38 protein-coding genes (2 of these 38 running past the window's edge) are annotated in these 57,671 nt (G+C 67.8%); 10 read left to right on the top strand and 28 right to left on the bottom strand.

What is annotated here, in order from left to right:
• The 7 genes in view from AB0M15_RS30180 to AB0M15_RS30150 are tightly spaced (at most 33 nt apart) and all read right to left on the bottom strand, a layout consistent with a single transcriptional unit that may run on beyond the window.
• Nucleotides 1-139 carry the 5' portion of a hypothetical protein gene (locus AB0M15_RS30180; RefSeq protein ID WP_363825218.1) on the bottom strand. 104 nt of this gene lie to the left of the window's left edge, so 139 of the gene's 243 nt are visible here — the first part of the coding sequence; the start codon lies at nucleotides 137-139; the stop codon falls past the left edge of the window.
• 33 nt (nucleotides 140-172) lie between these two features.
• Entirely contained in the window at nucleotides 173-5,041 is a 4,869-nt protein-coding gene (locus AB0M15_RS30175) for a choice-of-anchor D domain-containing protein (RefSeq protein WP_363825215.1), read from the bottom strand.
• Complete coding sequence (locus AB0M15_RS30170; protein WP_363825212.1) at nucleotides 5,038-8,961, bottom strand: hypothetical protein; 3,924 nt, start codon at nucleotides 8,959-8,961, stop codon at nucleotides 5,038-5,040. The genes AB0M15_RS30175 and AB0M15_RS30170 overlap by 4 nt, the downstream gene beginning before the upstream one ends.
• The gene (locus AB0M15_RS30165; RefSeq protein ID WP_363825209.1) at nucleotides 8,961-9,983 is read right to left on the bottom strand and encodes a hypothetical protein; all 1,023 of its coding nucleotides are present in this window, start codon (nucleotides 9,981-9,983) and stop codon (nucleotides 8,961-8,963) included. Before AB0M15_RS30165 ends, AB0M15_RS30170 begins: the two co-directional genes overlap by 1 nt.
• Nucleotides 9,980-11,743, bottom strand: a complete 1,764-nt coding sequence (locus AB0M15_RS30160) for a hypothetical protein (protein ID WP_363825206.1) — start codon at nucleotides 11,741-11,743, stop codon at nucleotides 9,980-9,982. Before AB0M15_RS30160 ends, AB0M15_RS30165 begins: the two co-directional genes overlap by 4 nt.
• Nucleotides 11,736-21,746: an alpha/beta hydrolase gene (locus AB0M15_RS30155; protein WP_363825203.1), complete on the bottom strand. Its 10,011-nt coding sequence runs from the start codon at nucleotides 21,744-21,746 to the stop codon at nucleotides 11,736-11,738. The genes AB0M15_RS30160 and AB0M15_RS30155 overlap by 8 nt, the downstream gene beginning before the upstream one ends.
• On the bottom strand, nucleotides 21,743-22,291 hold the full coding sequence (locus tag AB0M15_RS30150; protein ID WP_363825200.1) for a hypothetical protein: 549 nt from the start codon (nucleotides 22,289-22,291) through the stop codon (nucleotides 21,743-21,745). Before AB0M15_RS30150 ends, AB0M15_RS30155 begins: the two co-directional genes overlap by 4 nt.
• Nucleotides 22,292-22,586: 295 nt before the next feature.
• Between AB0M15_RS30150 and AB0M15_RS30145 the strand changes: the two genes are divergently transcribed.
• A complete protein-coding gene (locus AB0M15_RS30145) occupies nucleotides 22,587-24,689 on the top strand; it encodes a catalase (RefSeq protein ID WP_363825197.1) in 2,103 nt (700 codons plus the stop codon).
• 54 nt (nucleotides 24,690-24,743) lie between these two features.
• Here the strand turns inward: AB0M15_RS30145 and AB0M15_RS30140 are convergent, their stop codons facing one another.
• From AB0M15_RS30140 to AB0M15_RS30130, 3 genes are all read right to left on the bottom strand, one after another.
• Nucleotides 24,744-25,154 (bottom strand): SRPBCC family protein, encoded by a 411-nt coding sequence (locus tag AB0M15_RS30140; RefSeq protein WP_363825194.1) that lies wholly within the window; start codon nucleotides 25,152-25,154, stop codon nucleotides 24,744-24,746.
• Between the two features lie 27 nt (nucleotides 25,155-25,181).
• The gene (locus AB0M15_RS30135) at nucleotides 25,182-25,646 is read right to left on the bottom strand and encodes an SRPBCC family protein (RefSeq protein ID WP_363825191.1); all 465 of its coding nucleotides are present in this window, start codon (nucleotides 25,644-25,646) and stop codon (nucleotides 25,182-25,184) included.
• A 355-nt stretch (nucleotides 25,647-26,001) separates the two neighbouring features.
• The gene (locus AB0M15_RS30130; protein ID WP_363825188.1) at nucleotides 26,002-27,894 is read right to left on the bottom strand and encodes an alpha-L-fucosidase; all 1,893 of its coding nucleotides are present in this window, start codon (nucleotides 27,892-27,894) and stop codon (nucleotides 26,002-26,004) included.
• Nucleotides 27,895-28,000: 106 nt separating this feature from the next.
• On the opposite strand from AB0M15_RS30130, the gene AB0M15_RS30125 reads away from it, so the two are divergent.
• The 6 genes from AB0M15_RS30125 to AB0M15_RS30100 all read left to right on the top strand — a co-directional run bounded on the left by AB0M15_RS30125 (nucleotide 28,001) and on the right by AB0M15_RS30100 (nucleotide 36,893).
• Nucleotides 28,001-28,693 carry a GntR family transcriptional regulator gene (locus AB0M15_RS30125; RefSeq protein ID WP_363825185.1) on the top strand — a complete coding sequence of 231 codons (693 nt, stop codon included), beginning with the start codon at nucleotides 28,001-28,003 and terminating at the stop codon, nucleotides 28,691-28,693.
• Between the two features lie 79 nt (nucleotides 28,694-28,772).
• Nucleotides 28,773-31,406, top strand: a complete 2,634-nt coding sequence (locus AB0M15_RS30120) for a glycoside hydrolase family 97 catalytic domain-containing protein (RefSeq protein WP_363825182.1) — start codon at nucleotides 28,773-28,775, stop codon at nucleotides 31,404-31,406.
• A gap of 73 nt (nucleotides 31,407-31,479) precedes the next feature.
• A complete protein-coding gene (locus tag AB0M15_RS30115) occupies nucleotides 31,480-33,945 on the top strand; it encodes a glycoside hydrolase family 97 catalytic domain-containing protein (RefSeq protein ID WP_363825179.1) in 2,466 nt (821 codons plus the stop codon).
• Complete coding sequence (locus tag AB0M15_RS30110) at nucleotides 33,942-35,207, top strand: sugar ABC transporter substrate-binding protein (protein ID WP_363825175.1); 1,266 nt, start codon at nucleotides 33,942-33,944, stop codon at nucleotides 35,205-35,207. Before AB0M15_RS30115 ends, AB0M15_RS30110 begins: the two co-directional genes overlap by 4 nt.
• Entirely contained in the window at nucleotides 35,204-36,079 is an 876-nt protein-coding gene (locus tag AB0M15_RS30105; protein WP_363825172.1) for a sugar ABC transporter permease, read from the top strand. The genes AB0M15_RS30110 and AB0M15_RS30105 overlap by 4 nt, the downstream gene beginning before the upstream one ends.
• Nucleotides 36,072-36,893 carry a carbohydrate ABC transporter permease gene (locus AB0M15_RS30100; protein WP_363825169.1) on the top strand — a complete coding sequence of 274 codons (822 nt, stop codon included), beginning with the start codon at nucleotides 36,072-36,074 and terminating at the stop codon, nucleotides 36,891-36,893. Before AB0M15_RS30105 ends, AB0M15_RS30100 begins: the two co-directional genes overlap by 8 nt.
• A 4-nt stretch (nucleotides 36,894-36,897) precedes the next feature.
• Here the strand turns inward: AB0M15_RS30100 and AB0M15_RS30095 are convergent, their stop codons facing one another.
• On the bottom strand, nucleotides 36,898-37,680 hold the full coding sequence (locus tag AB0M15_RS30095) for an AraC family transcriptional regulator (protein ID WP_363825166.1): 783 nt from the start codon (nucleotides 37,678-37,680) through the stop codon (nucleotides 36,898-36,900).
• Nucleotides 37,681-37,818: 138 nt separating this feature from the next.
• Nucleotides 37,819-38,289, bottom strand: coding sequence for a hypothetical protein (locus AB0M15_RS30090; RefSeq protein WP_363825163.1), 471 nt, complete (start codon nucleotides 38,287-38,289; stop codon nucleotides 37,819-37,821).
• Nucleotides 38,290-38,503: 214 nt separating this feature from the next.
• On the opposite strand from AB0M15_RS30090, the gene AB0M15_RS30085 reads away from it, so the two are divergent.
• Nucleotides 38,504-38,803, top strand: a complete 300-nt coding sequence (locus AB0M15_RS30085; RefSeq protein WP_363825160.1) for a DUF167 domain-containing protein — start codon at nucleotides 38,504-38,506, stop codon at nucleotides 38,801-38,803.
• Here the strand turns inward: AB0M15_RS30085 and AB0M15_RS30080 are convergent.
• Together AB0M15_RS30080 and AB0M15_RS30075 are read right to left on the bottom strand one after the other, a co-directional pair.
• Nucleotides 38,790-39,488, bottom strand: coding sequence for a GAF and ANTAR domain-containing protein (locus AB0M15_RS30080; RefSeq protein WP_363825157.1), 699 nt, complete (start codon nucleotides 39,486-39,488; stop codon nucleotides 38,790-38,792). The genes AB0M15_RS30085 and AB0M15_RS30080 overlap by 14 nt on opposite strands.
• A 46-nt stretch (nucleotides 39,489-39,534) precedes the next feature.
• The gene (locus AB0M15_RS30075; protein ID WP_363825153.1) at nucleotides 39,535-40,329 is read right to left on the bottom strand and encodes a sigma-70 family RNA polymerase sigma factor; all 795 of its coding nucleotides are present in this window, start codon (nucleotides 40,327-40,329) and stop codon (nucleotides 39,535-39,537) included.
• Nucleotides 40,330-40,533: 204 nt separating this feature from the next.
• Between AB0M15_RS30075 and AB0M15_RS30070 the strand changes: the two genes are divergently transcribed.
• On the top strand, nucleotides 40,534-41,091 hold the full coding sequence (locus AB0M15_RS30070) for a hemerythrin domain-containing protein (RefSeq protein WP_363825150.1): 558 nt from the start codon (nucleotides 40,534-40,536) through the stop codon (nucleotides 41,089-41,091).
• A gap of 20 nt (nucleotides 41,092-41,111) precedes the next feature.
• Here the strand turns inward: AB0M15_RS30070 and AB0M15_RS30065 are convergent, their stop codons facing one another.
• From AB0M15_RS30065 to AB0M15_RS30055, 3 genes are all read right to left on the bottom strand, one after another.
• On the bottom strand, nucleotides 41,112-42,086 hold the full coding sequence (locus tag AB0M15_RS30065) for a hypothetical protein (protein WP_363825147.1): 975 nt from the start codon (nucleotides 42,084-42,086) through the stop codon (nucleotides 41,112-41,114).
• A gap of 29 nt (nucleotides 42,087-42,115) precedes the next feature.
• Nucleotides 42,116-42,709 (bottom strand): hypothetical protein, encoded by a 594-nt coding sequence (locus AB0M15_RS30060; RefSeq protein WP_363825144.1) that lies wholly within the window; start codon nucleotides 42,707-42,709, stop codon nucleotides 42,116-42,118.
• A 63-nt stretch (nucleotides 42,710-42,772) separates the two neighbouring features.
• Nucleotides 42,773-44,026: an alpha/beta fold hydrolase gene (locus AB0M15_RS30055; protein WP_363825141.1), complete on the bottom strand. Its 1,254-nt coding sequence runs from the start codon at nucleotides 44,024-44,026 to the stop codon at nucleotides 42,773-42,775.
• Nucleotides 44,027-44,083: 57 nt separating this feature from the next.
• Here AB0M15_RS30055 and AB0M15_RS30050 point away from each other — a divergent pair, with 57 nt between their 5' ends.
• Nucleotides 44,084-44,434, top strand: a complete 351-nt coding sequence (locus AB0M15_RS30050) for a hypothetical protein (RefSeq protein WP_363825138.1) — start codon at nucleotides 44,084-44,086, stop codon at nucleotides 44,432-44,434.
• 369 nt (nucleotides 44,435-44,803) lie between these two features.
• On the opposite strand, the gene AB0M15_RS30045 is transcribed toward AB0M15_RS30050, so the two are convergent.
• From AB0M15_RS30045 to AB0M15_RS29995, 11 genes are all read right to left on the bottom strand, one after another.
• Nucleotides 44,804-46,021 carry an acyl-CoA dehydrogenase family protein gene (locus AB0M15_RS30045; RefSeq protein ID WP_363825135.1) on the bottom strand — a complete coding sequence of 406 codons (1,218 nt, stop codon included), beginning with the start codon at nucleotides 46,019-46,021 and terminating at the stop codon, nucleotides 44,804-44,806.
• A complete protein-coding gene (locus tag AB0M15_RS30040) occupies nucleotides 46,021-47,346 on the bottom strand; it encodes an acyl-CoA dehydrogenase family protein (protein ID WP_363825132.1) in 1,326 nt (441 codons plus the stop codon). The genes AB0M15_RS30045 and AB0M15_RS30040 overlap by 1 nt, the downstream gene beginning before the upstream one ends.
• A 169-nt stretch (nucleotides 47,347-47,515) precedes the next feature.
• Entirely contained in the window at nucleotides 47,516-48,766 is a 1,251-nt protein-coding gene (locus AB0M15_RS30035) for a sigma-70 family RNA polymerase sigma factor (RefSeq protein ID WP_363825129.1), read from the bottom strand.
• Complete coding sequence (locus tag AB0M15_RS30030; RefSeq protein ID WP_363825126.1) at nucleotides 48,766-50,358, bottom strand: NAD(P)/FAD-dependent oxidoreductase; 1,593 nt, start codon at nucleotides 50,356-50,358, stop codon at nucleotides 48,766-48,768. The genes AB0M15_RS30035 and AB0M15_RS30030 overlap by 1 nt, the downstream gene beginning before the upstream one ends.
• 10 nt (nucleotides 50,359-50,368) lie before the next feature.
• The gene (locus tag AB0M15_RS30025; protein WP_363825123.1) at nucleotides 50,369-51,037 is read right to left on the bottom strand and encodes a CGNR zinc finger domain-containing protein; all 669 of its coding nucleotides are present in this window, start codon (nucleotides 51,035-51,037) and stop codon (nucleotides 50,369-50,371) included.
• Complete coding sequence (locus AB0M15_RS30020; protein ID WP_363825120.1) at nucleotides 51,034-51,882, bottom strand: MBL fold metallo-hydrolase; 849 nt, start codon at nucleotides 51,880-51,882, stop codon at nucleotides 51,034-51,036. Before AB0M15_RS30020 ends, AB0M15_RS30025 begins: the two co-directional genes overlap by 4 nt.
• Before the next feature lie 36 nt (nucleotides 51,883-51,918).
• Complete coding sequence (locus AB0M15_RS30015; protein WP_363825117.1) at nucleotides 51,919-52,740, bottom strand: CoA ester lyase; 822 nt, start codon at nucleotides 52,738-52,740, stop codon at nucleotides 51,919-51,921.
• Nucleotides 52,741-53,928: a CoA transferase gene (locus AB0M15_RS30010; protein ID WP_363825113.1), complete on the bottom strand. Its 1,188-nt coding sequence runs from the start codon at nucleotides 53,926-53,928 to the stop codon at nucleotides 52,741-52,743. It abuts the gene before it with no gap.
• 4 nt (nucleotides 53,929-53,932) lie between these two features.
• Nucleotides 53,933-55,921, bottom strand: coding sequence for an SUMF1/EgtB/PvdO family nonheme iron enzyme (locus tag AB0M15_RS30005; RefSeq protein ID WP_363825106.1), 1,989 nt, complete (start codon nucleotides 55,919-55,921; stop codon nucleotides 53,933-53,935).
• Complete coding sequence (locus AB0M15_RS30000) at nucleotides 55,918-56,802, bottom strand: ribokinase (RefSeq protein ID WP_363825104.1); 885 nt, start codon at nucleotides 56,800-56,802, stop codon at nucleotides 55,918-55,920. The genes AB0M15_RS30005 and AB0M15_RS30000 overlap by 4 nt, the downstream gene beginning before the upstream one ends.
• Nucleotides 56,795-57,671, bottom strand: the 3' portion of a protein-coding gene (locus tag AB0M15_RS29995; protein ID WP_363825101.1) for an ADP-ribosylglycohydrolase family protein. Its footprint extends 602 nt past the window's final position; the window shows 877 of its 1,479 coding nt (coding positions 603-1,479); its start codon lies off the right edge, out of view; its stop codon occupies nucleotides 56,795-56,797. Before AB0M15_RS29995 ends, AB0M15_RS30000 begins: the two co-directional genes overlap by 8 nt.

Here is a 57,671-nt window from a genome sequence, read left to right as displayed (position 1 = left end):
TCCCGCCGTCGGGATCCCAGCCGGTGAGGAGTTCGATCCATTCGCGGCTGATCAGCGTGACCATCGCCAGCACCAGCGACGCGACCGAGAAGCCGGACTGGAGCCAGAAGCGAGTACGTACCGCGGGCGACGAAGACATCAGGCAAGCTCCTTCGATGAGTACGAACAGGTTTTAAGCGACCACCTCGGGTGGGTCGGACAGGCCGAGCGTGTTCAGGAGGACCGCGACCATGCCGGCGGCCGTGGTGGTGCCCTCGGCGAGCAGATTCACCACCGCGCCCTGGCCGTTGCCGCGGACGATCACCGCCCCGCGCACCACGCCGTTGGCATTTGGGTCGAAGCGCACTGTCACCGACGTGGCGTCCCCCGGCGCGATCACCAACGGCAGGGCCGGCAACCCCGGCAGCGAGAATCGGTTGCTGCCAGCAACATCAAGCTGCACGGTGTCGATGGTCAGCGGCGCACTTCCGAGATTCCGGATCTCCAGCGGCAGGTCTCCCGGCGCCCCGGTCCGTACCAGACCGAACTCCAGGAACGCCCGCACACTCAGCCGCGGCCGCCCGGCGGCGATCCCGAACCCCGTCGCCCGCAAGGTGATCGCACTGTGCTCGGGATCATCGGAACGCACGATCAACTGCGTCCCCCGATCCCCCGCCGCGCCCGGCGTGAACGAGACTTCCACCGCCCGATGCTCACCACTCGCGAGCGCCAATGGGAAGTTCAGCGGCCCGGCAGGCACCGCCTGTACTGCGAAATCGCCGGCCACACCGAAGATCTCGGTCACGGTCACCCCGGCGCTCCCGATGCTGTGCAGGACGATCCGTCGCCGGGTCGTCGTCGCGACCTGCTGTTCGCCAAACCCCAGATCAGCCTCGACCAGGAGACTCGGCCCGGCCGGTACTTCGAACTCCCACGCACTACGCCCATACGTGCCGACCCGAATCACCTGCGGCCGGACCGCGGGATCGACCGTGTTGTCGAGTTCCAGCGCCTGGCACGACACGTTCGGAAGGTTCGGCCCCACTCGCTCCCAGACTGACGCGGCACCAAGGCGCAGTACGCCGATGTCCGACGCAACCAGCAACCTCGACGGCCCGCCGGTCACCCGCTCCCAGCCGAGTCCCATCACCGGAATGTCCGGCAGGTTCCCCAGCGGCGCGTTGAACACCCCGCCGACCTCATGCCACGGCGCGACCCCGCCAACGGTGATTCCACCGGCCGTAGTCAGAAACACATGCCGCGTACGCCGCTCCGTCGCAGTCTCGCTGTACCCCGCGACCACCACGGCCACCGTCGTACCGGCCGCAACGGCTGGATCCGAACGGATAGCAGCGATCGGTCCCCGGGCACCGATGTTGTTGACGTAGTTGTTCGCCGCCCCCAGGAAGGAGTTCCCGGCGTTGTTGCTGAAGCGCACGGTCCCCGCCCTGAACGGCACCTGGCTCCCGGCTATGCCGACCCAGAGCTGATTGGCCGCCGGCGCATGCAGCGCGGAGATCGGGTCGGTGAAGGTGGCCACGTTGACGAAGGTGATGCCACCGTTCGTACTGCGGAACAGCTGGTTGTCGAACGAGACGAAGACCGTCGTGGAGACCGCCCCGGCCACCGGCACCAAGGCGACCCGCTGCCGGTTCGTACCCCCGAGAGGCAACCCGCGACCGATCGTCTGCCCACTTGCTCGCGGCACCGCCCCCGACACCCCGTTTCCGGCGACCCCGACCAGCTCGAAGCTGTTCGCGTCCAGCACCCGGATCGCCTGCCCTACAACGTTTGCGGCGAGGTTGCCTGTCACCCCGGTAACTGTCACGTTGTCCCCGGACACGAAGCCATGACCTTGCGCGGTGACCACGATCGGCGTCGTGTTCTCCGCCCGGAACACCGGAACCGTGCCGGCCACCGCGGGCCCTCGAAGCCGACCCGTTCCGACCACGTACGCAGGCTGAGCCGAACCGTCCGAGCCGTTGAGCGATAGCCGGGTCGGCGAGATCACGGTCACCGTCCAGCTCGGAGTCGCCACCGAGTTGTTGGCGGCGACATTTCCGGCGACGCCGTCGATCCGCACCTTCTGCCCGGTCGCGCAGCCGTGCGGGACGGCCGTCTCGATCTCGATCGGCGCCGCGAGCGTCGCAGCGGTGATGTTCAGCTCGGTCAGGTACCGGTCGCCTGCCGCCTGTGGGCCGGCGCCGAACGCCGCCACCACGGTCCCGTTCTTCCCGTTGAGGGTGAACTCGCGCGGGTTCAGCACGGTGACCACGTTGCCGCCGTTGGCGATCCCACCGCCACCGGTGACGTTGGAGATGAACACACCATCGCCCGTACGGAACGTATGCCCCGAAGTGACCACCCGGACCGGATTCTCGTTGTGGATCGAGATGATCTGGTGCCTGGCCGGGATCGGGAAACCGCTGTCGATGAAGGTCCGCCCACCGTTGGTCGACCGGATGAAGCGGCCGCCGTCGAAGCCGTAGACGATGTCGGGGTTGAACGAGTCCACCGCGACATCCCCGCCGTCACCGTCGATACCGGCCGTCCACGCGCCGATCGCATCGCCTCGCCGGTGCCCCGCCGTACCGGTGTCCTGCATGCCGGCGAAGACGACTTCGTTGGTACCGACGCCGCGGCCGATGTCCATCCCGCGCAGCAGTGAGGTCGCGATGCCTTCGTTCAGCTGATCGAAGGTCATCGTGCCGCCGATCCCGTTGACCGGGCCGACGCTGCCGGTCCGGTTGATCCCGCCGTCCGTGCCCAGGTACACCGGCGTGGGCGAGACCGGCGCGACGCCGGACCAATCCCACCGGGTCGGGGGCGCGAAGGTGAGTTCGTGGTGGTCCCAGTGCGCGAGCGTCGTACTCGGCGAGCTGCCGAAGCCGGCGATCGCATCCATCCCGCCACGGGTGGCCGGCGTCACCGCCGGGAAGGTGCCGCCGCTGTCGATCGACCGCCACAGTTGCTGGAACCCCGCGTAGACGACCTGCGGATGCTGAGGATCGACCCCGAGCGTCAGGTTGTAGACGATGTTCGCCACACCGTCGGCAGCGGCGCGCGCGTTCAACGCCGGGCGCGGCGCCCAGGTCGCGCCGAAGTCGTCGCTGCGGAACAGCCCGACGAAGGTGCTGGAGCCGATGAACTCGTTGTCCTGCACGGATGCGTACAAGGTTCGGGTCCGCGGCAGGAGCGACTGGGCGAACACGACCCGGCCGAATCCCAGTCCAGCGGGCACGCCGCCGCCATGCGCGAGCAGATTGTCGGACTGCATCAGCTCGCCGGTCGAGGTGATCGTCAGCCGGAACAGCCCGCGATCGGGGTTGGTCGACGTGGTGCGGAAGGTCCGGCCGCCGCTGGCGAAGTACACCGTGTTGAACGCGTCCGCCGGTCCGACGACAGTCGCGCCCACTCCCCCGTACGCCGCGTTCATCGTGATGCCCGCGATCCGGAAGTGATCGTTGTCGACCCGGATCGCCCGGCCGGAGTTGTTGGGCGCATTGATCCCCGGCAACCCCAGAACGGTGACCAGGTCGCCGTCGAAGCCATGACCCACGACGGTGACGTTGATCCCTCCCCCGCCGTTCGCCGCAGCGGTGATCGGCACGGCAGGCGCGTGCTGCGGTCCGTCGACGATGCCGGTCGCGGCGACATACGCGCCGTTGCCACGAGAACCGACCAAGGAGAAGGTGTTCGGCGTGAGCACGCGGATCGACCAGGACCGGTTGGCCGCGGTGTTGCCCTGTACGCCGCTGACGGCCACGATGTCGCCGGTGATGAAGCCGTGCGCGGCCGCCGTGATCACGATCGGGTTGGGCGCAGCCGGATTGGTCGCGCCCGTCACTGGCTTTGTCGACGGGTGGGACGGACCCCAGGCGAACCCGCTGGTCGCACCCCCGCCGGCGCCATGCGAAGTCCGCAGAGTGAACTTGTCGGCGTCGACCCGGTCGATCAGCCAACTGCCGTTGGCTTGCTGGTTCGGCCCGACCCCACCGAGGATCACCCGATCGCCGGTGGCGAACCCGTGCCGCAGCGCCGTCACCTCGATCGGATCGGCATTGCTCGCCCCGGTCACCCGGGTGGTTCGGTACCAGCCCTGGTCGACCTCCAAGGCGGAGATCACGCCGAGTCGGATCGGCCGGCCGTCGTCGTACGCCGGATGGTTGGCCCCGAAGTTCCGGCCACCATCGGCCGAGTAGTACAGCCCGGCCTGCGACGCGACCAGCAGCGTGCCACCGGTCGGGCAGACCATCCGGATGATGCCCCGGTCGCTCAGGAACGGTGGCTGCCGCGCGTCGAAGAGCGTCGCGCCGGCTCCGCCGTACGCCGCGTTCATGGTGGCACCGGGGATCCGCAGAGTGTTGGCGTCGATTCGGGTCGAGTCGCCTTCGCCGACCGCTCCGACCACCCCCGGAAGCCCGACGGCGGCGACGCGATCTCCGGTTGAGTAGCCGTGACCCGCGATGGTCACCCGGACCCCGCCGCCGTTGTTGACCGCGGCGGTGATCGCCTGCGGCGGCCGGCCCGCCGGCGAGGTGAGTCGCGACCAGCTGACCCCGCCGTCGACCGACTTGAACAGTCCGGCGGACTTCGGCAGGCCGCCGGCGCCTTCGAACAGGTTGCCCGTACCGACGTACAAGATGTCCGGGTCGACCGGGTCCAAGGCGATGGCACCGATGGCCATCGCCGCCAAGTGGTCGGTGAGCGGCGACCAGCTCACGCCGTCGTCGCGCGACTTCCACACCCCGCCGTTGCCGGTGGCGATGTAGATGACCTTGTCGGGGCCCGGTCGCGGATCGATCGCGATGTCGACGACCTCGCCGCTGTCCGGGCCGGTACCGAGGAAGATCTGCTCGTTCCCGATCAGCAGCGGCGCCGGGCCGACCTGTTTCCACCGGCCCGGTCCGGAGTAGCTCAACGCGCCGACGTCGCGGACCGCATACCGCCAGCGCCGGTTGTCGATGCGGCCACGCCGGTCGGACTGCAGCGCTTGCAGGGCTTCCGGTTTGCGTTCGGACTCGCCCTCGTTGGCGTCGTTCTCGAACCGTGGCTCGCTCACGATTCCTCCTCGGGGGTGAGCTTGAGCCAGCCCTCCTGTCCCTCGGACGGGTCCGGCGGGATCCGCGCGTCCGCGGTCGAGTTGATGATCGGGTCCTCGGCCCAGGTGGTGGCATCGGCCCGGTGGTTCCAGGTCCAGGTACCGCGGATGTCGGCGGCGATCGGCATCCGGATCAGTTTCGGATCGACCAGTACCGGGCCGAACCGGAACACCGGTGCCAGCCGGGACAGGCCGGGCGAGACCCAGGACCGCCGCATGCCGATCTCCTTGCGGGGCAGGAAACCGGTGGTCGCGTGGACGACGCTGTGCGGCTCCATCAGCAACGTGAGCCAGACGTCTTGCTGCGGTTGCACCCACAGCACCCCGCTCGTGTCGACGTACGGATGGTCGACCGGGGTCGACCCCGGTTGGGCGATGACGCCGAGGTCGGTGGCGAAGTCGGTGTAGTAGTCCGACGTACTGGAGGCCTGGCCGTTGAAGCCCTGGTGTGGCCCGACCGGCCGGGCGAAGTCGGCGGCGGCCGGGTCGGAGACGTGCAGGGTGCGGTAGTCGTCTCCGACGAAGTACCCGAGCAGGCCGTCCTGCCAATGCGCGAGCGCACCGACGCGGACCGGAACGCGGATGCCACTGACCAGCCCCGGCGCGACCGGCTCGTCGACCTCGACCCGGACCAGCGCCCGGAGTACGGCGATCGGATGGCCGACCAGCAAGGCGAGATGCTCCTCGCCGATGTGCCCGAACGGATCGACCGACCACAGCGACGAGTCGACGATCCGCAGCAGTGACGAGAGGGCCGTATCCACCGCCGGGGCATCCGGCGTCGCGTCGACCACGCCCCAGTCGAGCAGTCCCTGAGCGATCCCGGCGAGATGGCGGTTGCGGATGGTGCCGGCCGGTGCGGAGCCGAGGTTGGTCGGCTGGCCGGGCGAGTCCTCCCAGACGATCCCGGCCCCCACTCCGGCACCTGCCTCGACGTCGAGCCGCCCGCCGTCGAAGCGGACCGCGCCGAGGCCGACCCCGTCGGTCGCGTGGAACTGGAGGTCGCCGTCGAGGTGGTTGGGCAGTACGAACCCACAGACCGGACTGGTCGCGTCGTTCGCCTCCACCGCATCGTCAGTAGCCGAGACGAACCGGAACCACAACCGGCTCGGTGCGGTGAACCGAGGCGCCAACTCGACCAGATCCGGCCGATCCGCGACGGTCAACGGCTCGGTCCGCATGATCAGCTCGGGTTTCGCCGGCTCGGTGGCACTGGAGCCGGCCAGGTCGAGGACCTGGCCGAAGCAGTCGACCAGCCGGAGTCGCTTGACCTTCAGGAACCCCGACCGCAGCGGCCAGAAGTCAGCGGGCACGACCCCGTCAGCAGGCTTCGCGACGCCGTCCGCAACGAAGCCGGCCCGCAGGATCGAGTTGAACCGGTCCATCGCACCGACCAGGACGTCCATCTTCTCCAGCTCGTCGGCGATGTGATCCAGGTCCGCTTCGTCGGCGGCCCGTTGCGTCTGCAGCGAGACCATCGAGCTGATCTGGCTCACCATCTCCATGCCCGCCTGTGAATGGAACGCATGCGTCGTCTTCGGGGTCAGCGAGATCGAACCGGCACTCTGTTGCGCCTGTTCCAGCACATCGCGGACGGTCGCCGCGGCCACCTGCGCCGCGCCACCGCCCAGCAGAGCACGGCCGCTCAGCGTTCGTACGCCGGCCTGGTACGCGTCCGGCAGGCTGTCCGGCACCGCGTCGAAGTCGATCTCCTCCAACTGCCAGCCGGCGAACTCGGGCGAGCTGTAGAGCTCAACCTCCCAGTCCAAATGGAGCGGAACCCACGGGATCTTCGGCAGCGCCACGGCCATTGCCGCAGGCAACGTTCCGGCGAATCCGCTCAGCGAGAGCAGCGGCGCGATGTCCCGCCGATCGTCCCGCGCGACCTGCCAGACGGTCTGCTCGACGGCGAACACCTCGGCCGCCTGAGTCAGCGCCGCCGCATCGAACCTGGCATCTCCGCCGAACCGGGACTGCACGGCCACCGGTGCGCTGCCGGGGTCGAGCAGCGCCAACTCGCGAACCAGATCGTCGCATTCGACCGGTACGCCGCCATGGTCGACGGTCCGATCGAGAAGGTCCTCCCCACGGACCGCCGAGCCCGGCAGGTTGACCAGCCGCCGCGGCGAGAGGCCGGTCACGGTGTGGCCGCTGAGCCTGCAGACCAGCTTCTGCGTCTCGGCGTACATGCCGTCGAATCCGTGCTTGAACGCCCGGCCGCCGCCCTCGATCAAGAACACCGGGTCAGCTGGAACGAAGAACCGCGGCAGCGCTCGCTTGGCGTCGATGGTCTGCGTCACCGGCTCGGCGTTGGGCGCCGACGGGACCTTGACCGTGACCTCCTCGACGGCCTTGATCGCCTGCAGCACCTTGTCCATCGAGCCGATCCCGAGCTTGGGCGACCCATGGGCGATCGGAGTCGCCGACGTATTGGCGACCAGCACACCGTCGAAATGCGTCTTGCTCAGCAACGTACCGGCCTTGCGACCGCCGGCCGATCTGCCGCGGAAGACGCCGGGATCGGTCTTGGAAGGATCCGGTACCACCGAACTGGGCTGTACCGACGCGGTCTGCGAGACCGGCTCGGTCACCACACCACCAGGCAGCCCGGCGAACCCGCTCGCGTGCAGCCGGCTGTCGATCCGGGCGGCGCTGTCGGGCATGTCCAGTTCGTCCGTACCACCGAGCAGCACTGCCTCGAGGATGCGAGCCTCATCGGCGTTCCCCTGGTTGGCCGCAAGCCGCGCAGCCAGCGCTTCGGTCAGTGTGTTCCCGATGGTGACGGTGACCGCACCGGCGTCGGGTGGCCCGCCGACCACGCCACCGAGCAGGCCTTCCGGAGCGACCGGCAAGCCTGCGTCAGGCCAGCCGAGCCCGACCACCGCGCCGTGGTAGAGCGTGAGTTGCGGCCACGACACCGCCTGCGCCAACCACTTGCCCAGCGCCGGAATCCCGATGTTGGTCAGCTGGGTCGACGTCTCGCCGAACGCACCGTCGGCCACGATCTTCTTGCCGACCGCCGGGTCGGTCTGCACCGCGAACCGACTCTCCCGCGCGACCAGCCCGACGGTGCCGGCCGCCTTGGCGCGATTCTGCGCGTAGACGAAGGCCGTCTCGATGTCGGCCGGGTTGACCTCCCAGCCAAGGCCGGTCAGCCGCGTCTCGAACTGGGTCGGCGAGCTCAGGTTCTCCCCGATCGGATCGTCGACCATCCGGCTGTGCCAGCCACACACCAGATAGGCCAGCGGTCCCCGGACGTCGCCTTGCTTTCCGAGACCGCCGAGCTGGCTGAGGTCGTCGTAGAAACCGAGTCGGCCTTCGACGTTGTCGAAGTACGCCGACCAAGCGGTATCGCCATGTCCGAGCGCCGTCAGCGGTTCCTGGCCGGGCACCGTGGTGGACTCCGGATCGACCGGCTCGGTCCACTCGTCGAGCGGTATGACGGTCGGCGTCTCGTCACCGGCTTCGATCACCCAACCGCTGACGGCACGCCGCGTCCCTTCCTTGCCCGACGACAGCCGGACCACCAGCCAGCGGTCCGGTACGGCGGTAAACGCGACGTCGCCGCTGGCCGCAGTACCGCTGCCTCGGGTGAGCGCATCCGGCAAGGCCCAGTGCAGGTAGACGCCTGGCTTCCGCGGCTCGCGTTCCGCGAACGGCTCGGCCAGCAGCTCGTACGCGAGTCTGTCGCTCCCGGTCTCCGGCACCTCCATCGCGACCTTGGCCCAGGTCCCTTCCTCCTTGCGGACCACCAGCGCGTCGAGCTGGATCGGCACCAGCACGCGTGGGGTGCGCGGCAGCCTCGGGTTCCAGCTGGCGATCATGCCCGGCGTCATCCCGTGCGCCAGCGACAGCGAGATCAGCTTGGGATCGATGGCCATCACAGCACCCCCAGGACCGTCTTCACGCTGCTCAGCACGAGCGGCTGCTGCACGGTGAAGGTGACGTTCACGAACTCCAGGTTGTGGCTCGGGATGCCGGTGTCGGCGAAGTCCTCGGTACCTTCGAAGTGCTGCCGCCACGGCGGGTCGAGCACCGAGATGGCGAACGACCCCGAGCCCTCCTGGACCACCGAAGTCGGGTTGGCGGCATGCGCGTCGATCAACGCCTCGCGTAGCGCGGCGACCCGGATCACGTCCGAGTGCCGCTTCCTGGTCGGCACCGTCACCTGGACGGCCCGCCCGTTCTTCACGATCTGCTGACCGTGCCCGTCCCGCAACGGCACCTTGAGCTGCGACCCGACGTGCCGCACCCCGAACTGCACGCCGTGGTGTGGCTCTTCGAGGATCACCATCTTCGGCTCGGTCTCGAACAGCGCGATCATCAGCGACGGCGCCAGCAGCTCGAGCCGGAGTAGCTTCAGCTGGTGTCCGCCAGCGTTGGCCGAGGACGTCTCGAACGGCTCGGCGATGGTCACGTCATAGCCGCGGACGTCCATGTGCGGCCACTGCTTGACCGCGCTCGACCGGAGCAGGAAACCGGTGATCAGCTTGGCCTCTCGCTGGTCGGCATCGCTGACAGCCTTGGCGGCGTAGAAGTCCTTGCCCCGCTGGAGATTGCGGACCATCCGCTCGCTCTGGTCCAGCAGTTGGTGCAGAGCGCTTCCGCGCGCTTGGTAGTGCGCCTCCTCGCGCGACCCGATCTGGCCGACCGCGAGCCCACCGTCGACCAGCCGGTCGGTCCAGGAGCGGTCGACGTAGAAGAACCGGATCGACTCCGGCGGCAGCATCCGGTCGTCGGGGATCAGGTACTCGAACGGCACGCCGACCAGCAGCCGGAGATGAGCCAGGAACGACTCCATGTACGGCGGCAGGTCGCCGTCGGGCTGCAGGACCGACGTCTGGGCCGGATCCTTGAGCCGGGTGAACAACGCCTCGCGGGCGGTGGTGGCCGGAAGTCTCATCGATTGCCTCCAGGCTCCTGCAGATTGGCGAACGCCCGCTGCCGCAACTCGGCCAGCGCGGCCATTCCCACCTGATCGGACAGCACTTGATCGAGGTTGGTGGTCGGTACTGCCCTGCCGCCGTCGACGAGGACCGACTGGGTGAGCGCGACATCGGCGCCGAGCAGCCGGACGGCGTCGTCGACCGATCTCAGCGCGAACGCCTTCGCCACTCGTTCCGGTTGCAGCAACGGACTGGCCAGCAACGCGTCGACCCCGAACGGGTCGGTCGGCGGCGCGATGCCCTTGGTCACCTTCTCCAGTACGTCGACCGAGTACCGCAAGGCGACCGGGTCCAACGGGTTCTCGATCAGGTTGAGCCGCATCGCCACCTGCAGCAGATTGATCGCGGACTGCCGCGCACTCGATCGGAACGACCCGCGGCGCCAGCGCATCAGCTCCTGAGCGAGCCGGGCATCGGCCGCGGCCAGCAGGCGACCGACTTCGAAGGCAGCGGCGTACGAGATGTTCTCCGCGCCGGTCTCGGCGACGACCCGGCGGGCCTGGTCGGAGCTGTGGTACGGACCGAGCGCGTCGCGCGTGAGCGGCTGCGCCACCAGCGGGCCGCGGTACCAGCTCTGCTCGGGCGCTCCGAGCCGGTCGGTGACGTCGATCTTGATGTGGCCGGTGTCGGTGACCTCGAGTTTGGTGGCCGGCTCGACGTCGCCGATCATGCCGACGTCCAGACCCTGCATCAACTGGCGGAAGGTGCCATCGCCTTCACAGGTGAACGTCCAGCTGTGCAGGAGTACCAACTGCGCCTTGGGATACAGAACCACGTTGATGGTGGCATTGATGTTGGCAGTGACATTGGCCGTGGCGGTGAAATTGGTGGTGGCGGCGAAATTGGTCGTGGCGGCGGCGCCCGCGGTGCCGGCGAAGGTGTTGCCGACCACCAGGTCCTGGGCGGGGAACTTCGCGAACTTGTCGGCCTCCGACGCGATCACGCTGGTGCCGAGTGAGCTCTTGCTCAAGGCCACTGTTTCGGAGATGTCGGCGATGGCGGCGTTCTGGAAGATGTCGGAGCCGGTGTCGGCGTAGTCGGTGACCGGGAGCAGGTCGGTCCGCTCCTCGACCGAGACCAGGCAACACACATAGTCCGCGCCCGACCGCGGCACCCGGTTGCTCATCACGACGGCGAAGTAGCCGTCCGAATCGCCCGCCGCCAGCTCGCGATCGTCGACGTTGACCTGACGCACGTGGGTGAGCAGTTGCAGCTCCTCGGGCATCGGCAGGATCTCTTTGAGGAACTGCTGATCGGCCTCGACCGCATCGCAGCGAATACCGCTGGGCTGCCCGAGCCGGACGAACACGTCGTGCGGCACCACGTCGGTCAGCGCGAGATTGCGCCGGATCGTGCACTCCGACTGCTCGAACATCACCAGCGCCAGGAACGGGTACGGCGTTTCGTCGGCACCCGCCGTGTAGGCGTCTCCGAGCGGTCGCTCCCAGGGCAGCGTGCGACGGCCGAGGGCGACATGCGGAAGCGCCGAGTCGAACGGGCCGTGACCGTTGCGAGGCGGGAAGACCCCCGCGACCTCATTGGGCGCGAGGGCGAACCGCGGGCCCTCGACGTCGAAGAAGAAGTCCTGGCCCGGCAGCGGTTGCCCGGCACCGTCGATGGCGACCTCGGTCCCCACCCGCATCCGGTACTCGCCGGCCGTCAGTGGCGGCCGGATGAAGTCGTAGAGGATCATCTCGCCGACGCGTGGATCAACCATTGCTCAACCTCACAGAGACGCTCCCGTCCACGGTCAGTTGCTCGGCGCCGACCACCTCGGTCAAGGTCGAGCCGTTGAGGGTCGTCGCCCAGTTGGCCGCCGTCCCGGCGCCACCGACGATTCCGGACAAGACGATCGGTTGCGTCGCGCCCGGCGGGGTGAGCAGGCCGACGGTGACCGAGATCCGGTCGGGGTCGCCGGCGTCGGAGGGGCGGCGGCGTACGTCGTACAGGAAAAGGGTTCGGGTGCCTGCGGTGACCTGGATCGGCGGGCCGGCGACCCGGACCTGCTCGGTGTTGAGGATCACCGATTCGGGGCCGAGCCGGGTGGCGTCGGGGTTGTCGATCAGTACGCCGATCACGGTGACGAACGGTCCGAAGTCGGTCTGGACGACCTCTTGCGCCAGCAACGCCCGCGAGACCGTGATCATCCCGGTCGCGGCCGCGTGCCCACGGATGGTGGCGCCGATCGGCTTGGACAACGAGACCACGGATCCCCTGGCCAGCAAGGTGGTTGGCCCCACCTGGACCAACTCCGAGCCGAGCTGCCATCCGAGGACCGGCAGCGCGCCGGAGGTAGCCACGTTGGCCGTGATCGCGCTGGCTTGAGTAGCTGCTTCGGCCAGGTTCTTGAGTAGGTTGTCGGGGAGGCGGCCGAGGGCGGTGACGGCGACCATTGCGCAGTCATCGGCCAGCTTGAGCTGGAGCTTGCCGGTCGCTTCGCGATCGACGATGACGGTGCCGGCCGTGCTCAGCTCGGTGATGCGGACAGCGGAATCACCGGCGATGTCCAGGTACCAGTCCAGCGCTCGCGGTACCTCCCACACCTGCGTCGATCCGGCGCGGACGGTCACGCCATCCTTGCGTACCTGCTCGGCGAGTTCCGCCATCGACGCCGCGACCGTGCGGCCGGTCGGCGCGCCGAGGTCAGGCGTACGCAGGGTGCGGGCGGACCGAGCGGCGCGGGTCGGTTGCGGGGTACCGGAGAGGGACTTGGTGAGCAGCGCGAAGCCCGGTGCATCGAACGAGGTGATCAGGTCGTTGCGAACATCGACCACCGGTAGCTCGGCCGCGCTGAAACCCTTGCGCGGAATGGTGCTTCGGGCAACGGTCTGCTGGCCGGCAATGACTGCTTGCCGTTGCACCATCGACCGCAACCGCGGCTTCTCCAGGAAGACCGGATTCACCTCGCCTACCCGGATCGGCGGCGGTGCGACGCCGGCGCCCTGGTCTTCCAACGTGAATCCCTCGGACAGCGCCGACAGCGTCGGTGGCGCGGATCGCCTGGTGACCAGTGCATTCAGCGCCACCGGCCCGTAGCCGTTCTGCCTCAGGCCGCTGTCTTTGCGAAGGTCTTGGAACTCAACAGCACCGCCTGCGGCTACAGATCCGACGATCGTGCCCAGGCCGGTCAGCAGCGTCCCCGTGCTCACTCCGTTGGCGACCTGTGCCAACTCCAGCCAGGCGGCGCCGGCCTGGAGTACCGCCGTGATGTGTCCCGGATCCCTTCGGGCGAAGGGCAGCGGCCGGAAGTTGCTGGCATCGACCAGCTTGCCGATCGGAATGACGTCGCTCGGGTTGTGCAGGCCCGCGACCCCCTCCACGATGATCCCGGTCAACGCAGGCAGCGTGTTCGACGCGGCGGGCGGCTTCAGGTCCGGGAAGTAGTGGTACGTCGCTTCCGAGAACTGCCCGATGATCGGTGTCAGCCGGAACAGCTGCTCGTCGATCTCCAGCGACTCGTCGGCCGGGTTCTGGCTGCGCGGAATGAGGTCGACGAAGTTCGACGAGTTCTCCGGCTTCTTCGCCAGCACGACCCGGTGCAAGGCGGTGATCTTGTCGGAGCTCTTGTACATCGGGGCCAGGTCGAAGTCGTAGGTCGCGGCCAGATCGGCGTACCGGCCGAAGATGACGGTCGACATCTGGCTCTCGGCGACGTCGTTGTTCAGTTGCAGGGCGAAGCCACGAGCGGCCATCCGGGTCTCGGTCCGGAACGACCACTCGGCCGCAAGGCGCCACGGCTGTTCCGCAGTACCGGGTGCGACCGCCGCGCCGGCCGGCTCCGCGGGCAGCAACCCGGTCGACACCTGTGCGCTGACCGACGCACTGTTCGGATCGCCGGAACGTACATAGGTATTGACGAATTCGTCCCAGTGCTTGGCCGGCGGCAGCGCCTGGGCGTCGTCGCCGAACGGCACGGTCACCGACGTGACGCCGAGATCGGCGGTCACCGTGCCATGGAACGGCGGACCTTCCAGGTGCAGCTTGGCGCCGACGGAGACGCTGATCTCGATCGTGCAGCAGGCGAAGAAGCAGATCCGGATCCGCAACCGGGCGCCGACCGAGATCCCGACGTCGACGATGTAGTGGAACGGATCCCACGAGATCAGGATGTCCGTGTACGCGCTGAACCAGACCTGGATCCAGTCCGGGCCGTAGGTGGCTTCCATCCGGACGCCGGTCATCACGGCCGTGTTGGTCAATGCGAAGTACGACTCGCCCTTGATGTGTACGACGCCGAGGAAGTCCCAGCGGAAGCCGACCCGCGGCACGACCGGGTACTCCGGCAGCGGTTTGAAGGAGGGGTGGTAGCCGCCGACCGTGAGCAGGAACTGCGACTTGCGGAACCACATGAAGAACGCGAAACCGCCGGTCAGCTGGCAGTCCGGGGTGATCAGCCAGGAGTTGTCGGTGAGCTGGGCCTGGACCGAGAACAGCCCTTCCGAGGTGGAGAAGCGAGCCTTGAGTGCGAGCTCGATGCTGACGATGGCGAACTCGTCGGACGGCAGTGCCATCCGGGCGACACCGATCAGGCCGATGTCCACGCCGGAGTCCAGTGCCACGTAGAGCACGGCGGTGATGTTGACGAGTTCGAACGACGTACCGCGGATGCCCGCTGCCAGCCACAGCGCGCCACGGGCGGGCGGCGTCTGCTGGCGGAACTCGAACAGCGCCTGCATCGGGTTGTTGGCCAGCGCCTCGGGCCGGTCGAGTGCCTTGACCAGCATGAAGTTCGGGATCTGGTTCATGTCCTCCGGCACGATCAGCCGGCGGTTGTAGCCCAGGCCGATGGCGATGCCGGTCAGGTTGATCAGCGGCGTCAGGCCGATCGGTACGAACACGCCGCCGTAGATCGCGAACGACGTGTACTCGTCGGCGCCGCTGCCGACCACGCTGTACGAGCCGATCACGACCGCGCCGATGGTGCCGATCTTGATCAGCAGCATCCCGTCGTACTCGATCGGCGGGCCGTCGAACTTGACCAGTCCGCCGGCGATCGAGATGGCCGGGCCGCTGTAGCCGATGGCCAGCCCCTTCAGATCCAGCGACCACTGGGTCGGGTCGGTCACGTGGGCATACGGAATGGTAACGGTGAGGTCGTCGACCTCGGCGCTGAGCCCGGCGATCGTGACGCCGCCGTCGATCGCGAGCGAGATCGCCGTGTTGGTGACGCCGAGACCGATCTCGGCGATGAAGATCGGGCCGAAGCCGGCATGGATCGGGATCCAGAAGATGCCGGCCTGCCCGCCGACCAGGACCCGGAGCGGGCCGCCGGTGTTCTCCGGGTGGTCCCAGTACCAGATGTCGAGGTCGGCGCTCGGGTTGACCGACTGGCTGTCACCGCTGGTACCACCGGACGACAGCAGGTTGGAGGCGACCGGGTTGGAGCCGCCGCCGGCGTCGAGCGCGGCACCGATGGGCAGGCCGAAGCCGCCGAGTTCGAGGCCCGCGCCGCCGTGCAGGATCTGGAAGCCCGCGGCCGTTTCGAGGTCGAGGAAGAGCAGCGCACGGACGGATCCCAATCGGAGGAAGCTTTCCGCCACCAGCGCCGAGCCGTCGCCCTTGGCCAGCCCGATCCCCACCCCATGGAGGCGCAAGCCGAAGTTGAAGTCGACCGAGTCGCCGCCGATGTCGAGCAGGAGGATCTCGAGCCCTTCTGCCGCGGCTGCTCCCCAGGCCGAAGGTGCGCCGAAGAGGATCTGCAGCTCGAGCTCGCCCAGACCGATGGCCTGGTAGCCGGTCAAACCGAGGCCGACTCGGCCGGAGTGGGCAACCAGGCTGAGGTTCAGCGTTCCGATCGGCAGGTCCAACTGGCCGGCCGCGCCCGCGACGAAACCGGCGAGCATCTCGAAGACGTTGGGCAGCGTCTCGACCACTTCACCGCCGGTGAGGATGCCGGCATCGGTCAACGCGGCTTCGAGAGTGGGACCGTCGGTCCACAGTTTGCGGGTCAGTACGTCGTGCAGTGCGCTCACCGCGACCCGGATCACGAGCGGCAGGGCGGCGCCGACCAGGATCGTCTCGGCGGCAGACGGGCTTGCCGTCACCGCGAACTCCGGTGCCACCTCGACCACCAGCGGACCGTCGGCGCTTCCGCTGCTGAGCGGCAAGAACCGTACCCGGAAGCTCAGTGGCGGGCCGCTGTCGACGTCGATCGCCAGCCGGGGCACGACGGTGACGCCGAGATCGCTGAGGTCGAGGCCGATGGAGCTGCCGACGTTCACGCCGGTGTCGTCGACGAGCACGTTCGCGGACAGCGTCAGCGGCGCGTCGGTCGGTACGAGGTCGACGAGCGCGACTGCGACCGTCGGACCGTTGTCGCTCCATCCCGCACTGATCTGGATCTTGCCGCTGCCGGCCGCCAAGTCGTGAGTCCAGCGGACCAGGCCGTTGATGCTCTGCAGCGAGAGAGCCGGGATCAGGTTGAGCACGTCGGCGACGGCGGCTGCGATCCCAGCCCGGCGGGTGGCGTCGATGCTGGTGAACCAGGTGCCGTCGAGCATCGCGGTGAATTCGGCGGTGTGCGCGGAGAAGTGACCCACCGCGTCGTACACGCCGAGGTGCGTGGCCGCTTGCAGGGTGTGGACGAGCAAGGGGTCGCGTGGCTCGGGGAAGGTGGTCAGCGCTTGGTCGAGGACGGCAGGGAGCAAGGCACCTGCCGCGCCACGGAGAGCACCCAGCCCGCTGAAGGTCGGCAGCAAGGTGATCGGGGTGACGCCTTGCGGGGTGACCACCAGCGTCACGCCATCGGGGCCGACGCCGAACGTGATGGCGACGTGTGGCCAGGATCCGCTCAGCGGCGTACTGATCGTGACCGCGCCGCCTGGTGCGACATGGCGGGTGGCGTCGATGTCGAGGGTGAGGGCGACGGCCAGCACGCCGCCGATCGGTGTCGTCGTGCCGATTGCGATTCGGGCGGACTGCGGAGCCGCGCCTGGTCCTGCCGTGACGGCTAGGTCGGCCGGTAGTTGGAGGCCGAGGCCGGTGGGCAGACCGATGGCGCTGTTCAAGGTGGTGAGCAAACCCGAGAGCTTGGCCGGGTCGAGGCCGCCGTCGAGTGCGCCGAGAGCACCGGCCAGGAACTCACCTGGCGTTTGGAGCAACTCCAGTAGCTGGCCGATCTTCAAGCCGGGCACGAGTTCGGCGAGGACATTGCCGAGGACTCCACTCACCAGTATCTGCGGCAGCGCAGCGTCGAGCTTGGCGGCGAGATCGCCGATCGACGGCGTGGGGAAGAGGGGCAGGTCGGTGACGAACGGGGCTGCGTCGAGCCGGATCGTTCCGTCGACGGTCCGGTAGGTCAGCGCCACCGGGCCGACATGAACGACCAGTTCGGCGGTGGGTTGGAACGCGGGCAACAGGAGGTCGATGTCGGCGCTGACGCTGATCAGTGGTAGTTCGACGACACCTAGGGCAATACCGGTCTCGATGCCGGTACGCCACGTGCCATCGGCTTGTCGGCGGACGAACAATGCGTACGGCGAACCTGGTGGCGCCCAGACGTACGCCAACTCCTGCGTACTGACCGGGGTGAACGAGAGGTCGGCGACCAGCCCTGCCCAGCCGTCTGGCCGGGCCAATGCTGCCGGGATTCGCGCTCGGAGGTAGCCGACGGGGTCAGTACGTAGCGCCGCGAAGCCGTCGCCGGACAGGCCGGTGATTCCCTGCGCGTCTGTACTGACCAGGTCGAGTGCGCTGAGTGCGGCCGCGAGGTTGGAGACCGGGAGACTCGCACTGTCCGTGCTCGCCAGCGCGGCGTCGAAGGCCGCGCCGATCAGGCTGGCTGCGCGCGGATCGGCGAGGTCTGCGGTCGGTACCGTCACCCCACGCCAGGCGGCCTGATCCAACGTCGCGTCCAGGGTGGCTTGGATGCCGGCGCCGGATCCGGTCGCTGTCAGGCCGATCAGTACCCGGCGGACGCGGCCGTCCACGGCACTCGGTCCTGCTTGGCCGACGATCCAGCCGCCGCTGCGGAACAGGTCCAGCTCGACCCGGAGCAACTGTGCCGGTCGTGGCGCGGCCGGAGGTGCGTCGCCGAGCGGGATCTGGCCGAGGCCGAATCGCACTCGCGCCTCGGCCTGCGGCGAACCGGCGGGCGGGTTGCCGATCGACATCGGCATGGCCATTCCATACGCGAGATGGCTCGGGGCCGGCCTCGCCTGGCCGCTGAGCTGTTGGAGGTACGCGCTCAGGCCGGTCTGCAAGAAGGTGAAGACGTCGTCGGAGCAGACGCCGGCGATTGTCATCACCGGGACGTCGCCCAGGTCGTACGGCGCGGCCAGGGTGAAGGAGGACGCGGGATACGGATCGGGCGTCGCCAGCGCACCGGGCGCGATCGGTGGCTCGTAGCCCTCCAGGCCCTGTTTCAGATGGTCGAGCGCGTCGCGCAGAGGTGACGCCTGGAGTCCGGCCCGAACGCTCGTGGCCAGGCGGATCGCATCGCCGATACTCGGGTCGTCGAGGAAGGCGAGTGGGGTGCCGAGGTGCGGCGTACCGATGGTGATCACGCCTTGCGCCCTGGTCGGGTGGTCGGCGGCGAAGCGTCGCGCGGCGAGGCCGGCGTACGAGTGCGCGACCACGATCACCGGTCCGGGGTGGAGAACCGCAAGCCGGTCGGCGATGTGAGCGATCTGATCGGCGAGGTACGTGACATCGCCTCGGCGGTCGTCGGCCAGGTCCGCTGTGTAGTAGTCGGCGACCGCGGTCACGCTGTCCAGCGCGATCGTGCGCGGGTCGATGCCGGCCGTGCGGAGATCGAAGTGCGCGCTGGGATTGGTGGGGCCTTGTAGGGCGGGCGCTGCCAGCAGGTCGGCCCAGCTGCCGGCGTTGCCGAAGGCCGGTCCGATCAGCAGAACCGTTCGGGGGCCGGCGCCGTGGAGGGTCTCGATCTGGTTCAGGATGGCGGCGATCGCGTCCGGGTGCCGCGGGAGTTCGAGGTGGGCGGCGTCGACCTCGGCGCCTTGGATCCAGCCGAAGATGTCCGGGTTCTGCGCGTCCCTTGGTACTACCCCGTCGCCCGCGTTGAGCTGCACCTGCAGCGATCGGAGTTGCGCGGCGATGTCTCGTGCGGTCAGGCCTTTGACCAGGGAGTTGATCGCCGGATCGAACCAGGCGAGCTGGACGAAGACCTCAGCCAGGCCGGCCAGGTCGGTCGCCGCGTCGACGCGGTTGCGCATGCCGGTCAGCCAGTCGATCGGCGGACCGGCTGGTTCGAGCCAGAGCTCCAGATCCGGGCCGATGTCGTCGCCGTCGGCATCCTTGGTCCCGCCCGGCCACGGCACTCGCCACGGGTCGCCGAAGGTTCCGCCACCGATCAGGAAAGACGGCAACTGGGGATCGAGGTCCGTCGACAGTCCTCCGACCAGCTCGTCGAAGGCGTCGGTGCCCAGCGATGCGAGGTACTGCAACAGCAGGGCGGCGCTGAGCTCGCCATCGGCGCCGACGTGGGTCAGCAACCGGCCGAGCCAGCTGCGGACGGCACCCAGCGGGTCCTGGAAGAGCAGACCGGGCTGGGCCGGATCGACCAAGCTCGGGATATCGGCATCGAGGCCAGGCAGCCGATGGTGGAGTCCTAGTAGTGCAGTCGCCAGGTCTGCCTGCGGGCCGGCGAGCCCGGCGAGCATCGAGAGCAGCAGACGGAGGAGATTCTCCAGACTGGTCACCGTGAGGCCGAGCGCCGCGGCCGTCGCCGGCAGGTTGGTCAGATGGAACGGCGCTGCAGGCGGAAGGTGTACGTCGGCGAGCGTGATGGTCTCGCCGTCCGCGGTCAGGGTCAGGCCGTGCGCGTGAATGTCCCAGCCGAAGGGCTGTCCCGGCTGCCAGCCCGCGGCCAGCGTGAGGTCGTCGAGGCTGATCGCGATCGGGCCGGCCGCGGCGTCCAGGGCGGGACTGAGTACCAGCGACAACCGCTGGGCGCCGATGAACGAGACGCTTGCGGAACCGGTGGCCGGGAGGTCGAAGGCCAGTACTTCGCTGGTCAACGCGAGCGTCGAGCCGGCCGGCTCAGCGGCCAGCCGCAGTCCGATCCGCAGTTGCTCGGTGGTCGGTGTGTCCGGATGGGGTTGGTGCCAGGCCGCCAGCTGGAGGGTGGCGCCGTCCGCGATCGCGATCTCGACGGTCCATGGCTGTTGGACCGTGCCTGATCCGGCGACGGCGTCGGGGAGGCCGATCACCTGGGCGATCTCGCGCAGGATGAGGTTCCAGCGATCGGCATCACCGAGCACGGCCCGGTGGTAGGTCTCGATCGCTCGAGCGGGATCGACGACCAGCTTGGCCAGGTCGAGTTGGTGCGGCCACGCGGGGACCGGGTTGCCGGGGTTCGCTGGATCCTCGGGCGGTACGAGGCCTGCGATTGCTGCTAGCCGGCGACCGATGTCGGTGCCCAGGGCCGCGTTGATGGCGGCTACGACGGCGTTGGCGGCGGCCGCTTCCACGCTGTCTACGTTCGTCAGGTCCAGTACGGGGTACGGCGTACCGGCTAGCTGGCTGTCGAGGAGCTGCAGGACTGGTTTGAGGGTCGAGCCGTCCCAGCCGATACCGGCCTCGACGGTGCCGACGCGGACCTGGGGGTCGTCGACGAGAGGTGTGTCCGAGGCGCCGGTCAGCCGTAGCAATGCTCGCGCTTCGGGGAGTACGCGCGCGTGGCCGGTGCCTGACAGCGGTACGTCGGCGATCACGCAACTGGCGTCGGCGCTGACCGTCGGACCGGCGTCGGCACTCACTTCGACGCCGAATCCGAACCGGGCGAAGCCGTCGGCGGCCGGGTCACCGGAGCGGGCGAGCGTCGCGTACAGCTCGCCGAGGCCGGCGAGTTCGAGCAGGCTGACGCGCCACGGGTCGACCAGCGTGCCGCTGCCGGAGAAGGCTGACGTCGTGCCGAGAAGGCCGGCGAGATGCTCGAGCCACTCGCCCGCGGGCAGGGCTGCCAGCCAGTTCTGTACTGCCGCCGGGCCGTCGGCCAACTCGGCGAAGGGGAACGCCGGAATGCCTTCGCCGTCGGCCAACCCGAACAGGCCGAGGAGATGGTCCGCCAGCATGGTCAGCGTCGGGTCCGGGCCGACCTCGGCGAGCACGACCTTCAGCAGAGCGGCGAGGAGATCCGGCGCCTCCCGGCCGAGTTCGTCGACGTCGAGCACCTTGTCGATCGGCGGTTCGCCGTTGAGGCTGAGCCCTTCGAGGACGACCTCGAGGCCGAAACTCGGATTGTTCGGGTCCGGCACGATGCTGCACCGGGCGACGATGGCGGCGAGCCCGATCGGTTGGGCCGGCGGGCTGAAGGCGGTCTCGATCCGGACCTCGGCCGTGATCGGGTGCGCGGCGGTACCGATCACCAGATCGAGGGTCGAGCCGCCCGACAGGATGTCCGCCTGGATCCGCAGGCGGCCGGGTACTGGTGAGGTACTGCTGTGGAACTCGCCGCCGACACCGAGGAGCAGGCTCGACCCGGTGTCGTTCAGCGTCAGGTAGAGGTTGCCGCTGGGAAGGTCGCCGAGCAGTGGGTGCCATTTCTCTGCGGCCGGGCGACCGGGTTGCTGGACCGGTACCAACGCCAGGTCGCAGAACCGGCCGAGCGCGGCCCGCTGGTCGGCGTTCCGGACGATCCCCTGCAGCCGGGTCAGCGGCGCCGAGAACCACCCGATGTCGAGCTCACCACCGGCATCCACGAGCCCGATCGCCTGCGCCAACAACCCGAGCTCATCAGACCCCCCGAGATCGAAGCTCATCCCGCCTCCCCCTCCGGTACTTCCGTTCGGCGCCCGCGATGGTGCTGCTCGGCCAGCTCCCGCACCGATACCTCAGGCTCAGCCGCGAACAGGAACCTCTCCGGCCCGATCTCCACAGAAGCCGGCGCCAGCCCATGACTGTCCGCATGACTCACCAACAGCCGGACGAGCGCAGCCCAGACGACATCGCGGAACAACGTCCCCCACCGGGCCGCGACCGCCGGATGCCCCAGCGCACCTTCGTCGGTAGCGGCAACCAGCGACGCCGGATCCTCACGGCCCCCGAACACGAACCGCACGATCAGCGGCGCAACCCCGAACTCCGCCGACTGCGTATCGACAGCAACCACCAGCGTGTTCTCCAGCGCCCGCAGTTGCAGCTTCCCCACATGCAGCACAATCTGCGACCCACGATCACTCCAGACCACCGCGGACGCCCCGACATTGCGCGGCCCCGTCAGCGCGCTCTGCAGCGCGGCTGTCACCACATCCACGCGCAGCTCATCACGCCACGCGTCGGCCCCCGCCCCGAAATCACCACTCATCGCCGGCCCGTCCCTCGATTCCCGGCACACCGAAGACGACCGTCGGCCCCGCAACACGACGGCCCTGCCCCTACGAGCTGCTCCCCCTACCCCAAGACACTCCCCTAGGAACGAGAGTCCTCCGCCCACCCCGAACCGTCAATCCGCTAGCACCCTCGAAATCCACGAACCTCCGGGACGCCACCAGCTCGCCCGGCGACTTCATTGCCGAGGGCACCGAATACCGCCGATCGCGTTGGTGACGTGTGGCGAGGGGTACCGGTAGCTGCCCGCAGCTATCCAAGGAGACGGATTCATGCCCCCGAAACGTAAAGCTTCCAGCGCGCCTCGTGGTTCGAGCGCCGCACCCGCCGCCCCCGCGCGCGCGGCCGAAGAGCACCCGGTCGAGGTGGCCGAGGGGAAGCTTCAGACGAGTTCGCTGCTGACCACGGCGCAGGGCGTCCGGCTTCCGGACACCGACCACTCGCTGAAGGCGGGGTCGCGCGGCCCGACCCTGATGGACGACTTCCACCTGCGGGAGAAGATCACCCACTTCGACCACGAGCGGATCCCCGAACGGGTGGTGCACGCCCGCGGCGCCGCGGCGCACGGCACGTTCACCGCGTACGGCAACGCCGGAGCCGCGACCAAGGCCGGCTTCCTGCAGCGCGGCCGGGAGACGCCGGTCTTCGTCCGGTTCTCGACCGTGCTCGGCTCCCGCGGCTCGGCCGACACGGTCCGCGACGTCCGGGGCTTCGCGGTGAAGTTCTACACCGACGAGGGCAACTTCGACCTGGTCGGCAACAACATGCCGGTCTTCTTCATCCAGGACGGCATCAAGTTCCCCGACATCATCCACGCCGGCAAACCGCACCCGGACCGCGAGATCCCGCAGGCGCAGTCGGCCCACGACACCTTCTGGGACTTCGTCTCGCTGCATACCGAGGCGACCCACCACGTGATGTGGGCGATGTCGGATCGCGGCATCCCGCGCTCGTACCGGACGATGGAAGGCTTCGGCGTCCACACCTTCCGGCTCGTCGACGCCAAGGGCGAGACCTGCCTGGTGAAGTTCCACTGGAAGCCTGTCGCCGGCATCCACTCGCTCGTCTGGGAGGAAGCGCAGATCGCCGCGGGCGCCGACCCCGACTTCCACCGCCGCGATCTGGCCGACGGTATCGACGCCGGTGCGCCGCTGGAGTTCGAACTCGGTCTGCAGGTGATGCCCGACGCCGAGGACCAGACGTTCGAAGGCATCGATCTGCTCGACCCCACCAAGCTCGTCCCCGAGGAGCTCTGCCCGGTCCAGCTGGTCGGCAAGCTGACCCTCGACCGCAACCCGACGAACTACTTCGCCGAGACCGAGCAGGTCGCCTTCCACACCGGCAACCTGGTCCCGGGCATCGAGGTGACCGACGACCCGCTGATGCAGGCGCGACTGTTCTCGTACCTCGACACCCAGCTGACCCGCCTCGGCGGCCCGAACTTCACCCAGCTGCCGATCAACTGCCCGCATGCGGCCGTCAACGACAACCTCCGCGACGGCATGCATCAGACGGCCGTACCCCGCGGCATCGCGCCGTACCTGCCCAACAGCCTCGGCGCCGAGGGCGAGCCGGTACCTGCCGAGCCGGCCGAAGGCGCCTTCGTTCACGTACCTCGCGAGGTCAGCGGCCCGAAGGTACGGGAGAACCCGCTGTCGTTCACCGACCACTTCTCCCAGGCGAGCCTGTTCTGGGCCAGCATGACCGAGGTCGAACGCGCCCACATCATCGAGGCCTTCACCTTCGAGCTCGGCAAATGTTACGAGCAGCCCATCCGCGAACGGATGCTGACCGTGCTCGCGAACGTCGACGCCGAACTGTGCGCCGCCGTCGCGGCCGGCCTCGGACTTCCCGCACCGGCCGGCACCCCCGCCACCGACCCGGTCCCCTCCCCCGCCCTGTCTCAGATCGTCTCCACGCCGGGACCGATCACCGGCAGAGTGATCGGTGTGGTCGCGGCCGACGGCGCCGATCTCGCCGGTATCACCAAACTCCGGCGAGCAGTCGAAGCACAAGGCGCGGTACTACGCCTGCTGGCTCCCGTCGGCGGCACGATCAAGCGAGCCCGCTCGACGCAGCCCGTCGACCGCACCTTCCTGACCACCCGATCGATCGAGTACGACGCCGTGATCATTGCAGCAGGCAACTCATATCTGAACGACATCAAGCTGACCGTCCTGCTCGGCGAACTCTTCCGCCACTGCAAGGTGCTCGGCGCCTGGGGCGACGGCGACCAGGTCCTCACCGCCGCTGGCATCGACGCCACGGCACCCGGCATCCTCCTCGCCGACACCATCGCCAAGCCGTACACCACCGAACTCTTCGCAGCCATCGGCCTCCACCGGGTCTGGAACCGCGCAGAACTACTGCACTAGGCACAGCTGAAGGGCGAGTGCCGCCCGCACTCGCCCTTCACCACGCCGGTCCCGCTAACCGGCCTGTTTCTCGATGGCCGCCTTGATTCCGCCGAGGGTGTGCCGCAGCCCCTCGTCGATGGACGCTCCTTCGGCATGATCGGTATGCAGACGGACGGTCAGCAGCGAACTTCCCTCCCCAGCGGGATCGATGTCGAGTTCCCCGTGGTAGTCGTGCTCTCCGGTCGCTCCCCACTTGAGCTTCTTGCCTTCCTCGACCACCTCGATCCACGCCTCGCCCGAGACCTCACGCTTCGGACCTCCGTCAGGCTCGATCACCGCGGCGACCTCGACCACGTCGCCACCGGTGCGATGAGCCTCGGTCATCTGCGGCAGGTAGTCCGGCAGATGCCCGACGTCCGAGAGGTACCCGAACAGAACCTCCGCGGACACCTCCACGGTCGTCGATGCCTCGTAGTCACCCATGCCGACTCACTTCCGTCAGTACAGGTTTCATCGTGCGTCCGGCCGCTCGACGTCGCCGCGCCACCCGCCGGTCTCCGCCCCCCGCTTCTCAATGAACTCTTTGAAACTCAGCAGATCCCGCTTCACCCGCACGCCAACCAGCCCGGTCTTGTCCGCCACCTGCTCCGCGAACCCTTCCGGATCGAGATCCATCTGCGCCGTCACCCGCGTCGTGGTGTCACTCAACCGATGAAACGTGATCACTCCCGCATGCCGCGGCTCGCTATCCGACTTCCACGCCACCCGCTCTTCAGGATGCTGCTCGGTGATAGTCGCATCGAACTCCCGCGTCACCCCCGCCATACTCGTCACCCAGTGCGTGTGGGTCGCATCGAGCTGCTTGATCTCATCGACCCCATCCATGAACTCCGGGAACGACTCGAACTGCGTCCACTGGTTATAAACCGCGGTAATCGGCGCCTCGACGTCAACCGACTCGGTGGTGTTGCCCATGAGTACATTCCTCCAGTTGTGGTGTCCACCCCCGGTACCCGCACCCACCCGAAGAAACCACGAACTTATGCAAGGCGCTCGAGAGGACCCCGGAGAAGCGAAGACCTCGGAGCCCCACAGCCCCACAGCCGCCACCGACGAGCGACGGCCCTCTACCAGACACCGAAGCTGCTCCCGGCAACCAACCAACAGCAAGCAACCACCCCCGGCATCCGCAACCCGGCCGACATCACCCAGCCGGTGCCAAATCGCCCCGCACCGCGGCGGAGGCCCAACACCCGAGTGCTTCGCTGTCGCGCGACGCAGGAGCGCGCACCCCGGGGCGAGTGGGAGCGAACGGCGAGGCAGGGTGGGGTCAGAGTTGTTTGTAGATGCTGACTTCGGCGAGGGACAAGGGCCCGCTTTGGTTTTCTAGTTGGATTCGGACGTACCGGCCGGAGGCGCCGGTGAAGTTGAGGGTGGTGAGGGGGCCGGCGATACCAGCGTGGCGTTGGGCGGTAGTGCCGGGGGCGGTGCGGGCGGTGGCCAGGTCTGGGGCGGTGATGGGGTTCTCGGAGACGATGACCCAGAAGTCGGTCAGGCGGGAGCCGAAGCCGCCGTCCGTACGGTTGTAGACCTCGACGTCACCGATCGGGACGGACGCGCCGAGATCGACCTGCCACCAGGCTCCCTTGGCGTCAACCGTGGTGTGGGTGACCGAGTTGCCGAAGTAGTTCCCGTCGGTGTTGCCGTCGACCGCCCGCCCAGCGTCGCCGTCATAGTCGGTGGAGATCTGGGTCGCCGGCTTATGCAGAGCCAGGTTGCCCGGACGCACCGGATCGCTGATCAACTCAGCGCTCAAGTACTCGTGCGACAGCGGATCGCGGTACTTCACGTGGACCAACTCCACCGGCCCAGCCGCGATATCAAGCCCGGCCAGATTGAGATCGACCCCTCCGTCGCCCCGGACAGTGAAGGGAACAGCCCGCCCCTTGGGCGTCTTCACCCACACCACCGGGTTGTTCAGATTCGGCACCGACAGCAGATCCTTCTCCCTGGCCGGCCGTTTGAACAGAAACACATTCATCGTCGCGTCCTTGAAGGTGGTCGCCGCAAGAGCACTCGGCCGGATCGGCCCACCCCGGGTGCCGTAGATCGCCGCACCGTACGCCTTCATCCACTGACCGACCTCGGCCAGCCGGTCGCGCTGCGGCTTGTCCACCTCGCCCGACGGCTTCGGCCCGACGTTGAACAGCAGGTTCCCGTCGCCGGTCGCCGTCGAGATCACCGTCTTGACGATCGTCTCCAGCGACTTCACCGACTCGTTCGGCCGCCAGGACCACTGGTCGCCGATCGTGATGCACGATTCCCAGGCTCGTGCCACGTCGAACGCCCCGACCCGCTGCTCCGGAGTCGAGTAGTCACCGGCCAGTGTCGGCTGCGGATCCGCCCAGCCGAGCGCGTACCCGCGATTGTTGATCAGCAGCCCGGGCTGGAGGTTGCGCGGTACGGAGTGGAACGTCGGCGGCCGGTAGACGCTCAGGTCGGTCGGTGCGATCCCGTCGTACCAGAGGAAGGAGATGTCGCCGTAGTCGCTCATCAGCTGGCGCAGGTGGCCCATCATGTAGTCGTAGTAAACGTTGTCGTTCCCCGCGACGATCAGCGGATTCGTCCAGTCCCAGCCGGAGTAGTAGAGGCCGAACTCGATCCCACGCGAGCGGCAGGCGATCGCGACCTCGCCGACCAGATCGCGCTTGGACTTCCCCAGCGGCGTGGTCGCGAAGTCCGGGTAGAACGAGTCCTCGTAGTTCCTGGCCCGGAACATCGGGAACCCGTCATGATGCTTGCTGGTCAGCACCAGGTACTTCATCCCGGCCGACACAGCGACATCAGCCAGCTCCTCGGCCCACCCCTTCGCCGGCAGGAACGACTTGTACGCCACGTCGTACACCGGATCGAACAGCTTCGTCGGATCGTTGTACGGCGAAGTCGTCTCGTCCTTCTTCCCGGCCCGGTACGCCTGCCTCCCCCACCCGGTCTCGCGGCCGGTCAGGCTGGCCGGCCCGAAGTGCACGAACAACCCGAAGCGCAGGCGCGCGAGAGCCTCCTGCGCGTCGACGCGCTGCCCGGTCGCGTTCAGCTGGACCGGCGCGGCGTGAGCCTGGGTGGCCGTCGAACCGAGCAGGGTGGCGGCGACACCGGCAGCGGGCGCGCCGAGCAGGATCGAGCGGCGGCGGAGTCCTTCGGCGGGAGAATCTGAGGTCGACATCGGAGTGGCCTTTCGGTGGCGGGCGGCGAGTCTCTCAAAATCGGATACGATATTGGAAATTAGGAGCTGCGCGGCCCGCTGTCAATGGCCGGGACAGGAGGAGAACGTGCGCGAACACGACCAGGGCCAGCCACCGAGGCTGCGGCCCGCACCCCGGCTGATGCTGCGCGAAAGTGTCTACGAGTCGCTCAAACGCCTCCTCATGGACAACGCGCTGGAGCCCGGCGCCCGGCTGTCGATCGACGGCCTGGCCCGCGAACTCCAGGTCTCGCAGACGCCGGTACGCGAAGCACTCTTCCGCTGCGAGGCCGAGGGCCTGGTCGTCCGGCGGCCGAACGCCGGCTACCTCGTCGCACCGTTGCTCGGCCGCGACGCGCTCCTCGACCTGTACGACCTCCGCCTCCTCCTCGAACCGACCGCCGCCGCCCGGGCCGCCGTCAACGCGACGGAGCGCGACCGCGAGGACATCGACGACGCAGTACGGGCGATGGCGCCGGCAGTGCACGGCGACAGCTACCAGGCATACCGGGAGTTCGCCGAGGAGGACGCGAAGCTGCACGGCACGATCGCGAGCGCCAGCGGCAATCCGCTGATCGCCGACACGCTCGACCGGCTGCGCGCGCACGTCCACACGTACCGGCTGTACTTCCGGCACGGCATCGCCGAGGTCACCACCACCGAGCACGAGGCGATCAGCGACCGGATCCGCGCCCAGGACGCGGCCGGCGCCGAGCAAGCCATGCGAACCCACCTCGAGAACTCGCGGACCCGCCTGCTCACCGCCTACGACCAGGACTGAAAAAGCAAGTCGAATCATCCATGTCAGCGAGCAAAAGTCTCATTTCCGCGGTGGCCACGGATCCGTACTGTCGGACGACATGCAGACCTCCAACAAAACAAGGCGTTTCGCCAAACTCGCAGTCGCATTGGCCGCCGCGCTGGCGCTCGGTCCACCACTACTCACCGCAATCCCCGCGCATGCTCTCGTCACCCACACGCTGACCTCGCCGGACGGGCTGACCAACATCACGGTCACCGACCAGGCCGGCGGCGGGCTGACGTACAGCGTCGTCTCGGGAAGTACCAGCATCTTCGGTGACTCGCCGCTCGGCATCACCACCAGCACCGTCGACTTCACGTCAGGACTCACCTACACGGGCGAATCGCGCTCGGTCATCAACGAGACGTACTCACTGCCAGCCGGGACCAAGCCGAGCTACGTCAACGACGGCCGGCAGCTGACGCTCACGTACACGAAGAGCGGCGCGACCATGCAGCTGGTCGTTCGCGCGTACAACGACGGCATCGCCTTCCGGTATGTCCTTCCCGGCAGCGGCAGCATCTCGATCACAGGCGAGACGACCGGGTTCCGCCTGCCGGCCACGACTGGTGGGTGGGCGGCACCGTGGAACTCCAACTACGAGCAGGACTACATCTACCGCAACGCGACCCAGCTCAACTCGGGCGTCGATCTGACGATGCCGGCGCTCGCCTCGATCAACAACAACGCCTACTTCACGTTGATCAGCGAAGCCAACGGCTACAACTCCAACGCGAGCTACGCACCCGGCATGCTCGAGGGTGACGGTCTCGGCACCGGGCTGCTGAAGCTGTCCCGTACGCCCGACCAGGGCTTCCCGATGTCGAGCACCTACCCGTTCCAGACCCCATGGCGGGTGGCGGTCATCGCACCGAACCTCGACGTCCTCTACAACTCCGACCTGGTACAGAACCTCAACCCGCCGGCCGCGACCACCCCGAGCTGGGTGAAGCCGGGGCGCGCGGCCTGGTCCTGGTACTCCGACGAGGACAGCGCCTCCGATCTCACCAAGCAGAAGCAGATGGTCGACTTCGCCGCGGAGATGGGCTTCGAGTACGTCACGGTCGACTGCTGCTACACCCCGGCCGTCGATCTGCCCGCGATCTCGGCGTACGCCGCCCAGAAGGGCGTCAAGGTCTTCGCCTGGGTAACAGCCGACGCCGGGCAGACACCCGCGCAGGCAACCCAATTGGTTGCCGACCACAAGGCCTACGGGGTGGCCGGCCTCAAGGTCGACTTCTTCCTGAGCGACGCACAGGCTGTGCAGAAGTGGTACCAGTCGATCGGCGACGCCGCCGGGGCGAACCAGATGATGCTCGACCTGCACGGCAGTACGAAGCCGGGCGGCGAGAACCGCACCTGGCCCTGGGTACTGACGTCCGAGGCCGTCGCCGGCACTGAGCACTACAAGTACCCGCCGCCCACCACCGCTGCCGCCGACGTCACGTATCCGTTCACGCGCGGCCCGATCGGTCCGATGGACTACACACCGGCGATGATCTCGCAGAACGCGTCGGTACTGACGCAGGGGCACACGCTCGCGCAGGCGATCGTCTACAACACCGGCATGATCAACTACGCCGACTCAGCCGCGGCGTACGAGCAGTGGCCGGGGCGTCACCTGATGCGGGCCATCCCGACCACTTGGGATCAGACCAAGGTCGTCGAAGGCTTCCCGGGCGACCACATCACCCTCGCCCGGCGATCCGGGTCCGACTGGTTCGTCGCCGGTATGACCTCGCCGGCCCGTACTGCGACAGTGCCGTTGTCGTTCCTCGGAGCGGGCACCTACACGGCGACCATCTTCTCCGACAACGCATCCGGCCGAGTCCAGGTCAGCACGCAGTCGGTGACGAGTGCGACGACGCTGTCGCTGCCGATGATCGCGACCGGCGGTGTGGCGGTACAGATCTCGCAGACGCCGCTCGCCCAGATCGGCAGTGCCGACACCCGGTACGAAGCGGAATCGGCAGCCAACACGCGGGCCGGGGCGGCTTCGGTCGACGCCTGCAAGGGGTGCTCGACGGGGTCGAAGGTCGGCAACGTCGGATCGGGCGGCTCGGTGCAGTTCAACGGCGTCACAGCGACGACGGCCGGTACGCACCGGATGACGTTCACCTACACGTCGGCCGATCCGCGGTCGGTGCGGATCACGGTGAACGGCACGGTACTGAGCACCGAGAACCTGCCCGATTCGGGCGGCTGGGAGTTCGTCAACAAGTGGTCGGTCGACGTTCCGCTCGTCGCGGGCTCGAACACGATCAAGTTCGACAACCCGAGCGCGTTCGCCCCGGACATCGACGCGCTGACGATCGAGCGGGCGACCGAGGCGGAAGCAGCGGGCAACACGCTTGCCGGCGGTGCGGTGACGGCTGCTTGCGCCGGGTGCTCAGGCGGTACGTTCGTGAAATCGCTCAGCGGTAGCGGCACGCTCGACGTCAACGGCGTGACAGCGTCGTCCGCCGGCAACCACACGGTGCGGCTCGACTACGCGAGTGCGACCGCGCAGACCGTACAGGTTCAGGTCAACGGCGGAACGGCCATCACCGTCACGCTGCCCGCGACCGGCTCCGCGACGGCCGTGGCGACCAAGACACTCGGCCTCACGCTCACCGCGGGGTCGAACGTCATCAGGGTGAAGAGCGCCTCCTCGGCGGCGGTCGGCATCGACAGGCTCAGCGTCATCCGCTGATCCGTCGAATCGTCCATACCCTGACGCCGAACAACCATGTTCGCGGGTGCCGCCGATCACTAGGGTTGCGCTCGTGATCAACAAGCTGAGTGGGGAAATGATCGCCGGCAACGGTGCTGTCACGGCGGCGCTGACAGTCGGCGAATCATCCATCAGCCTGACACTGACGCGATCGGAGCGGCCACTCGCAGTAGTTGCTCTGGGCATCAGCATCGACGGCGCCGACCTCGGCTCGGGGTCGGCGCTCGTCCGTGCGGCGGAGTTCCCGGTCGTCGAAGAGTGGTTCGCCGTCGCCGGCAAGGCACGCGGCGATCACCTCGTCGACCACCGGGAGCTGCGGGTCGACCTGCACCACCTGGGGACCGAGCGCGATTGGACGATCCGCATCCGGGTCAGCCCCGACGGAGTCGCCGTGCGGTATGCGATCCCCGACCTGCAGGGCCTCGCCAACGTCACCTCGGACCACACCAGCGTCGAGCTCGAACTGTTCACCCGGGCATGGGTGCTCGACTACCAGACCTGGTACGAAACACCGCGGGTCGGTGTCGCCCTCTCCGACCTCGCCCCCGGCGCATACGGGCTCCCGCTCCTCGCTCAGTCGCGCGACGACTATCTGCTGGTCTCGGAGTCGGACATCGACGGCCGCTATTCAGGCGCCCACGCGGCGATCTCAGGCACGACGCTCGGCTTCGAACTGGCCGACCCGGCCGTCGAGATCGCCCGCGGCGACGTCACGCCGTGGCGGGTGTTCATCATCGGCTCGCTCGCCGACGTCGTGGAGTCCCTGTTCGTCGACGAGCTGGCTTCCCCGGTACGGCCGGAGCTCGCCGCCGCTGACTGGATCAGACCCGGCCGTGCCGCGTGGTCGTGGTGGTCCGACTTCTACTCCGGCGCGCAACTCGAGCAGCAGAAGCGATTCGTGGACGTCGCGGCGGAGCTCTCCTGGGAGCACCTGCTGATCGACTGCGGGTGGGAGGAGACCTGGGTTCCGGAGATCGTCTCCTACGCGAGCTTGCGCGGAATCCAGGTGCACCTGTGGACCGTTTGGCACGACCTCGACGGGCCGGACAAGCTCGGTCGGCTGGCGCTGTGGCGTTCGTGGGGCGTGGCCGGCATCAAGGTCGACTTCATGGAGTCGGAGTCGAAGGACCGCTACCGCTGGTACGACTCCGTGCTGCAGGAGACCGCTCGGTTGGGTCTGATGGTGAACTTCCACGGCTCGGTGATTCCGCGGGGCTGGGCCCGGACCTGGCCGCAGGTGATCGGGTACGAGGCGGTTCGCGGTTCGGAGTACTACGTGTTCTACAACGACACTCCGTTGACGGCTGAGCACAATGTCATCCTGCCGTTCACGCGCAATGTGGTCGGGGCGATGGACTACACGCCGGTGGCGTTCTCAGCCGCGGATCGGGTCACCAGCGACTGTCACGAACTCGCGCTGAGCGTGGTGTTCGAGTGTGGGATCACGCATTTCGCCGATGACGTCACCGCTTATGTCGAGCGACCGCTCGCCGCGCGGTTCCTGGCCGAACTCGCGCCGGTGTGGGACGAGACGGTCCTGCTCGCGGGGACGCCCGACACCGAGGCTGTGATGGCGCGCCGGTCCGGCGATCGCTGGTTCATCGGCTGCATCGCCGTGGGTGACGCACGAGTTGTGACCGTTGATCTGAGCAAGCTCGGGCTGGTGGATCCGGTCGCCTGGCTCGTCGAGGACGCAGCCGACGACACCGGGTTGGCCGAACGTACAGTGTCAGGTCATTCTTTCGAGGTCTCGCTGGCCAACAACGGCGGCTTCGTGGCGATCGTCTCCGACGGCGAGCTCTTCCGGTCGACTCCGCGGGCTGTGGTGGATGCGCCGACGGTCGAGCCCGCGCTCGCCGTACTCGACGACGACAACACCGCTGTGGTGACCACGAGCGCCGATGCGCGGGTGCGTGTTGCGCCTGGCTGGAGCGCCGAGCCGCTCGGCGACGGAAGTTGGCGGATCCAGGCTCCGGGCGACCTGATGCCGGGTGCTCAGGGCATCGTCACCGCCGAGTCCAGCTCGATGCCTCCGGCAATCGCCCATTCGCGAGTCGTCGTGCCGCTCGTGGCCGGCGTACACCGTCTCTCGGCGCTCCCCATGCTGGCTTTTCAGAACGAGAGCGGCCCGGTCGAGCGCGACATGAGCAACGGCGGCGGCAATCCGGCCGACGGGTCGCCGATGCGCGTCGCCGGCGTGCACTTCGCCGACGGCCTCGGAGTGTCGACGCCGTCGTCGGTCGACCTGTACTTCGGCGGCCACGCCGGACGATTCATCGCCACCGTCGGAATCGACGACGAGACACCGCAGACGCGTAGCCGCGCCGTGGTGAGCGGCGACGGCCGGGAGCTGAGTTCCGTCGTACTGGAAGCGGGAAACACCGCCGTCGACATCGAGGTCGATGTCTCCGGCGTTCGCGTTGTCACCTTGTCCACCCGAGAGGTCGCCGCCGGCGACCCTCCAGCACACGTGGACTGGGCTTCGGCCCGCTTCATCGTGACGAAAGGAAAGAAATGAACAGGAAGTCGTTGCTGTCGATCGCGGTCGTGGCGGCGCTGCTCGCCGGTTGTTCGGGCGGCGGCGGGGAGAAGTCGAGCTCCGACGGGCCGGTCACCATCACCTATGGCATCTGGGCCGGCACCCAGACCCCCGCCATGCAGGAGATCGCCACTGCCTTCACCAAAGCGAACCCGAACATCACGGTGAAGATCCAGGAGCGGCCGTACCCGGAGTTCTGGTCCACTCTGCAGACCGGTGCCGCGGGCGGGACGGCGCCGGACGCTTTCTGGATGCTGGCGCAGCAGATCAGGCCGTACGCGGCCGGGAACCAGCTGCTCGACATCACGGACACCGTCAAGCAGGAGAACGTTGACCTTGGCAATTACCCCAAGGCCGTGCTCGACCTGTACGACCAGGGCGACGGCAAGCTCTACGGTCTGCCGAAGGACGTCGACACGAATGCCGTCTGGTACAACAAGGCGATGTTCGACAAGGCCGGCGTCGCCTACCCGAAGGCAGACTGGACCTGGGCCGACTTCCGTGAGACGGCGAAGAAGCTGACCGACCCGGCCGGCGGGACCTGGGGTGTGGCCGCGCCGCTCGACTACCAGGGCGGGTACTACAACTCGATCTTCCAGGCCGGCGGCAAAGTGATCTCCGACGACGGCAAGACCGCTGCCATCGACAGCCCCGAAGCCCAGGCGGGCATCAAGTTCTGGACCGACCTGCAGGCCGACAAGTCGTCGCCGACGCTGCAGCAACTGTCGGACACCGAGGGCGAGACGATGTTCGAGCAGGGCAAGGTCGCGATGTACGTCTCGGGTGCGTACTGGGCGCTCAAGCTCTACGACAACAAGGCGATCCGCGCCAAGGTCGACGTCGCGCCGCTGCCGACCGGCGTGAAGCAGGCCACCGTGACCAGCGGGATCGAGAACGTCGGGTACGCCGGGACCAAGCACCCCGAGGAGACGAAGAAGTTCCTGCTCTTCGCCAGTGGCGAGGAGGCGGCCAACATCCAGGCCAAGTCGGGTGCCGTGCTGCCGGCGTACAAGGGCACTGAGAAGACGTGGATGAACGCGATGCCCGAGTTCAAGAACCTGCAGACGTTCATCGACGCCAAGGCGTACTCGGTGCCGCTGCCGGTGCAGGGTAACGCCGCGGAGTGGCAGGGGCTGCAGGCGAAGTACCTGACGCCCGCGTGGGACGGCAAGACGTCGGTCGCCGACGCGACCGCGCAGTACGCCGATGCCATCGACAAAGTACTGGCCGAGAACGGATGAGGAAGCGTACCGACTGGGCGGCCTTCGCCATGATCGCTCCGGCGTTCATCGGCTTGGCCGCCCTGTACCTCTGGCCGTTCGTCGCGACCTTCCTGAAGAGCTTCCGGAAGGTCCCGGTCTTCGGCCCGAGCAAGTTCAACGGGGTCGACAACTACTCGAAACTGCTCTCCGACGCTGATTTCTGGAGTGCGCTGGGCAACTCGGCGAAGTACACCGTGATCGTTTTGCTGGGTATCCCGTTGGCGGTCGTCTTCGCTGCCTTGATCCAGCAGGTCTCGCGTGGCCGGGGAATCTACCGGGTGCTGTTCTTCCTGCCGGTGGTGACGCTGCCGGTCGCGGTGGGAATGGTCTGGCGCTTCATTCTGAACGGCGATTTCGGGCTGCTGAACTACGTGTTGTCGCTGTTCGGCATTCCCGGCGAGTACTGGGTGGCGGATGACCGGTTCGCTGTCTATGCCTTCGCCGTGGTCGGTATCTGGATGGGCCTCGGCGTGAACCTGATCATCCTGGGCGCCGGGCTGCAGAACATTCCGGCCGACCTCTACGAGGCATCAGCGCTCGATGGTGCGAACCGGGTGCGGCAGTTCTTCTCGATCACGCTGCCGCTGCTCAGCCCGAGCATCTTCTTCGTCACCATTCTGACGACGATCTCGGCGCTGCAGATGTTCGACCTCGTCTTCATCATGCTCGGCAGCATCAACAACACCGCGCTGAGTGGCTCGAAGACCATCGTGTACCTGTTCTACGAAGCGGCTTTCGTGCAGTTCAAGCAGGGCTATGCCGCGGCGATCGCGATCGTGCTGCTGGTGATCATCATGATCGTGACCGCGATTCAGTTCAGTCTCCAGAAGAAGTGGGTCGTCTATGACTAGCCGTCGCGGACAGTGGCGCCTGCACGTCGTCCTGATCATCGCCGTGGTCCTCATGGTCGTCCCGTTCGTCTGGGAGATCCTGACCTCCTTCAAGACCAGCAACGAGGTCGCGTCGCTGCCACCGACGCTGTTCCCGTCGGATCCGACGGCCAAGGGCTACCGCAGCTTCTTCCACGTCACGCCGTTCTGGGCGCAGTTCACCGTCTCGGCGGTCTCGCTCATCCTGCGAGTCGTCGGTCAGGTCTTCGTGGCGGCCCTCGCCGGGTACGCCTTCGCGCGGCTCAACTTCCCCGGCCGCAGGACCCTGTTCGCGTGCTTCATGCTGATGCTGATGGTGCCGAGCCAGCTGTTCCTGCTTGGCCAGTTCGACATCATGAAGGGACTCGGGCTGCTCGACACGGTGCCCGCGCTGGCCATCCCCGGCATCTTCTCGGCCTTCGGGACCTTCCTGATGCGACAGGCCTTCCTGACGATGCCGAAGGACTACGAGGAGGCTGCCCGGCTCGACGGCGCGGGCACCTTCCGGACCTTCTGGAGCGTGATGTTGCCGATGGCACGATCGATGATCGCCGCTCTCGCCGTACTGACCTCCCTGTACTCCTGGAACGACCTGCTCTGGCCGCTGATCGTCGCCCCGGCCGGCGACGCCAGGCCATTGCCGGTCGGACTCGCCAGCCTGCAGGGACAGTTCGGCACCGACTACCCCACCCTGATGGCGGGCGCGCTGATCTGCACCCTGCCGTTGGTGGTCGTCTTCATCGTGTTGCAGCGGCAGTTCTTCGCCGGTATCGCCAACAGCGGCCTGAAAGGCTGACGGATCAGACCGCGTCGCGCCGGCGGAACTGGGTCGGGCTCATTCCGTGGAAGCGGCTGAACTGACGCGAGAAATAGAGCGGATCGGAGTACCCCAGCTCGTCGGCGATGCTCGCGACCGTCGCCGGCGAGCCGTCGAGCAACTGCCGCGCGCGAGCCATCCGGAGACTCTGGTGGTGCGCCAGTACTCCCCCGCCGGTGACCTTGCGGAAGAGCGCGCTCAGATGCGACGGCGAAACCCCGACCAGCTTCGCCAGCTCCGGAACCTTCACGCTGCTGTCCAGCCGGTCCGCCAGATAACTCATTGCCCGCTGCAACGGATCCCCGTCGGCGGGCATCACCCGGTCGACATTGATCTGGGTCAGCAGTTTCCACGCCGCACCCGCGGTACCGATCAACCAGGCGGGCGACTGCCCCCGCTCGAGACTCGAGACAATCTCGTCCAGCAACGCCACCGCCCGCTCCATCCGCCGAATCGGCACGATCGGCCGCGCGGCCGAAACCTCGAGCGTCTCGACCAGCTCCGCGACGTCACTCCCCGACAGATGACACCACCAGATCGACCAGGGACTGTTCTCGTCCGACCCATAGGTGTGCGGCACCCCCCGAGGAATGATCAACGCCGTCTGCGACCCGATCCGGTGGGTCGCATCCCCGACCCGAGCCCATCCCGTCCCCGCCGCACAGACGATCACGATCGTCTCGTCGATCCCCCGCGGCCGCTGCATCCGATGTCCGCGGGCCATCGGAAAGTACCCCGCCACCGTCACCAGCAACCGCCGCGTCACCGGCCGCCCCAAGGCCCCCGTAACAAGCGGCCGGGGCACTACGACAATCCGCTCGTTCCGAAAACCTTCCTGGATGGGCATCCCCCCATGATGCACCATCCAGGCCACTGTTCCCGTTACAAATAAGGCTGTTCCACCTCAGCCCACCAAGGTGAACGTCCTGGTCGCCTTGGCCAGAGTTGTAGTGAGTACGGCACGATCAGTGAGCCGCCCGGCGACCGTGATCTCAACCGCCTGATCCGGAATGCCGTACAGACTCACAAAGCGGTTCGCCACCCAGCGCGTCGTACCTCCGGAGCGATAGCTGTACACGAGCGTCGCCACGGCGACTTTCCCACCACGGGCGGTCGTCAGCGTGTCCGTAGCCCTCCCGAGGATCCGCAGTCCCGACGTGCCGCGAAGGGCAGCCTCCCGCTTCTTCATCGCCGCAGCAGGCGTGATCTTGCGCCGCTGATCGATGTCGAACCGAATCAACCGAGCCGCCGACGGATCCACAAACCGGTCTTGCCACTTACCCGTCTTCGCCTGCCGCCACGCCCGCGGAACCGACACCACTCCACCGCAGTAGTCCGGCGAGACACACGCCAGCATCCGCTGCGCGTAAACCATCCCCTGCACATGCTGCCAGCAACAACCGTCCCAGGCGTCGCCCCGGCCGGCAACGCAACCCCCAACGCCATCCCAGCCGCCCCCAAGACAGCCGCGCCCACTCGCCAAGCCCGCATCACATCTCCCCCTTCGCTCGATACCTCCCGACGCAGGTAAGACGCACCCACCCGTCCCCTGGTTGGAAACCCACCATGGCGTCATCCAGACTTTGGCCATGCGAATCCTGCTCCGGGTCAAACCGGGAGCTTCCCGGACCGTCGTCGGCGGCCGGTACGACGGCCCGGCCGGCCCCGCCTTGGTGGTCGCGGTCTCCGCCCGGGCGGTGGAGGGCCAGGCGACGGAGGGCCAGGCGACGGAGGCTGTACTCCAGGCGGTCGCGGCGGCGTTCGGAGTACGGCCGTCGGGTGTGACTCTGGTGCGGGGCGCGACCAGTCGCGACAAGTTGGTCGAGGTCCAGGGCGATGAAACAGACCTTCTGTCGACGCTCGACAGGCTGCGGGTCAGTCCTTCTTGAGGCGGTCTTCGCCGAGGCGTTCGGTGTCGGCTACGAGTTCCTCGGAGATCCGGTTGAGCTTGACGTTGCGGTGCTGGGACAACCGGGTCAGGAAGGCGAAGGCGCGCTGATCCGTCAGCGTGTAGCGCTCCATCAGGATGCCGATCGCCTGGCCGATCGTCCGCCGGGTCCGCAGCGCGTCCTGCAGGTTGCCGATCTCGCGCGCATAGTCGATCGCCAGCGCCGACTGATGCGTGAACAGCGCCCCGATCGCGCCGAGATCCTCGAACGAGCCGACCGTCGTCGAGTACAGATTCAGCGCCCCTTGCGATTTGGGTGCGTCGAAGAGACGGAGGCCCGCCTGGGCGGAGATCCCGGCGGCAACCGCGGTTGCGGCGTACCGGGGAAAGCGCGGGTCGGACGCAAGGTCCGGCGACAGGACGTGCACGCTGTCGGTCGCAGCCTCGTAGCAGGGGCCTTCCTGGAGCTGGTACTGCGCAGCATCCAGACCCAAGATCAAGTCGTCGGTCGGCGCGGCGGTCTCCAGCCGGCCGTCGCTGTGCTTCACCGTGATGCTCGCGTACTCCACCTCCGGAAGCACCTCGACCGCCGCAGCCGTGATGCGACCGAGCGTGTGGTCCAGGTCGCCCGCAGTCAGCGACTCCGACAGCCGCCGCGCTGCCTCCAGAAGCTTGGTGTCATCCATAGATCGCAGGTACCCGCGTAGACCGCTCCGAACCCAATCGGACCCATCAAGCGGCTGACGGCAAGGGGGCGAGCCTGTCTCTGAGATCGTCGAGGATCTGGCGGAGCAGGCGGGACACCTGCATCTGGCTGACACCGATCTCGGTACCGATGTCGGTCTGCGTCAGCCCCTCCACGAACCGCAACTGCAGGATCTCCCGATCCCGATCACACAGGTCCGCCAGAACCGGCCGGAGCACCTCGATCGCCTCCAACTGATCCAGCGCCCGGTCGTCCTCGTCCGCCACCACATCGGCCAGCGGCAGGCCGGCATCCGTTTCCGGCCGATCCAGCGACAGCACCCTGAAACAACCACGAGCGGCCCTCGCCCGGTCGATCTCCTCGACCTCGACCCCCAGCCGCTCGGCGATCTCGGCCGAATTCGGCTCGCGACCCAGCTCCTGCTCCAGATCCGGCAGCTTCGCCGCGATCATCCCCTGCAACTCCTGCAGCCGGCGCGGGATCCGCACCGTCCACGCGCAGTCACGGAAGTACCGCTTCACCTCGCCCCGAATTGTCGGGATCGCATAACCGATGAACGGCGTATCCGCCGCCCGCCGATACCCGTGCGCCGCCTTCACCAACCCCAGATAGGCGACCTGCTCCAGATCCTCCTCATCCGGGCCCTTGTGCCGGAACCGCCGCGAGATCCCCCGGGCGATCTCGATGTTCAACTCGACGATCGACTCGAGCAGCTCCTGCCGCACGGTTTCGTCGGTACTACGCTCCCGCCGCTCGAACAACTCCTGCGTCGCCGACTCGCGCGCTGCGCGATCGCTGGCGGAGTAGCACTGCGTGGGCACCGAACTGACAGAAAACACCATTTTGACCTCGCGACAAGTTCCGTCACGGCGTGGCCTTTCTCCAGACCACGGTCAGCAGCACCCCCTCCGTACCCCCATCACCCAGAACTCATGCGTCTGTCGCGGCGGCACCCGGTTTGCCGTCGGGTACCGGCGCTGCGGAGTCGCGCTGACGGGTGCGCGGCCGGGTGAAGGGATAGTGGCATGGCTGCCGATGTCGTCGATCTGATCATGCAGGACCACCGCGAGGTCGAGCGGTTGTTCGACGAGCTGAAGAACAACCCGGACAAGCGCAAGGGCCTGGTACCTGTGCTCACGACCCTGCTGTCGGCACACAGCCGCGCCGAGGAGTCCGCCGTCTACCCGGCAGCCGCCGCCGAAGCCGACGAGGCCGATGACGTCGCGCACAGCCAGGAAGAGCACATCGAAGCAGACCAGCTGCTCGCCGAACTGGCTGCCACCGATCCGGACTCCGCGGCCTTCGACAAGGCGCTCCAGAACCTCGTCGACGCCGTCACCCACCATGTCGAAGAGGAAGAGACCAAGGTCCTTCCCGGTATGCGCGCCAACCTCAGCCAGGAGCGCCTCCTCGAACTGGGCGAAGCCTTCGCGGCCAGCCGCAAGGAACACCTCGGTGACCAGCCCGACGACATCACTCGCGACGAGCTCCTCCAGCAGGCGCGCAACGCGGACATCTCCGGCGTCTCGTCACTCGCCAAGGACGACCTGCAGAAGAAGCTCCAGCAGGAGGCCGGCGAGTAGGCGTCCCTGGGTCAGCTGAGTCAGCGGTCCAGTGTGCGGTCGGGGGCTGAGGGGGTCGTTGGCCGGTGGAGTGAGGCCGGTGTGGATGGTGGTTTCGTCACGGCGCCCCGGGCGTCGGCGTTCGTGGCGAGTACCGCGCGCAGGTGATCGACCTCGGGATCGACCGACCGCAACGCCGGGAAGGGGTCCTTGGCAGGTGGCAAGGTGTCCATGCCCCGCCCGGCGGCGCTCAGGGCCTGGTCGGTCATCGGGCCCGGGGTCGGGTTGAAGGTGCCTTGCTCGCCAGGAGTGCGGACCTGGGTGGTGTACCAGACACGGTCGCCGTGCGGGCGTAGCTCTGGATACTCAACTGCGTAGTACTCGGTGTCCCGCCACGGCTGCTGACAGATGACGCCGGTCTCGAGTTCCGGGTTGGCCTCCATCGCTGCGGCCGTGTCCCGGGCGTACTGCGCCGACATACAGGACCAGACCTCGCGCTGAAATGCATAACCGTCGCTGGGTCGGGCCTCCTCCATCACCCGGATTCGGGCGTCCAGCTCGGGATCCTCACTGCGCAACGCCCGCAGATGATCCGGCGACACATCGGACCACAACTGCATCCGCTCGATCGTGCCGCCATCGGTGGTGCTCTCCAGCAAGACGATGTCCGGGTTCTCGCTCGCGAGCATCTCGGCCACCTGCATGTTGCTCAGCTCGCCGTCGTCAGTACGGACCGGATCCCCCGTCGCCGGATCGAGCGTCGGCCCAGCCCAGAACAACCGGGTACGGTCCGGGCCGGCGTCGACATCGAACCAGCGCTCACCCCGCCGCGTCGCCTCGACACCATCCGCGAGCCAGTGGGCCAGATCGTGCTGAGACTCCAGCGGTACGCCGCGGGCGACCAACTCCAGCCGCGCCGCCTCGAACAACACCTCGCTCTCCGCAACGCTCTGCGGAGCAGGAGCTCGTCCTGTATGAGTCGCACGGGCCCGCTCGAAGTGCTCATCATCAAGCACATCGAGAACGACACCCAGCGACCCCATCACTAGTCAGCGCCCCGCCGCACCAACTGCTGCACACTCATCGCCGGATGCTTCGGGTCGAACTCCAGCCCCGCATGCGCCGCATACAGATGAAACTCCAGCCCAGGCCGCTCCCAGACCGCCAGATACCCGGCGCTGCGCGGGTCGTACTCATCCCGCCACCGCGCACTCGGAAAGTCCGGATCCACACAAGCCCCGACATACCCAGGCTCGCCCAGATACCGCCGTACCAACTCCAGATACCGAGGCCACTGCCGCTCCCGCACAATCCGCACGGCCTCGGGGTAGTCCTGCGCCGTCAACCGGTACGCCGCCCACCCACCCCGACTCGTATCGAACGACGCCCGCTCGCCCCCCACAACAACCAACGACCCGCGCTTGGTCGTGAACGACCACCCGGCCTGCCGCACATCCACAGCCCCAGTAACCGCCTCAGAACTCCAGCCGGCGGCTCGCTGCACCCGCTCCCGCAACTCGCGCAGCGCCGCCTCACCCCCACCGCCCGGCCCCCACATCGCGCGCCAGTCCGGCACGTCCACGATGTCCGCCAACACGGCCTCGAGATCACCGAGCGGCTCATCCTTGATCTTCACCATCGCAGTATCACATCGGCCTAGACCACCACCCCGGAAGCTTGCGGATCCGGCGGTCGGGGCGGCTCAGAGTTCGCCCTTGGCGAGCTTGATCAGGCGGTCCAGCAGTTGTCCGCCGCCGGTTCTCAGGCCGCTGTGCAGGTACTCGTTGGTGACCCAGGTCTTCAGCGACGGGATCAGCCGGGCGGTTTCCAGCGAGTACGTCATGTCCACATACGGGTCGTCGACGTACACGACCGCCGCACTGGGCACCTCGCAGCGCGAGAGCACGTCCGCGTCGTACAGCTGAGGCCAATCCTCCTCGGCCAGGACAGCTGCGACCTCACGGTACGGGCGCAGCTCGGCCGCGTCCTCGAAGTACCAGGGGTAGATGTGCTCGCCGGTCAGCAGCAGGGAGTCGCCCTGGAAGTCGTCGGGCTGGGTCCGCTGCGCCGACCATCGAGTCGCGCCGCCATCGGAATAGCTCGACTCGTGCAGCACGGCGTAGAGCGGGTTGCGTGCGTTGAACGGCAGCATGGCCAGCAGGTCATGAGTGAACGCGGGTGAACGCGGGTCACGCTCGAGCAGGTAATGGAGAGCCTCGGCGCCGCCGTCCATCCCGAGTGGATGTCCGATCGTGCGCGCGAGCCGCCTGCTGACGGCGTGGCCGAAGGGATCGACGATCTCGCCGGCATCGCAGAGGTCCAGCAGCCGCGCCAGCCGTTCCCGATCGCCGGGGAAGCGCCGGTGGTAACGCTCGTTGAGCATTCGCATGCTGGCGAAGGTCGTGGCATACACGTCGTCGGCGGGACGGCCGACCGGCGGCAGGCCCCCGGTGAAGATCACCTCGTTGAGCGAATCAGGCGCGACGCTGAGGTACCGCAGACCGCAGTAGCCACCGAACGACTGCCCCAGGACGCTCCACCGATCCAGACCCAGATGCTGCCGGAATGCCTCCGCGTCCTGGACGATGGCGTCCGCCCGGAAGTTGCTCAACCGCCTCGCGTCCGCACGTGGGTCGGCACCGGGAGCGCCGTACGGGGTGGACAAGCCGGTACCGCGTTGATCCAGCATCAGTACGCGGTAGTCACGCAGCGCCCGATGCAACCAAGAGGGCGCCGCGGGCCAGCCGACCGGCCTGGGCGCTTCATGACCGGGACCGCCCTGCAAGAACACCAGGACAGGCCGATCGAGCCCGTCCGGCGCCGCCACCTCCCGACCGAAAACCTCGATCGTCTCGCCTGCGGTGTCGCCGTGGTCCAGTGGCAGGGACAGCACATGATCGGTCACCACCAGCCCCGCCACATTCCGCCGCGTCCCGCTCGCCGCACGTTCGGTCATTCGCGATCGTCTCCTAACACTAGAACATATGTTCGAAGATAAGCTACCGTAGACACCATGCTTGGACGATTCACGGTGCGCCTCTCCGACGATGGCAGCGGCACGTTCGGCGTGTGGGACAACACGGTCAACAGCTGGCGGGTGACCAACCTCGACCTGGCCACCGCCGAGCAGACCAAAACAGACCTCGACCTGCAATTCAACGCCGACGGCCCCCGCCCACCCGACCACATCCGCACCGTCGACCCACCCCAGCCCGTCGACTGCCTGGTCGCCTGGGAACGAGGCGACCTGGACGCCTGGATCCGCGACAACGGCCAATGGTTCGGCCGAGTCCGAGACCGCAACGGCCACATCACCTGGATCCCCCAATCCGACCTACGCCCAGCCAACCAGGACACCCCCTAAAACCAAACAGCATCCTCCACACGACGCAACAGCAACCTGCGAAACAGCGCGAGCTCCTACTCGAGTTCCGCCGGACGTCCACCTGGCCAACGCTCGAAAGGCAGGGCTTGGGGTACCTCCATCGCCCGCGTGACGAGTCGTGCCGGGGCGCCGTGAATCAGCTAACAGACCACGCCCGGGGATGCCCACCGGCTCCATCGAGAAGCCGCCACCGCCCATCGCGGGTGCACGCGAGATGGCCGGCCTCAGCGACTCGAGTGCCTACTCTCGGTTCGCGCGACGAAGGAGCGCACAACTGGGGTGGGTGGGAGCGCCGAGTGGGGAGCGACGCAGGAGCGAGCGGCGAGGCAGCGTGGGGTTTTCCCTTGGCTACTTGAGTTCGGCGGAGGTTTTGCCGAGGAGGCGGCGGGCGATGATTAGTTGTTGGATTTGTTGGGTGCCTTCGAAGATGTCGAGGATTTTGGAGTCTCTCGCCCACTTTTCGAGGAGTTCGTGTTCGGAGTAGCCGATGCTTCCCGCTAGTTCTACGCAGCGGAGGGTGATGTCGTTGGCGGTACAGCCGGCTTTGGCTTTGGCCATGGAGGCTTGGAGGGAGTTGGGTTGAGAGTTGTCTGCCATCCAGGCGGCTTGGAGGGTGAGGAGGTAGGCGGCTTCCCAGTCGGCTTCCATTTGGAGGTACGACGCTGCGGCGGCCGGCTGCAGGTGGATCGGGCGGTCGTAGTCGACCTCGACGCCGGCATCCGACAACAGTGAGCGGGTGACCTCCAACGAGGCGCGGGCGCAGCCGACGGCCATCGCGGCGACGAGGGGGCGGGTGTTGTCGAAGGTTTGCATGACGCCGGCGAAGCCTTTGTCTGCGTCGATCTCGGGGGTACCGAGCAGGTTGGCGGCTGGGACACGGCAGTTGTCGAAGCGGATGGTGGCGGTGTCCGAGGAGCGGATGCCGAGTTTGTGTTCGAGTCGCTCGACCGTCATCCCGGGGGTGTCCTTGAAGACGACGAAGGATTTGATGGCAGCTCGTCCAACAGACTTGTCGAGCGTCGCCCACACGACTACGGCGTCGCAGCGGCCGCCCGCGGTGACGAAGATCTTCTCGCCGTTGATCACGTACGCATCGCCGTCGAGCCGTGCCGTCGTCTGGATGCTCGCTGAGTCAGAGCCGCACTCCGGCTCCGTGATCGCCATCCCGGCCCACACGCCGTCGAACCGCCGCAGCTGCTCATCCGACGCCACCGAAGCGATCGCCGAGTTGCCAAGACCCTGCCGCGGCATCGACAACAGCAGCCCGACATCGCCCCAGCACATCTCCATCACGGACAGCACCGATGACAGGTTCGACCCGTTCTTCACCTTGCCGTCGTCATCTTCAGCAACCGAGGTACGCCGTACGCCGCCGGCCCCAGCTCCCGACCCAGTACCGGACGCCCCCAACCCGTCGACCATCGCCGCGAGCATGTCGAGTTCCTTCGGGTACGCGTGCTCGGCCAGGTCGTACTGACGCGAATTCGGCCGCAACATCTCCGCCGCGACCTGATGCGCCTGGTGGACGAAGGCGCGGAACTTCCGCGGCGTCTCGAGGTTGATCATCAGACCAGCACCGCACCTTCCATCACGCCGACGGCCCGCAAGTCGCGGTACCACCGCTCCACCGGATGCTCCTTCACAAACCCGTGCCCGCCGAGCAACTGCACCCCGTCGGTCCCGATCTGCATCCCGTTCTCGGTGCACAACCGCCGCGCCAGCGCCACCTCGCGCGCGAACGGAAGCCCTTGCTCAGCACGCGATCCGGCCCGGTACGTCACCAGCCGCATCCCCTCGAGCTCGATCGCGATGTTCGCCACCATGAAGGCCACCGACTGCCGATGACTGATCGGCTCACCAAAAGCAGTCCGCTCGTTCACGTACGGCGTGACGTAGTCGAGCACCGCCTTCGCAGTACCGAGCGAAAGCGCACACCATCCCAACCGTGACAGCCGCACGCACTCCGCATAGTCCGAGAGCGTCCCCAACTGCACAGCCGGTACGTCGTCCAGCAACACCCGACTCAGCGAGGCCGCCCGCAACCCCATCGACGGCTCGGCCTCGATCGTCACGCCCGGATGCTCGGACTCGACCAGGAACAGCGCCGGCCCCTGATCCTCCAGCTGAGCCGCGATCACGAACACCTCAGCCTCAGCACCCCGCGGCACCAACGACTTGACCCCGTTGAGCAAATGCCCAGTTCGTTGCCTGGTCGCCCTGGTCTTCAACGCAAAAGGATCGAACAACGCCCGCGGCTCGACGATCGCCAGCGCGGCGGCCGGTACCGACCCACCCGTGAAGGCCGGCAGGTACGTCGCCTGCTGCGTCTCGTCACCCCACAACGAAATCGCGGTGCTGACCGCGGCCGGCGCCAGACACGCGACCGCCTGACCCATGTCACCATGCGCCATCGCTTCGGCCACCAGTACGCCGGTCATCGCCGACCGCTCGCTGACGATCCCACCGAGTTCTTCCGGTACTTCGATCAGGCTCAACCCGAGCTCAGCCGACTGAGCGAGCACCTTGGCATCCGTCGCGCCGGCAACATCGGCCTCGGCCGCAGCGGGTCGCAGCACCTCAGCGGCGTACTCAGTCACCACCCCGACGACCATCTGCTGATCCTCGGTCGGCGTCAGGTCGAACCGCCCGGTCCCCTTCGCTGCGGGCAACCGCGACGGCTTGGCCAGCTTCGACGCCGCCACGAAACTCCGCGTCAGCGCCCCAGCCGTCCGGAATCCGGTCTTGGTCGCCTCGAACACCACCCGCTCGGTCTGCTTGCGCCACCCGAACCGATCGATCACCTGGGACTTCGCCAGCCGGTTCAGCAGCGCGACCCCGACTCCGATCGGATCCCGCCTGCGCCCGGGCTTCGCACTCTGCTGGATGGCCATGCGCCAACTGTAAACCGAAGTTACAACCCAAGTCACGTGATCCAACGCGCCACACCTGTCCCGATCGACAGGTAGTGCACCGCGAGACGCCGTACACAAATCAGCCCAGCAGGCTGACGTGCACTACCCGTGCGGCGACCATGTCCTGTCGATCGGGACAGGAGCTGATTCAGGAGTTGTCGGCGATCTGGGCGGCTTTGGCGGTGAGGTAGCGCTGCTCCGGCAGGGACGTCGTCCGACGTGCGGCCGCCAGGTAGTGGTCGCGCGCCTCAGCCACCCTCCCGAGGCGTTCGAGCAGATGCGCCCGTACGGCGTCCAGCCGGTGGCTGTCCGTCATCCGGTGGTCGTCGTCGAGCGTGCCGAGCAGGTCCAACCCAGCCTGTGGGCCCTCGACCTGGGAGAGCGCGATCGCGCGATTGAGCGTCACCATCGGGTTTGGCGCGACCTTCTCCAGCAGCAGGTAGAGCGCGAGGATCTGGTTCCAGTCGGTCTCTTCCGTGCTCGGCGCCTCGGAGTGGATCGCCGCGATCGCCGCCTGGAGTTGGTACGAGCCGACTTCGCCGCGCGCGAGCGTGCGTAGTACCAGCGCGGACGCCTCCTCGATCGGCTCGCGTAGCCACAGGCTGCGGTCCTGCTCGTCGATCGGAATCAGGCTGCCATCCGGCGTGGTCCGGGCCGCGCGCCGCGCATCGGTGAGCAGCATGAGCGCCAGCAACCCAGCGACCTCACCCTCATCCGGCAGCAACTGATAGAGCATGCGCGCCAACCGAATCGCCTCGGCGGTCAGCTCGACACGCTGCAGATCGGGTCCAGAGCTGGCCGTGTAACCCTCGTTGAAGATCAAATACAGCACTTGCAGTACTACGCGCAGGCGATCCGCCCGCTCCTCCGCAGGCGGCAGCACGAACCGGCTGCCGGCCGCCTTGATGCTCTTCTTCGCCCGACTGATCCGCGGCGCCATCGTTGCCTCCGGCACCATGAACGCCTTCGCGATCTCCGTCGTCGTCAACCCACCGACCGCACGCAACGTCAACGCCACCTGCGACGCCGGCGTCACCGCCGGATGACAACACAGGAACAGCAAAGTCAACGTGTCATCCGACTCCGGCACCTGATCCTGATCAGCCCCCGGCGCAACCAGTTCGTCTGCGCCACCCATCGCCGCCACCGAATCCTCGCGCCGCCGCCGAGCACTCTCACTCCGGAACTGATCGGTCAGCTTCCGCGTGGCAACGGTGATCAACCACCCCCGAGGATTCCCCGGTACGCCGTCAGCCGGCCACTGCGTCGCAGCCGCCAGCAACGCCTCCTGCACCGCGTCCTCACACAGATCGAACTGCCCATGCCGCCGAGCCAAAAACCCCAGCACCTGAGGCGCCAACTCCCGCAACAACCCCTCAACCCGCTCACCCGAATTCATCAGCGTTGGAGGTGGCGGAGGGCGGCTGTGGTGGGGATGCGGGTCAGGGGGCCGAGGAGGGAGGCGTCGCGGAGGGCGGCTCGGGCTGCCAGGTGGCCGCAGGCGCCGTGGACGCCGGGGCCGGGGTGGATGGCGGAGCTGCCCAGGTACAGGCCGTCGATGACGGTGCGGGGGCTGCCTAGGCCGACGGTGGGGCGGAAGATGAGTTGCTGGTGGAGTTGCGCAGTACCGCCGCCGAGCGCTCCGAGGCCGAGGGAGGCGTTGGCTTGGGTGAAGTCGCTGGGGCGTTGCAGGTCGCGGTCGATGACCAGGTCGAGGAAGCCGGGGGCGTGGCGTTCGATGGCGCGGTCCATCCGGCCGGCCAGCTTTTCGGCTTCGGCGTCGTCAGGTAGGCCGCGGGGTAGGTGTGAGTAGGCCCAGACGGCTTCGGTGCCCTCGGGCGACCGGGACGGGTCGGCCTTGGTCGTTTGGCCGATCAGCAGGAAAGGTGCCGTGGGCAAGCGGCCGGTGTCGAGGTCGGCGCTGACGTGGACGAGGTCGTCGGCGGTACCGCCGAGGTGTACTACGCCGGCTTCGCGGGCCTGGGGGGCGCGCCAGGGGATCGGGCCGCTGAGGCGGTAGTTGAGTTTGACCGTCGGGTAGTCCCACTCGAAGTTCTCGAGGTCGCGACGGAGGCCTGTCGGGATGCTTGCTGGCGGCAACAGTTCGGCGTACAGGGTGTGGGCGGAGACGTCGGCGATCACGGCGCGGCGTACGGAGATCGTCTCGCCGCTCGCGGTCCGCACTGCGGTCGCCTTGCCGGCCGAGACGTCGATCGAGGTGATCGGGGTGCCTGTGGAGAGGAGGGCGCCGGCGCGCTCGGCCCGGCGTACCAGGGCTGACGAGAGCGAGCTCGAACCGCCTTGCGCAACAGGAAAACCGACATCCTGGGCGAGCATCGCCAGCAGCCAGCCCATGGTGCCGCTGACGCTGCCGGTGAGCGGGGCGTCGGCGTGGAACGCGTTGCCGGCCAGGATCGCGCGGCCGCGTTCACCTTCGAAGAGTTCCTGGCCCATCCGGTGCATCGGCATCGCCATGAAGCGGGCGAAGCGGGCCAGCTCCCCCACCGAACCGAGCTTGCGCGCGAGGCGGAGACCAGGCGCGACGGGCGGCCAGGAGGTGAGCAACGACTGCAGGAAAGGCGCGCGGATCCTGGTGTACTCCTGGTAGAGCCGCAGCCAGGTGTCGCCGTCCTTCGGGTGATCGCGGCCGATCGAGGCGGCGGTGTCGGCCGGATCCGGGTGGATCGCGGGCGCGTCCTCGTCGTCGGGGTCGATCAGGTGCGCCAACGCGAGCGGGGCGTGGGACCAGCGGAGTCCGAAGTTCTCGAGCTCGAGCGCGCGTAGTACCGGCGAGGCTACTCCGAGTGGATAGCTGGAGCTGAAGCGGTCGCTGACCCAGCCGTCGCTGGTCGTTGATCGCACGGCCCCGCCCGGCTCGTCGGCGGCTTCGACGATCAGTACGTCCCAGCCAGCGTCGGCCAGGGCGATCGCGCTCACCAGCCCGTTCGGCCCGGATCCGATCACCACAGCATCAACCACGCGCGGCAGCATGCTCCCGACCTTAGCTGCTCGTTTCCTTGTTCCGGGCGCGGAAGGCCCGCAGGTTCGCGGGATTTCCACAGGTCTTCAAGGAATGCCAGACGCCACTGTTGTTCCGCGACCGGTCGTAGAACACCACCCGGCACCGATCATTCTTACAAGCCTTCAACCGCCGCCAGGTATCAACCTGCTGCCCGGCCAGTACTTCCGCCAGCACCCGCGAGATCACGTACTCCGCTCCGCGCCCACCGGCCCGCAGTTCCACCACCCCATCCGCCCCCAACACCAACTCCGCCGCCACCGCGCTCCACGCGGAGGCGGAGGCGGAGGCCGGGTCGGAGGCGAGGTCGGGGCCGGAGGCCGGGGCGGAGGTGCTCTGCTGAGCGTCGCCCGCCCCCGGGGCCTTCGCTTCGCTCGGCGGCTTCCGCCCCTTCGTCGCCTCCGGCGGCGGGACGTCGGGTGTGACGAGGCGATGGAGTTCCGCGCGGAACGTACGTAGGTGTTCGACGTCGGCGTCAGTCAGCGTGACCTCGCCCGGGACGACATCCGAGATCCACGCCGTCGCGCTCGGCAGGTCAGCCAACAGATCCGGCTGTGTTCCTACTCCTCTGGTGTTGAGGAGGTCCTGCGCCAGGGCCAAGGTGTCCGGTGCGGGGTCCAGGGCGTAGCGCTCGGTGGCGGGTGAGCTCATTTGGCGAGCAGCGACAGGGCGCCGTACCAGAGGGGACTGGGGTTGAGGCGGTTCGGGTGGCGTTCGATCATCTGGTCGAAGAACTCCTGGGGAGTCGGCTTGGTGGCGAGCAGTTGGCTCGCGTCCTGAAGATACTGCTTGGTCTGCTGCAGGATGATCGCGTCGTCCGGCAGTTCGCGGTTCTTGTGGCCGGCCACGACCGCGGTCGGCCTCAGCTCCGCCACCTGATCCAGCGCCGCGATCCACGCCTCGAACCCGCCGTTGCCGCCCTCGACGATGTACTGATGGATGCCGTTGTAGGCGACGTCTCCCGCCACCACCAACCCGATCGACGGCACATGCAACACGGTCGTCTGGTCGGTGTCCGAATGCCCGACCTCGATCGCCTCCAGCACCTCACCCTCGAGCAGGATGCCCTCCGCCGGTACCGGCACCGCAAGCACAGGCGTCGCCGGGATCTGACCCGGGAAGATCCGATCCCACAACTGCTCCCGCCCCACGCCAGCCTGCTGATGCATCATCTCGATCGACCCCGGCGTCGCGTAAGCGACGGCACCCGGGAAGCGCTTGACCAACTCCCCCGTACCAAACCAGTGATCCCCATGCCCATGCGTCGCGTAGATCGCCGTCAACCGCTTCCCGGACCGCTCGATCCAGTCCCCGACCTCCTGGATCTGCTCGCTCAGGAACGGCGGATCGACCAGTACCGCATCCTCGGCGCCGAAGATCAGCGTCGTCGAGAGCGGGTTCCAGTACAGCCGGTCGCCGTTCGGCATCCGCTGCTCACCGGAGCGCAACGCTCCTGGACTGACATGCACCTCGTAGGACAGCTGCGTCGTAGTCATGAAATAACCATAACGCTTTTACTTATTCCCCAACCCTCAGACGTCGATCTGCCCCATCAGCTCCACGATCTCGCGGGCGCGACCCAGCATGGCGGGGTCGACCATCCGGCCGTCGGGGAGGACGATCACGCCGCCCTCGGCCAGGCCGGCCTTCTCGACCGCGGCCAGCAGCGCGGCGGCGTCGGCCACCTGCGTCGCCGATGGGGTGAAGCACTCGACGATCGTCGGCAGCTGTCGTGGGTGGATCGCCGTCCGCCCGACGAAGCCGAGCGCGCGGCCGTCCAGCGACGTACGCCGCAGCCCGTCCTCGTCGTCGACGTACGGATAGACCGACATCATCGGCGCCCCGAGCCCGGCCGCTCGCGAGGCCGACACCAGCCGCCCGCGCGCCCACGCCAAACCTTCCGGCCCGTCGACACCCAGCGAGCTCGACAGATCGGCTTCGCCTAAAGCGACAGCCACCACGCGAGGATCAGCCGTCGCGATCTCGAACGCCCGCTCCAGCCCCAACGGCGTCTCGATCAAGGCCGTGATCCTTGCCGAAGGCACCTGATCCAGTACCCACCGGACGTCGTCCGCGCTCTCGACCTTCGGTACCCGCACCCGAGCAGCCGGTACGGCGGCCAGCGCCGCCAGATCATCCTCGATCCACGGCGTCCCCGGCGCATTCACCCGAACCTCCACCGGCGTCCGCCCGGTGAACGCCGCGATCCACGCGACTGCCCACCCTCGCGCATCCGCCTTGTCATCGACCGGTACGGCGTCCTCGAGATCGAACACCACCAGATCAGGGCCGGCGGCAACAGCCTTCCCAAACCGGTCCGGGCGATTGGCCGGTACATACAAAGCCGTCAGCACCTAAACAACTCCTGCCTCACGCAACGCGGCCAACTGCTCAGGGGAAACGCCGATCTCGGCCAGCACCGCGTCGGTGTCAGCTCCGTGCGGCCGACCGGCCCAGCGGATCGATCCCGGTGACTCCGACAGCCGGAAGAGCACGTTCTGCATCTGTACCGGACCGCCGAGCTCCTCGTCGTCCACCTCGACGATCGTGTTCAGCGCGGCGTACTGCGGATCCGCCACGATCCCGCGGATGTCGTGCACCGGCCCGACCGCGGCCTCGGCCTTCTCGAAGGCGACCATCACCTCGTCCAGGGAGCGCTCTCCGATCCAGTTGCCCACGGCATCGTCCAGCTCGTCGGCGTGCTCGGCCCGCTCCCGCCCGCTCCCGAACCACGGCTCAGCGACGAGATCGGGCCGACCGACCAGCGTCACCACCCGCTCAGCGATGCTCTGCGAACTCGTCGAAACGGCGACCCACCGACCATCCGCCGTCCGATACACGTTGCGCGGCGCGTTGTTCGACGAACGGTTCCCGAGTCGCGGCTGCACGTATCCGGTCTGCTGGTACGCCGTGATCCCACCACCCAGCATCATCAGGATCGGCTCGATGATCGCCATGTCGATCACCTGCCCGGCGCCCGACTGATCGCGCTCTCTCAACGCAACCAGTACTGCGTAAGCCGTCGCCAGCGCCGTGATCCCGTCAGCAAGCCCGAAGGGCGGCAACGTCGGCGGCCCGTCCGGCTCCCCCGTCACGGCCGCGAACCCACTCATTGCCTCAGCCAACGACCCGAACCCCGGCCGGCGCGACCACGGACCGACCTGACCAAAGGCAGTCACCCGCGCGATCACCAACCGCGGATTGACCTCCAGCAATACGTCCGGCCCGAGCCCCCACCGCTCCAACGTCCCCGGCCGGAAGTTCTCCACCAGTACGTCGTTGGCGCGGACCAACTCGAGAAACACCTCCCGGCCCTGGGACAGGTCGAGCGTCGCCAGCCTCTTGTTGCGGCCCAAAGTCTTGAACCACAACCCGACGCCGTTCTTGCTCGTTCCATGCCCGCGCGCCGCATCGGGCCGAGACGGGTGCTCGATCTTCGTCACGTCAGCCCCGAAGTCACCGAGGAACGTCGCCGCCAGCGGCCCCGCGAACAGCGTCGCCGCCTCCAGCACCCTCACACCTTCCAGCGGAGCCGGTCTCACAGCGTCATCCCGCGCACCGGAAACCAATGGTCTCCGAGCGGTCCAGCCCGCCACCGGTGAGCACCAGCTTGAAGCTGACCTCCGGGTCCTGCGGCCCACCATCGGCGTACCAGTCGGAGCCCTCGGCAACGAAGTACGAGCCGCCCTTGAGGATGCAGAACCGGCTGCGGCCGTCGCGGTGCTCGCTCTCGGTCAAGTTCCAGACCAGCGGCTCAGAACGGGTGAACCGGTCCAGTCCGGCCGCAACCTGCCATTCGTCCTCGGTCGGAAGCCGGCCTCCCCGCCAGGCCGCATAGGCGCGAGCGTCAGGCAGATCGACGTACGTCACCGGCTGATCCTCAGTACCCGCGACGGGCGCGCCGTCGACCCAGTGCGCGAGGAACCGATTGGCCACTTTCGGCTTGTATCCGGTCGCTTTCAGGAACTCCGCGTACTCCGCGTTGCTCACCTCGCGGACAGCCACCGACTCCCCAGAGAGCGTGACCTCCCGCGTGACCGTCTGGATGTCGTGCAGCCGTGGAGGCAACGGCTTCCACTCCTCCACGTACGGTGCCTGGTCATACAGCCCCGTCTCGCGCCGCCGGTGCCGAACCGTCAGAGAGTGCTCCCCAGCCGGCACCTCGACCACTTCACCGGCAAACGCACCAGAAACCTCGGGAACGGCAACCCGCACAGCCGGCGACATCGGGAACGCCGAGTCCTTGAGATGCGGCCGCGACATCGTGCCGAGCCGACGCGCGGTCGCCCGGCACTCCTGCCCGGCCGTCGCCCCGACCCGCACGATCCCAGCCACTCCACGCCCCGGTACGACGAGGTGCACCCCGTCGTCGTCCGCAGTGATGGGTACACCTGACGTCACGTCGTACCAGTCGCCGACCTGATCCTCCGAGCGCAGCACGATGCCCTCGAAGTCCTCGTCGTCGCGGTTGATCAGCGTCCAGAAGGTGATGTCGGCCAACTCGAAGCGCGACCCGAAGACGCCGTGCTCACGGGCCTTGTCGGGGATCTCCGGGGTCAGCGGAATCCAGTCGCCACCGATCAGGATCGGCGAGAACGCTCTCTGCGCCGCGACCATCCGGCGCAGCGTCGACCGGTCGCGCGCGTTCCAGCCGACCCAGGCCGAGAACACCGACTCCCAGACCAGGATGCCGACGCCGTTCACCCACGCGGACTGCAGCTCGTCGCTGTGATCGCGGTTCCAGCGACGGGTGTGGTGCATCATGTGCCGGCGCTCGAACAGGTGCGCCCGCAGTACGCCCGGCGCGCGCGTATCGGCGAACCACTGCGCCCAGGACAGCGCATGGTCACTGATCCTTGCCAACGGCAACCGTGACTCGCCTTCGAAGGCGATCGCCGGATTGGCTCGCTTGAGCGGCCGGGTGAACGCCGGGTCGGCCTGCTTCAGCGTGTCGAGAAAGGCGCCGTCGGCGCCGAACTCCCCTACCAGGGCAGCGAATTCGTCGCCATCTGGACGCGCGGCACGGCGAGTCCCGACGTCCCACGGGTTGTAGTCGAAGAACACCTTCAGCCCGAGATCATGCAATGCCGCGACGAGTTCCTTCAGACCCGGTACGTCGCGGTAGAAGTCGAACTGGTTGCGCGAGTCGATCCCGATCACCGGGTACGCGTGCCAGAGCACCACCGCGTCGTACCCGCCGAAGTCGTCGATACCGTGCTGGACGAACTTCTCCGGCGTGAAGACACCCTCGTCGACGTCGTACAGCTGGTCGTCCCAGAGCCAGACGAGCGCCACCGAGTACGCCGTCTGGGTCCACTCGCGCCCCGGCACCTCGTAGTGCAGGCCGCCGTCGTACGCCGTCCGGTCGTAGGCGCCCATCAGCCACTCGGCCAGCTTGCCGCGCCAGCGGGGCAGGTCGGTCGGGTCGTCGGGGGCGCCGAGGATCTTGGCGTCGTCGAGGAAGGCCAGATCGGCACGCAGGCCGAGGTCGACCCTCGCGGGCTGATCGATCGGCCTGGGCTCGAGGGGGTTCACAGGTATACCTCCGCAAGGCGCGCGTCGATTGCTTCCCCGTGAGGCACCGAAGGGATCGCCCCCGCGGTTCGAACGCTCAAACTAGCAGCAACGTTAGCGCGTCGGACCGCATTCGTCAGGTCGCTGGGCGTAGTTGACTCGGCAGCCAATGTCGCGGCCAGTACCCCGCAGAAGGTGTCCCCGGCGGCGGTGGTGTCGACGACCTCGACCGACACGCCCGGGATACGAATTTCCGCGACGTCCCGGGACAGGATCACCGCTCCCTCGGCGCCGAGTGTCACCACGGCGGCCGGTACGCGGGTGAGGAGATCGTTGAAGTCCTTGCCGGCGATCGCCTCGGCCTCGGTCTCGTTGACCACGAGCAGGTCGACGTGGGCGAGCAGTTCGTCGGACAGGTCGGTCGCGGGCGCCGCGTTGAGAATGAAGTACGCGCTCTCCTCGGCGGCCGCCTGGACCGTGGAGAGCGGGATCTCGAGTTGGGAAAGCACGATTTTCGCTTGGCCGATGCCGGCGAGTGCTTCCGCAGAAAGTTTCAGGTCGGCGTTCGCGGAAGGGGCGACGACGATCGAGTTCTCGCCGTCCGCGGCCACGGTGATGATCGCGGTACCGGTCGGGTTGCCGGAGGTGGAGACGAGCGAGAGGTCTACTCCGGAGCCTTCGAGCGCATCGCGCAGCAGCGCGCCGCCGTCGTCCGCGCCGAGTGAGGCGACGAAGGCGGTCGAGGCGCCCGCCCGGGCCGCGGCGACGGCTTGGTTGGCGCCCTTGCCGCCGGGTCCGCGGGTCAGGTCGCTCGCAAGCAGCGTCTCGCCGGGCCGTGGGATCCGCTGGACCGCCAGCACCAGGTCCACATTCGCGCTCCCCACGACGACAACCTCAGCCACGCCCCTCCACCTTCCCTACCGCCTGCCCGTCCGCCCGTACCGCGCCTGCCTGTGCTGCCACTGTCCGATCAGCGAGCTCGCTGATCGCCACCTGGTTCATCCCGGGCAAGCTGGTTGCCAGCCGATTGTCGAGTGGTTCGGTCCACTCTGCCGGAACCCCGAGCACCGCGCCAAGCACCGCACCCACCGTCGCGCCGGCCGAATCCGTGTCCCAGCCGCCCATCACCGCACGCCCGATCCCGGTCGCGAAGTCAGGCGCCGTGAGCGCGTACGCGGTCAGTGCGGAGTTGTTCACCGAGTGCACCCAATGCAGGTGCCCGTACTCCGCGTGCAAAGCGTCCAACGCATCATCCAGAGGTGTCTCAGCTAGCCCCAACCCGAATCGCACGGCCTTAGCCAACTCGCCCGCGGGGTCAACCACCGCCAGCCCCGCCTCGGCAACCTCAACCGGATCGTCCAGCACCATTGCCGCGGCCGACATCGCCGCCACCCACAGCGCCCCGTCCACCCCCGCGCCCGTATGACTCAACCGAGCATCCACCAACGCCAACCGAGCCGCCGCCGTCCGATCCCCCGGCCGCACCCACCCATACACGTCGGTCCGAATCTGAGCCCCGATCCACTCCCGGAACGGATTCCGCACCACCGCAGCCCTGCCCGGCTCAACCCCATCCAACAGATTCCGATAAGCAACCCGCTCAGCCGTAAACACCCGCCCCGCCGGCAACTCGTTCAACCAAGCAGCCGCCACATCCTCCGTCGACAACTCATCCCCATGCCGCTCCACCAACTGCAACGCCAAAATCGCAAAGTTCAAATCATCGTCTTCCGGCATCCCATCGATGACCTCCCGAAGACTCGTCCCCTTG

The sequence above is a fragment of the Kribbella sp. NPDC051718 genome (assembly GCF_040681515.1).
In the GTDB taxonomy this organism is placed as follows: Bacteria; Actinomycetota; Actinomycetes; order Propionibacteriales; family Kribbellaceae; genus Kribbella.
The sequence above is the reverse complement of the archived record's forward strand: the minus strand, read 5'-3'. Positions and strand labels throughout refer to the sequence as shown.

Coding starts and splice junctions, on each gene's coding strand:
- AB0M15_RS30170 (WP_363825212.1), bottom strand. CDS start 8,961: ATGGCCATCGATCCCAAGCTGATCTCGCTGTCGCTGGCGCACGGGATG.
- AB0M15_RS30165 (WP_363825209.1), bottom strand. CDS start 9,983: ATGAGACTTCCGGCCACCACCGCCCGCGAGGCGTTGTTCACCCGGCTC.
- AB0M15_RS30160 (WP_363825206.1), bottom strand. CDS start 11,743: ATGGTTGATCCACGCGTCGGCGAGATGATCCTCTACGACTTCATCCGG.
- AB0M15_RS30155 (WP_363825203.1), bottom strand. CDS start 21,746: ATGAGCTTCGATCTCGGGGGGTCTGATGAGCTCGGGTTGTTGGCGCAG.
- AB0M15_RS30150 (WP_363825200.1), bottom strand. CDS start 22,291: ATGAGTGGTGATTTCGGGGCGGGGGCCGACGCGTGGCGTGATGAGCTG.
- AB0M15_RS30145 (WP_363825197.1), top strand. CDS start 22,587: ATGCCCCCGAAACGTAAAGCTTCCAGCGCGCCTCGTGGTTCGAGCGCC.
- AB0M15_RS30140 (WP_363825194.1), bottom strand. CDS start 25,154: ATGGGTGACTACGAGGCATCGACGACCGTGGAGGTGTCCGCGGAGGTT.
- AB0M15_RS30135 (WP_363825191.1), bottom strand. CDS start 25,646: ATGGGCAACACCACCGAGTCGGTTGACGTCGAGGCGCCGATTACCGCG.
- AB0M15_RS30130 (WP_363825188.1), bottom strand. CDS start 27,894: ATGTCGACCTCAGATTCTCCCGCCGAAGGACTCCGCCGCCGCTCGATC.
- AB0M15_RS30120 (WP_363825182.1), top strand. CDS start 28,773: ATGCAGACCTCCAACAAAACAAGGCGTTTCGCCAAACTCGCAGTCGCA.
- AB0M15_RS30110 (WP_363825175.1), top strand. CDS start 33,942: ATGAACAGGAAGTCGTTGCTGTCGATCGCGGTCGTGGCGGCGCTGCTC.
- AB0M15_RS30105 (WP_363825172.1), top strand. CDS start 35,204: ATGAGGAAGCGTACCGACTGGGCGGCCTTCGCCATGATCGCTCCGGCG.
- AB0M15_RS30100 (WP_363825169.1), top strand. CDS start 36,072: ATGACTAGCCGTCGCGGACAGTGGCGCCTGCACGTCGTCCTGATCATC.
- AB0M15_RS30090 (WP_363825163.1), bottom strand. CDS start 38,289: ATGGTTTACGCGCAGCGGATGCTGGCGTGTGTCTCGCCGGACTACTGC.
- AB0M15_RS30085 (WP_363825160.1), top strand. CDS start 38,504: ATGCGAATCCTGCTCCGGGTCAAACCGGGAGCTTCCCGGACCGTCGTC.
- AB0M15_RS30080 (WP_363825157.1), bottom strand. CDS start 39,488: ATGGATGACACCAAGCTTCTGGAGGCAGCGCGGCGGCTGTCGGAGTCG.
- AB0M15_RS30070 (WP_363825150.1), top strand. CDS start 40,534: ATGGCTGCCGATGTCGTCGATCTGATCATGCAGGACCACCGCGAGGTC.
- AB0M15_RS30060 (WP_363825144.1), bottom strand. CDS start 42,709: ATGGTGAAGATCAAGGATGAGCCGCTCGGTGATCTCGAGGCCGTGTTG.
- AB0M15_RS30055 (WP_363825141.1), bottom strand. CDS start 44,026: ATGACCGAACGTGCGGCGAGCGGGACGCGGCGGAATGTGGCGGGGCTG.
- AB0M15_RS30050 (WP_363825138.1), top strand. CDS start 44,084: ATGCTTGGACGATTCACGGTGCGCCTCTCCGACGATGGCAGCGGCACG.
- AB0M15_RS30045 (WP_363825135.1), bottom strand. CDS start 46,021: ATGATCAACCTCGAGACGCCGCGGAAGTTCCGCGCCTTCGTCCACCAG.
- AB0M15_RS30040 (WP_363825132.1), bottom strand. CDS start 47,346: ATGGCCATCCAGCAGAGTGCGAAGCCCGGGCGCAGGCGGGATCCGATC.
- AB0M15_RS30035 (WP_363825129.1), bottom strand. CDS start 48,766: ATGAATTCGGGTGAGCGGGTTGAGGGGTTGTTGCGGGAGTTGGCGCCT.
- AB0M15_RS30030 (WP_363825126.1), bottom strand. CDS start 50,358: ATGCTGCCGCGCGTGGTTGATGCTGTGGTGATCGGATCCGGGCCGAAC.
- AB0M15_RS30025 (WP_363825123.1), bottom strand. CDS start 51,037: ATGAGCTCACCCGCCACCGAGCGCTACGCCCTGGACCCCGCACCGGAC.
- AB0M15_RS30020 (WP_363825120.1), bottom strand. CDS start 51,882: ATGACTACGACGCAGCTGTCCTACGAGGTGCATGTCAGTCCAGGAGCG.